The 56,910-nt window shown below is 61.9% G+C and carries 54 protein-coding genes and 1 pseudogene; 16 read left to right on the top strand and 39 right to left on the bottom strand.

Going from position 1 to position 56,910, the window contains the following annotated elements:
* Positions 1-117 precede the first annotated feature (117 nt).
* Entirely contained in the window at positions 118-1,050 is a 933-nt protein-coding gene (locus P775_RS24520; RefSeq protein WP_099913444.1) for a VOC family protein, read from the top strand.
* Positions 1,043-1,645 (top strand): alpha/beta hydrolase, encoded by a 603-nt coding sequence (locus P775_RS24515; protein ID WP_099913443.1) that lies wholly within the window; start codon positions 1,043-1,045, stop codon positions 1,643-1,645. Before P775_RS24520 ends, P775_RS24515 begins: the two co-directional genes overlap by 8 nt.
* Positions 1,646-1,780: 135 nt before the next feature.
* On the opposite strand, the gene P775_RS24510 is transcribed toward P775_RS24515, so the two are convergent.
* The 3 genes from P775_RS24510 to P775_RS24500 form a co-directional block, all read right to left on the bottom strand.
* A complete protein-coding gene (locus P775_RS24510; protein WP_099913442.1) occupies positions 1,781-1,957 on the bottom strand; it encodes a YdcH family protein in 177 nt (58 codons plus the stop codon).
* 115 nt (positions 1,958-2,072) lie between these two features.
* A complete protein-coding gene (locus tag P775_RS24505) occupies positions 2,073-2,846 on the bottom strand; it encodes a tRNA1(Val) (adenine(37)-N6)-methyltransferase (protein ID WP_099913441.1) in 774 nt (257 codons plus the stop codon).
* A 3-nt stretch (positions 2,847-2,849) separates the two neighbouring features.
* Complete coding sequence (locus P775_RS24500; protein ID WP_099913440.1) at positions 2,850-3,068, bottom strand: putative signal transducing protein; 219 nt, start codon at positions 3,066-3,068, stop codon at positions 2,850-2,852.
* A 54-nt stretch (positions 3,069-3,122) separates the two neighbouring features.
* Between P775_RS24500 and P775_RS24495 the strand changes: the two genes are divergently transcribed.
* Positions 3,123-4,124, top strand: a complete 1,002-nt coding sequence (locus P775_RS24495) for a polyprenyl synthetase family protein (protein ID WP_099913439.1) — start codon at positions 3,123-3,125, stop codon at positions 4,122-4,124.
* Between the two features lie 29 nt (positions 4,125-4,153).
* Here the strand turns inward: P775_RS24495 and P775_RS24490 are convergent, their stop codons facing one another.
* From P775_RS24490 to P775_RS24480, 3 genes are all read right to left on the bottom strand, one after another.
* A complete protein-coding gene (locus tag P775_RS24490; RefSeq protein WP_099913438.1) occupies positions 4,154-4,981 on the bottom strand; it encodes a 4-(cytidine 5'-diphospho)-2-C-methyl-D-erythritol kinase in 828 nt (275 codons plus the stop codon).
* Positions 4,971-6,677 carry a tetratricopeptide repeat protein gene (locus tag P775_RS24485; RefSeq protein WP_099913437.1) on the bottom strand — a complete coding sequence of 569 codons (1,707 nt, stop codon included), beginning with the start codon at positions 6,675-6,677 and terminating at the stop codon, positions 4,971-4,973. The genes P775_RS24490 and P775_RS24485 overlap by 11 nt, the downstream gene beginning before the upstream one ends.
* A gap of 206 nt (positions 6,678-6,883) precedes the next feature.
* A complete protein-coding gene (locus P775_RS24480; RefSeq protein ID WP_099913436.1) occupies positions 6,884-8,533 on the bottom strand; it encodes an electron transfer flavoprotein-ubiquinone oxidoreductase in 1,650 nt (549 codons plus the stop codon).
* Positions 8,534-8,884: 351 nt separating this feature from the next.
* Between P775_RS24480 and greA the strand changes: the two genes are divergently transcribed.
* Positions 8,885-9,355, top strand: a complete 471-nt coding sequence (gene greA / locus P775_RS24475; RefSeq protein WP_099913435.1) for a transcription elongation factor GreA — start codon at positions 8,885-8,887, stop codon at positions 9,353-9,355.
* Between the two features lie 13 nt (positions 9,356-9,368).
* Positions 9,369-10,373 (top strand): hypothetical protein, encoded by a 1,005-nt coding sequence (locus P775_RS24470; protein WP_099913434.1) that lies wholly within the window; start codon positions 9,369-9,371, stop codon positions 10,371-10,373.
* Positions 10,374-10,622: 249 nt separating this feature from the next.
* Here P775_RS24470 and P775_RS24465 read toward each other — a convergent pair whose 3' ends face one another.
* From P775_RS24465 to P775_RS24450, 4 genes are all read right to left on the bottom strand, one after another.
* Complete coding sequence (locus P775_RS24465) at positions 10,623-12,722, bottom strand: molybdopterin-binding protein (RefSeq protein ID WP_099913433.1); 2,100 nt, start codon at positions 12,720-12,722, stop codon at positions 10,623-10,625.
* Complete coding sequence (mobB, locus tag P775_RS24460) at positions 12,719-13,225, bottom strand: molybdopterin-guanine dinucleotide biosynthesis protein B (protein WP_099913432.1); 507 nt, start codon at positions 13,223-13,225, stop codon at positions 12,719-12,721. Before mobB ends, P775_RS24465 begins: the two co-directional genes overlap by 4 nt.
* On the bottom strand, positions 13,222-13,833 hold the full coding sequence (gene mobA, locus P775_RS24455) for a molybdenum cofactor guanylyltransferase MobA (protein ID WP_099913497.1): 612 nt from the start codon (positions 13,831-13,833) through the stop codon (positions 13,222-13,224). Before mobA ends, mobB begins: the two co-directional genes overlap by 4 nt.
* A 79-nt stretch (positions 13,834-13,912) precedes the next feature.
* Positions 13,913-14,803: a formate dehydrogenase accessory sulfurtransferase FdhD gene (locus tag P775_RS24450; RefSeq protein ID WP_099913431.1), complete on the bottom strand. Its 891-nt coding sequence runs from the start codon at positions 14,801-14,803 to the stop codon at positions 13,913-13,915.
* A 50-nt stretch (positions 14,804-14,853) separates the two neighbouring features.
* Between P775_RS24450 and P775_RS24445 the strand changes: the two genes are divergently transcribed.
* Positions 14,854-15,567, top strand: coding sequence for an AzlC family ABC transporter permease (locus P775_RS24445; RefSeq protein WP_099913496.1), 714 nt, complete (start codon positions 14,854-14,856; stop codon positions 15,565-15,567).
* Positions 15,564-15,890, top strand: coding sequence for an AzlD domain-containing protein (locus P775_RS24440; protein ID WP_099913430.1), 327 nt, complete (start codon positions 15,564-15,566; stop codon positions 15,888-15,890). Before P775_RS24445 ends, P775_RS24440 begins: the two co-directional genes overlap by 4 nt.
* On the opposite strand, the gene P775_RS24435 is transcribed toward P775_RS24440, so the two are convergent.
* The 5 genes from P775_RS24435 to P775_RS24415 all read right to left on the bottom strand — a co-directional run bounded on the left by P775_RS24435 (position 15,883) and on the right by P775_RS24415 (position 20,332).
* Positions 15,883-16,521 (bottom strand): hypothetical protein, encoded by a 639-nt coding sequence (locus P775_RS24435; protein ID WP_099913429.1) that lies wholly within the window; start codon positions 16,519-16,521, stop codon positions 15,883-15,885. The genes P775_RS24440 and P775_RS24435 overlap by 8 nt on opposite strands.
* Positions 16,522-16,556: 35 nt before the next feature.
* The gene (locus P775_RS24430) at positions 16,557-16,691 is read right to left on the bottom strand and encodes an aa3-type cytochrome c oxidase subunit IV (RefSeq protein WP_099913428.1); all 135 of its coding nucleotides are present in this window, start codon (positions 16,689-16,691) and stop codon (positions 16,557-16,559) included.
* A gap of 178 nt (positions 16,692-16,869) precedes the next feature.
* Positions 16,870-17,910, bottom strand: a complete 1,041-nt coding sequence (locus P775_RS24425; RefSeq protein WP_099913427.1) for an MBL fold metallo-hydrolase — start codon at positions 17,908-17,910, stop codon at positions 16,870-16,872.
* The gene (locus P775_RS24420; protein WP_099913426.1) at positions 17,910-19,625 is read right to left on the bottom strand and encodes an acyl-CoA dehydrogenase; all 1,716 of its coding nucleotides are present in this window, start codon (positions 19,623-19,625) and stop codon (positions 17,910-17,912) included. Before P775_RS24420 ends, P775_RS24425 begins: the two co-directional genes overlap by 1 nt.
* A gap of 134 nt (positions 19,626-19,759) precedes the next feature.
* On the bottom strand, positions 19,760-20,332 hold the full coding sequence (locus P775_RS24415) for a YqgE/AlgH family protein (protein ID WP_099913425.1): 573 nt from the start codon (positions 20,330-20,332) through the stop codon (positions 19,760-19,762).
* Between the two features lie 141 nt (positions 20,333-20,473).
* Between P775_RS24415 and P775_RS24410 the strand changes: the two genes are divergently transcribed.
* Positions 20,474-21,277, top strand: a complete 804-nt coding sequence (locus P775_RS24410; protein ID WP_099913495.1) for a protein-disulfide reductase DsbD domain-containing protein — start codon at positions 20,474-20,476, stop codon at positions 21,275-21,277.
* Positions 21,278-21,302: 25 nt separating this feature from the next.
* Here the strand turns inward: P775_RS24410 and P775_RS24405 are convergent, their stop codons facing one another.
* The 7 genes from P775_RS24405 to P775_RS24375 all read right to left on the bottom strand — a co-directional run bounded on the left by P775_RS24405 (position 21,303) and on the right by P775_RS24375 (position 30,883).
* On the bottom strand, positions 21,303-24,674 hold the full coding sequence (locus P775_RS24405) for an efflux RND transporter permease subunit (RefSeq protein WP_099913424.1): 3,372 nt from the start codon (positions 24,672-24,674) through the stop codon (positions 21,303-21,305).
* 3 nt (positions 24,675-24,677) lie between these two features.
* Positions 24,678-26,147 (bottom strand): efflux RND transporter periplasmic adaptor subunit, encoded by a 1,470-nt coding sequence (locus P775_RS24400; protein WP_099913423.1) that lies wholly within the window; start codon positions 26,145-26,147, stop codon positions 24,678-24,680.
* 90 nt (positions 26,148-26,237) lie between these two features.
* Positions 26,238-26,780, bottom strand: a complete 543-nt coding sequence (moaB, locus tag P775_RS24395) for a molybdenum cofactor biosynthesis protein B (protein WP_099913422.1) — start codon at positions 26,778-26,780, stop codon at positions 26,238-26,240.
* A 3-nt stretch (positions 26,781-26,783) separates the two neighbouring features.
* Positions 26,784-27,563, bottom strand: a complete 780-nt coding sequence (locus tag P775_RS24390; RefSeq protein ID WP_099913421.1) for a uracil-DNA glycosylase — start codon at positions 27,561-27,563, stop codon at positions 26,784-26,786.
* A 141-nt stretch (positions 27,564-27,704) separates the two neighbouring features.
* A complete protein-coding gene (locus tag P775_RS24385; RefSeq protein WP_099913420.1) occupies positions 27,705-28,970 on the bottom strand; it encodes an ABC transporter permease in 1,266 nt (421 codons plus the stop codon).
* Positions 28,967-29,773 (bottom strand): taurine ABC transporter ATP-binding protein, encoded by an 807-nt coding sequence (locus tag P775_RS24380; protein ID WP_099913494.1) that lies wholly within the window; start codon positions 29,771-29,773, stop codon positions 28,967-28,969. Before P775_RS24380 ends, P775_RS24385 begins: the two co-directional genes overlap by 4 nt.
* Positions 29,774-29,881: 108 nt before the next feature.
* Positions 29,882-30,883, bottom strand: a complete 1,002-nt coding sequence (locus P775_RS24375) for a taurine ABC transporter substrate-binding protein (protein WP_425439934.1) — start codon at positions 30,881-30,883, stop codon at positions 29,882-29,884.
* Positions 30,884-31,286: 403 nt separating this feature from the next.
* Between P775_RS24375 and P775_RS24370 the strand changes: the two genes are divergently transcribed.
* On the top strand, positions 31,287-32,675 hold the full coding sequence (locus P775_RS24370; protein WP_099913419.1) for an aminotransferase family protein: 1,389 nt from the start codon (positions 31,287-31,289) through the stop codon (positions 32,673-32,675).
* Positions 32,676-32,747: 72 nt separating this feature from the next.
* On the top strand, positions 32,748-33,422 hold the full coding sequence (locus tag P775_RS24365; RefSeq protein WP_099913418.1) for a GNAT family N-acetyltransferase: 675 nt from the start codon (positions 32,748-32,750) through the stop codon (positions 33,420-33,422).
* A gap of 145 nt (positions 33,423-33,567) precedes the next feature.
* Here P775_RS24365 and P775_RS24360 read toward each other — a convergent pair whose 3' ends face one another.
* From P775_RS24360 to P775_RS24350, 3 genes are all read right to left on the bottom strand, one after another.
* Positions 33,568-33,855 (bottom strand): HU family DNA-binding protein, encoded by a 288-nt coding sequence (locus P775_RS24360; protein WP_099913417.1) that lies wholly within the window; start codon positions 33,853-33,855, stop codon positions 33,568-33,570.
* A 131-nt stretch (positions 33,856-33,986) separates the two neighbouring features.
* A complete protein-coding gene (locus tag P775_RS24355) occupies positions 33,987-35,471 on the bottom strand; it encodes an AMP nucleosidase (RefSeq protein ID WP_099913416.1) in 1,485 nt (494 codons plus the stop codon).
* A 101-nt stretch (positions 35,472-35,572) separates the two neighbouring features.
* Positions 35,573-36,058, bottom strand: coding sequence for a lytic transglycosylase domain-containing protein (locus P775_RS24350; RefSeq protein ID WP_099913415.1), 486 nt, complete (start codon positions 36,056-36,058; stop codon positions 35,573-35,575).
* 260 nt (positions 36,059-36,318) lie between these two features.
* Between P775_RS24350 and P775_RS24345 the strand changes: the two genes are divergently transcribed.
* Entirely contained in the window at positions 36,319-37,200 is an 882-nt protein-coding gene (locus tag P775_RS24345; protein WP_099913414.1) for an SDR family oxidoreductase, read from the top strand.
* 57 nt (positions 37,201-37,257) lie between these two features.
* On the opposite strand, the gene dxs is transcribed toward P775_RS24345, so the two are convergent.
* The 6 genes from dxs to P775_RS24315 are packed head-to-tail and all read right to left on the bottom strand — an operon-like array spanning position 37,258 to position 42,494.
* Positions 37,258-39,183, bottom strand: a complete 1,926-nt coding sequence (dxs, locus tag P775_RS24340; protein ID WP_099913413.1) for a 1-deoxy-D-xylulose-5-phosphate synthase — start codon at positions 39,181-39,183, stop codon at positions 37,258-37,260.
* 31 nt (positions 39,184-39,214) lie between these two features.
* The gene (locus P775_RS24335) at positions 39,215-40,081 is read right to left on the bottom strand and encodes a polyprenyl synthetase family protein (RefSeq protein ID WP_425439933.1); all 867 of its coding nucleotides are present in this window, start codon (positions 40,079-40,081) and stop codon (positions 39,215-39,217) included.
* A gap of 3 nt (positions 40,082-40,084) precedes the next feature.
* Complete coding sequence (locus P775_RS24330; RefSeq protein WP_099913412.1) at positions 40,085-40,327, bottom strand: exodeoxyribonuclease VII small subunit; 243 nt, start codon at positions 40,325-40,327, stop codon at positions 40,085-40,087.
* On the bottom strand, positions 40,324-41,247 hold the full coding sequence (locus P775_RS24325; RefSeq protein ID WP_099913411.1) for a histone deacetylase family protein: 924 nt from the start codon (positions 41,245-41,247) through the stop codon (positions 40,324-40,326). Before P775_RS24325 ends, P775_RS24330 begins: the two co-directional genes overlap by 4 nt.
* 36 nt (positions 41,248-41,283) lie before the next feature.
* Positions 41,284-41,985, bottom strand: coding sequence for a response regulator (locus P775_RS24320; RefSeq protein ID WP_099913410.1), 702 nt, complete (start codon positions 41,983-41,985; stop codon positions 41,284-41,286).
* Positions 41,982-42,494 (bottom strand): MarR family winged helix-turn-helix transcriptional regulator, encoded by a 513-nt coding sequence (locus P775_RS24315; protein ID WP_099913491.1) that lies wholly within the window; start codon positions 42,492-42,494, stop codon positions 41,982-41,984. Before P775_RS24315 ends, P775_RS24320 begins: the two co-directional genes overlap by 4 nt.
* 180 nt (positions 42,495-42,674) lie before the next feature.
* Here P775_RS24315 and P775_RS24310 point away from each other — a divergent pair, with 180 nt between their 5' ends.
* Positions 42,675-43,544 carry a branched-chain amino acid aminotransferase gene (locus P775_RS24310; RefSeq protein ID WP_099913409.1) on the top strand — a complete coding sequence of 290 codons (870 nt, stop codon included), beginning with the start codon at positions 42,675-42,677 and terminating at the stop codon, positions 43,542-43,544.
* Positions 43,545-43,591: 47 nt separating this feature from the next.
* On the opposite strand, the gene P775_RS24305 is transcribed toward P775_RS24310, so the two are convergent.
* From P775_RS24305 to P775_RS24280, 6 genes are all read right to left on the bottom strand, one after another.
* The gene (locus tag P775_RS24305; RefSeq protein ID WP_099913408.1) at positions 43,592-44,839 is read right to left on the bottom strand and encodes a PAS domain-containing protein; all 1,248 of its coding nucleotides are present in this window, start codon (positions 44,837-44,839) and stop codon (positions 43,592-43,594) included.
* Between the two features lie 130 nt (positions 44,840-44,969).
* Complete coding sequence (locus tag P775_RS24300) at positions 44,970-46,160, bottom strand: ABC transporter permease (protein WP_099913407.1); 1,191 nt, start codon at positions 46,158-46,160, stop codon at positions 44,970-44,972.
* Between the two features lie 5 nt (positions 46,161-46,165).
* Positions 46,166-47,848: an ABC transporter permease gene (locus P775_RS24295; protein WP_099913406.1), complete on the bottom strand. Its 1,683-nt coding sequence runs from the start codon at positions 47,846-47,848 to the stop codon at positions 46,166-46,168.
* 1 nt (position 47,849) lies between these two features.
* Entirely contained in the window at positions 47,850-48,137 is a 288-nt protein-coding gene (locus P775_RS24290; protein ID WP_099913405.1) for a DUF1330 domain-containing protein, read from the bottom strand.
* Between the two features lie 98 nt (positions 48,138-48,235).
* Positions 48,236-49,330 carry an extracellular solute-binding protein gene (locus P775_RS24285; protein ID WP_099913404.1) on the bottom strand — a complete coding sequence of 365 codons (1,095 nt, stop codon included), beginning with the start codon at positions 49,328-49,330 and terminating at the stop codon, positions 48,236-48,238.
* A gap of 123 nt (positions 49,331-49,453) precedes the next feature.
* A complete protein-coding gene (locus P775_RS24280) occupies positions 49,454-50,545 on the bottom strand; it encodes an ABC transporter ATP-binding protein (protein WP_099913403.1) in 1,092 nt (363 codons plus the stop codon).
* Between the two features lie 461 nt (positions 50,546-51,006).
* On the opposite strand from P775_RS24280, the gene doeA reads away from it, so the two are divergent.
* The 3 genes from doeA to P775_RS24265 all read left to right on the top strand — a co-directional run bounded on the left by doeA (position 51,007) and on the right by P775_RS24265 (position 54,075).
* Positions 51,007-52,203 (top strand): ectoine hydrolase DoeA, encoded by a 1,197-nt coding sequence (doeA, locus tag P775_RS24275; RefSeq protein WP_099913402.1) that lies wholly within the window; start codon positions 51,007-51,009, stop codon positions 52,201-52,203.
* Positions 52,204-52,273: 70 nt separating this feature from the next.
* Positions 52,274-53,434 (top strand): acetylornithine deacetylase, encoded by a 1,161-nt coding sequence (gene argE, locus P775_RS24270; protein ID WP_099913401.1) that lies wholly within the window; start codon positions 52,274-52,276, stop codon positions 53,432-53,434.
* The gene (locus P775_RS24265; protein ID WP_099913400.1) at positions 53,431-54,075 is read left to right on the top strand and encodes a GntR family transcriptional regulator; all 645 of its coding nucleotides are present in this window, start codon (positions 53,431-53,433) and stop codon (positions 54,073-54,075) included. The genes argE and P775_RS24265 overlap by 4 nt, the downstream gene beginning before the upstream one ends.
* Positions 54,076-54,301: 226 nt before the next feature.
* On the opposite strand, the gene P775_RS24260 is transcribed toward P775_RS24265, so the two are convergent.
* Positions 54,302-55,087, bottom strand: coding sequence for an MBL fold metallo-hydrolase (locus P775_RS24260; protein ID WP_099913399.1), 786 nt, complete (start codon positions 55,085-55,087; stop codon positions 54,302-54,304).
* A gap of 148 nt (positions 55,088-55,235) precedes the next feature.
* Between P775_RS24260 and pdxR the strand changes: the two genes are divergently transcribed.
* A complete protein-coding gene (pdxR, locus tag P775_RS24255) occupies positions 55,236-56,690 on the top strand; it encodes a MocR-like pyridoxine biosynthesis transcription factor PdxR (protein ID WP_099913398.1) in 1,455 nt (484 codons plus the stop codon).
* Between the two features lie 4 nt (positions 56,691-56,694).
* Here pdxR and P775_RS24250 read toward each other — a convergent pair.
* Positions 56,695-56,910 (bottom strand): annotated as a pseudogene (locus P775_RS24250) (FAD-dependent oxidoreductase); the annotation flags it as partial.

The following is a 56,910-nucleotide window of genomic DNA, read 5'->3' as shown; positions in this document are numbered from 1 at the left end:
TTCAAAGGTCGGGGCTTGCTTATGTGCGGTGACGAACAAGCTCCCCGCGAAATACTGCAATTGGTGCGTTAGGCAGAGCACTCTATATCCCGTTGCAACAGGATAGGAGACAAACAGATGCTTAAACAGATCCAGGGCCTGCACCACGTGACCTCGATGGCCAGTGGCGCCCAAAGCAACAATGACTTCTTTACCAAGGTTCTCGGCCTGCGCCGGGTCAAGAAAACAGTCAACTTTGACGCACCAGATGTCTATCACCTGTATTACGGTGACGAGACTGGCACGCCCGGCACCGTGATGACTTACTTTCCCTTCCCCCGCGCGGCCCGTGGCCGTCCGGGTGCGGGCGAGGTCGGGATCACCGCCTTCAGCGTGCCCAAAGGCGCCCTGCATTGGTGGCAGGACCGTCTGGCCACCTTCGACGTGAAAGGTGTCAAAACCGAAACCCGCTTTGGCGAAGCGCGCCTGCTCTTCGACGGCCCTGACGGCGACGGCTTTGTTCTGGTCGAGGTTGACGGTGACGCCCGTGCCCCATGGACAGGCAATGGCGTGCCCGAGGATGTGGCCATTCGCGGTTTTCATTCCACTGACATGCGCCTGCGTGATGTGGGCGCCAGCACAGAACTGCTGCGCTTCATGGGGTATGAGACGCTGGAGACCGCCGATAACATCACCCGCCTTCACATCCCCGGCGGGAACGAGGCGAATGTGATCGACCTTACGCAGGTTTCGGCCGCGCCCGCCGCGCAGGGGGCCGGATCGGTCCACCACGTCGCCTTTGCTGTGGAAAACCGCGCCAAGCAGCTTGAGGTGCGCAAGGCGCTGATGGACACTGGCTATCAGGTGACGCCGGTGATCGACCGCGACTATTTCTGGGCGATCTATTTCCGCACCCCCGGCGGAGTGCTGTTCGAGGTGGCGACGAACGAACCCGGTTTTGACCGGGACGAAGACACCGCCCATCTGGGCGAGGCGTTGAAACTGCCGTCGCAGCATGAACACCTGCGCGACCAGCTGGTCAGCCAGTATCTGGAGCCGATCCATGACTGACTATGTCTTTGCCGAAACAAAGGGGGCGCCCGGTGCGCCCCTGATCTTTACCTTCCACGGCACAGGCGGCTCTGAAACGCAGTTCCACGCGCTGGCCAGCCAGATCCTGCCCGATGCACACGTCGTCTCGCCCCGTGGAGACGTGTCCGAGGGCGGTATGGCGCGTTATTTTCGCCGCACGGGGGAAGGTGTCTATGACATGGCCGACCTCGCCCGGCGCACCAAAGCCATGGCCAGCTTTCTGCAAGCGGCCAAGGACCGGGTAGGGGCAACGCGCGTGATCGGGCTGGGCTATTCCAACGGCGCGAATATCGCCGCCTCGGTGGCCTTTGACGACCCCGAGATCTTTACCGACCTCGCCCTGATGCATCCGCTGATTCCATGGGATCCGACCCCGCAGCCGGGATTGAAGGGCACCCGCATCCTGATCACCGCGGGCGAGCGGGACCCGATCTGCCCTGCACCGCTGACAAAATCGCTGTCGCGGTATCTTGCCGATCAGGGTGCAGAGATCAGCGAGCATTGGCATTCAGGCGGACACGAGATCGTACAAGCGGAAATAAACGCCCTTGCCGATTTTATCACGGCCCGCTGAAAGACCGGTGATACCTGTACCCTGCCACAGGGGATGAAAACGCAAAAACGCCCGATCCATCGATCGGGCGTATCGTAACGGGTAAAAAATTTCACAGTCAGGGCCCGGCGCATCCAACGCCGGACCAGGCTTTGATCAGTGCATCGTCTGGGGGGACAGACGGGTGATCTCTTCCTTCAGGCGCAACTTTTTCTTTTTCAGATCGGCAATTTTCAGGTCGTCCATCCCCGGGGATTTGTGCGCCGCCTCCACGGCTTCCGAAAGGGACTGGTGCTTCTTCTTCAGTTCCTGCAGGTGCGAACTCAAGCTCATGTGGACCTCCTGTGGTTGGTTGGACTCTCAGTGCAACACAGTTTTAAGAGTCTGTCACGCATTCGTCGCACTCGCGGGTTAACGAGGCATTAATCCGCCTGCCGTTACGTCACCCTCATCTTGGAAAGGGCAGATCAGCGCCGTCACGCAACACGGTACGGATCAGGGGCACATAGCTTTCGACATCCCCCAGATGCTGATCCCCTTCGTGCAGAATCAGCGGCGCATGCAGGCGAAACACGCCGCGACCAGCCTTGCGGCCCCGCACCAGAATAAGCCGGGGATCACGCCCGGCGCGCGGGGCCAGCGGCCAAAGCTGCACAGATCCGAGATGTGCAATCATTCCTGCGGCAAGGTCGGGCAGGCGTTCAGCGCTCTGGATCATCGTGACCGTGCCGCCTGGGGCGGTGCGCCGCGCGGCAATCGCGACCCAGTCTGCCAGCGGACTGCCCTCAGCAAGGCCCGTCTCGCGCCCCGGATCGCTTGCCGATGTGCGCCGCGCCGGATCGAAAAAGGGCGGGTTTGCAATGACATGGGTGAACTGCATCTGCGACAGCGGCGCTGGGAGGGCGTTCAGATCCGCCGTCACAATCTGTGCCTCCAGCCCATTCAGGGCGGCGTTGCGATCAGCCAAGGCCGCATAGCCCGGTTGCAACTCTGCCCCCCACAGTTGCAGCCCTGCCACGCGACTGCCCAGACACAGCAGAGCCGCTCCCGCGCCACAGCCCAGGTCCAGCACCGATTCCCCGGCGCGGGCAGGCACAGAGGCGGCCAGCAAAACGGGGTCAATCCCCGAACGATAGCCCTGCCGCGGCTGGAACAGCCTTAGCCGACCACCCAGAAAGGCGTCGCAGCTGAGCCTGTCATCGGAAAATGTCTGCGCCTGCACCGCTCAGCCTCTTTCAAAGGAAACCCCGTTCATCCGCAGGATTCGCACGGCATCGCTCAGGTCATCGGTTCGCACCATCAGCCGGCGCGGCAATATGCCAATGGACCCTTCAAGGACGCTCATGTTTACGTCCAATTCAAAGCTGTCTATACCCTCGTCCTCAAGAAGAGCGCGGGCGCGCGGGATAAGCGTGATGTCATTGGTGCGCAAGAGTTCTTCCATAAGTCCGATGTAAGGGCGGGTCGGCACGATGTCGAGCCTGTCCGGGAGAGATTGATGAGCCTGGACGAAGCTGTCGCAAAGCCGCACGAGCGGCTAGCCAAGGCACTTGCGGGGGATCTCGACGCGGTCAACGCGCTGATCCGCACCCGCATGGCCTCTGAACACGCGCCCCGCATCCCCGAGGTGACGGCGCATCTGGTCGAAGCGGGAGGCAAACGCCTGCGCCCGATGCTCACACTCGCCGCCGCAAGGATGTGTGGTTACGCTGGCCCCTATCATGTGCATCTGGCCGCGACGGTCGAATTCATCCACACGGCAACGCTACTGCATGATGATGTCGTCGACGAATCGGGGCAGCGGCGCGGGCGTCCCACGGCGAACCTGCTCTGGGACAACAAATCCAGCGTTCTGGTGGGCGACTATCTGTTTGCGCGTTCCTTCCAGTTGATGACCGAGACTGGCAATATGCGGGTTCTGAACATCCTTGCGGATGCCTCGGCCACGATCGCCGAAGGCGAGGTGCTGCAACTGACCGCAGCGCAGGATCTGCGCACGACCGAAGATATCTATCTACAGGTCGTACGCGGCAAGACGGCGGCGCTATTTTCAGCGGCGACCAAGGTGGGTGGCGTCATCGCAGGTGTCGACGAAGACCAGATCGATGCTCTGCATGCCTATGGCGACGCCTTGGGAATCGCCTTTCAGATCGTGGACGATCTGCTGGATTATCAAGGCGATACCAAGGCAACTGGCAAGAATGTCGGCGACGATTTTCGCGAACGCAAGCTGACGCTGCCGGTGATCAAGGCGGTCGCGCTGGCGGATGAAGCGCAGCGTGCCTTCTGGAAGCGTGTCATTGAAAAGGGCGATCAGCGCGACGGTGATCTGGAACACGCCATCGACCTTCTGAACCACCACGACGCGCTCGAAGACACCCGGCAAGAGGCGCTTGGCTGGGCCGACAGGGCGCGCGCAGCGATGATGAAGCTGCCGGAGTCAGAACTGCGCGACATGCTCATCGACCTGTCGGATTATGTGGTCGCACGCATCAACTGATGCACAACGAAGCCCTTTGGAGCTTGCCTTTACAGGAGCGTGCCGGACGCCGCCCACCAGCTGGGCCGTCTGGCTTGCAAGGTCGTCAGCGCCGCCGCCGCACCGGTTCCAGGGGGGAAAAGCCCAAAGCAAGTCGCCCCTGAACCGGACATGCCGGAATAAAGCGCCTGAGTTGCGCACAGCGCCTCCAGCACCTCTGCTATCACCGGCTGGACGGCTACAGCCGCCGCTGTCAGGTCGTTGCGCTGCCCTTGCAGCCAGTCGGCAAGTGTCTCTGCCGAATCCCATATGGGCAGATCTGCAGGCATCGCCGGATTGTCGCGGCTTTGCAGCGCGCGGAACACCTCTGGCGTGGACACAGCCACACCGGGATTGACCAGCAGGATGTCACATTCTGGCAGCCTTTCCACAGCGCTCAGAACCTCTCCGACGCCTTGCAAACGCTGCGCCCGGGTCTGCATGCAGACGGGCACATCCGCCCCAAGGGCCAGCACATCCTCCGGCACCGGCAGATTCCAAATCGCGCACAACGCCCGCAAGCTCGCCGCCGCATCGGATGACCCCCCACCGATCCCCGACGACGCTGGAAGCCGCTTGGTCAACGTGATCTGCGCCCCCCGTGCAGGGTTCAGCAGCCGAGCCGCCCGCAGTACGAGGTTGCTGTCATCCACCGGCACACCTGCGGACATCGGCCCATCCACCATCAAGCTCAGCTTTTCAGCGGCTTGGACACGCACGGTGTCGCCTATATCGGCAAAAACCACGAGAGAATCGAGCAGATGATAGCCATCCGCCCGCCGCCCGGTCACATGCAGGGTCAAGTTTATCTTGGCCGGGGCGAAAGATTCAGTTGCCATCACTTTCCGTCGCAACATTCAGCGACGGTGCGCCCTCTTCGGACAGCACCTGATCCAGACCCACCTCAAGCTTGCGCCGGATCCGCTCGGGATCTGCCTCTTGCGTCATCTGATCGAAGGCCACAAACGACAGCGCGCGGCGCCACTGGAACCGCGCCTCAAGCTTACGGCCCACCGCCCAATAGACATCTCCCAGATGGTCATTCACCACCGGGTCCACTGCCATCAGCTCGGCCGCGTGTTCCATATGCCCGACCGCTTCATCGTAGCGGCCCATCCGGAACAGCGCCCAGCCCAGAGAATCGACGATGTAACCCTGGTCCGGCTGCGCTGCGACAGCACGTTCAATCATGGCCAGCGCTTCATCCAGTTTTTCTTGCTTTTCCACCAGCGAATAGCCCAGATAGTTCAGCACCTGCGGCTGTTCGGGGTTTAGTTCCAGCGCCTTGCGGAAATCCGCCTCGGACGCGTCCCAGTTGCTGAGCCGTTCGTTAGCAATGCCGCGCGCATAATACAGGAACCACTGCGCCTGATCCGGCATGTCATAGGTGCCGATGGCGGCGGTATAGGCCTGTACCGCCTCGTCATAGCGTTCAAGCTGGCGCATCACGTCACCCAGCGTCGATTGGACCACTGCAAGGTTGCCATGGGTCTCAGCCAGCTGCGTCAATACCTCGACGGCGGCATCCACCTTGCCGTCCTGACGCAGGGCTCCTGCGCGCCCCAGTTCGGCGGCGTAATAGGTCGGCACGTCACGGGGCACCTTCTTGAAGGCCTGCACCGCAAGATCATACTGCCCCATCTTGTCCAGCAGTTCGGCGGTCAGCAAAAGCGCATCCACATGATCCGGACGCAGATATTCCGCCACCCGCACGTACATCAGCGTGAAATCATCGTTCTGTTCATTGGAAAGCGCCCCGGCCAGCGTATAGAACACCTCGGCTAGGCCATCGCGCGCGCTTCGTACATGGCTAAAGGGCAATATCCCGCCAGTCTCTAGCGCGGCGCGCAACTCGCCCAATCCGGGATCAATATCAGGGCCGAAGGCGTCGTCGATCAGCGTTATAGCCTCTGCGTCACGGTTCAGCTGGCTCAGGATCTCGGCCCGGGCCATCACAGCGCGACGAGTCATCTGCATGGCCCCCATGGCATTGCTGTCAAAGATCGCCTCTGCCCCTTCGAAATCCCCGACAGAGGCCAGCGCCAGCGCCTTGTGATACGCCGCAAAGGCGCCGAGACCGTCGGATTTGGCAACTACATCGAACTGCACCAGCGCGGCGCTCATGTCACCCTGCCCCAGTTCGGCCCAGGCCTTGGCCAGCCCGTCGACCAGCGGGCCGACGCCCTTGTTGTCAGAAATCTGCTTGAGGATGTCGGAATAGTTCTCGGCAGCGCCATATCCAGCCATCTGCGCCATATAGGCGATCTGGCTGGCCATGCCCTGCTCTGTCATGCGGTTGGCAAAGCTGACGGCCCGTTCGAAATCGCCCACGGACATGCTGGCCAGAACAGCGCGTTCCAGCAGATCCCCGTTGGACGGATCAAACAGGATCGACTTGCCGTAATATTCTGCCGCCGCCTTGTAATCACCCAAATAGGTCGCCTGTCGCGCTGCCAGATAGTCACCGGCAAGACTGTTCGCCGATCCCGCCAGCGGAAGGCCCAGTGCAACGGCGAGAACCGCGCCCTTCAGCATGTGATGTGCCCAATTGCTCAACTGCCCGTCTCCGCCATTATATCTGTTCGCCAAAGCGTAACGGTTGCAGCCCAAGCACGCAATGCAGCCGACGGCAGGGTGTGTTCACAGTTTAGAGCAATATCCAGCTCCCCAATGCCGACCTGCACAGTGCCTGCCCGAAAGCAGCGCTGTGCAGGTCGGACAGGCATGTCGCCCGGGGCCGATCACATGTTTGGATAGTTCGGCCCGTCCCCGCCCTGCGGAACCGTCCATTCGATGTTCTGGGCAGGGTCCTTGATGTCACAGGTTTTGCAATGCACGCAGTTCTGGAAGTTGATGACAAAGCGCGGCTTCTTGCCCTCTTCGCGCACCACCTCGTAAACCCCTGCCGGGCAATAGCGCTGCGCCGGTTCGTCATAGCCGGGCAGGTTTTGCCCGATCGGGATCCACGAATCCTTGAGGTGCAGGTGAGCAGGTTGGCTTTCCTCATGATTGGTAAAGGAAAAGGCCACGTTGGTCAGACGATCAAACGACAGCTTGCCGTCCGGCTTGGGATAGTCGATGGGCTCGAAGAGGCTGGCCCGCCCAGTCGCGGCAGCATCTGTTTTGCCATGTCCCAATGTGCCCAGCAGCGAAAACCCATAGGTGTTGGTCCACATGTCGATACCGCCCAACATTAGCGACGCCGTGAGGCCAAGCTTGGACCACAGCGGCTTGACGTTGCGCACCTTGAACAGGTCCTGCCCGATGGCGCCCTCGCGCACTTCGCTTTCATACGCGGTCAGCTCATCACCGGAACGCCCTGCCTTGATCGCATCGAATGCGGCCTCGGCGGCGGCCTTGCCGGACAGCATGGCGTTGTGGTTGCCCTTGATGCGCGGCACGTTGACCATGCCCACAGAACAGCCCAGCAGCGCCACGCCGGGCGCGACCATCTTTGGCATGGACTGATAGCCACCTTCGGAAATCGCCCGCGCGCCATAGGCCACGCGCTTGCCGCCCTTCAGCAGTTCGGCCACCATCGGGTGGTGCTTGAAGCGCTGGAATTCCATGTACGGATACAGGTACGGATTTTCATAGTTCAGATGGACCACGAAACCGACATAAACCTGATTGTTGTCGATGTGATAGATGAACGACCCGCCCCCGGCATTGCTGCCCAGCGGCCAGCCCATGGTGTGGGTGACGGACCCTTCCTTGTGCTTGGCGGGGTCGATCTCCCAGATTTCCTTCATGCCAAGCCCGTATTTCTGCGGCTCCTTGCCCTGGCTCAGGTTGTAGCGGCCAATCACCTCTTTGCTCAGTGACCCGCGCACGCCCTCGCTCAGAAAAACATATTTGCCGTGTAGCTCCATCCCCGGCTCATAGCCCGCGCCCGGCGTGCCGTCGGGGTTCTTGCCGAACTCACCGGCGACAACACCCTTGACCTCGCCATGTTCGCCATAGACCAGCTCGGAACAGCTCATGCCCGGGAAAATCTCGACGCCCAGCTCTTCGGCCTGTTCGGCCATCCAGCGGCAGACATTGCCCATTGAGACGATGTAATTGCCGTGGTTGTTCATCAGCGGCGGCATGCCGGCATTCGGGATCTTGATCTTGCCCTCGGCGCCCAGCATGAAAAAGTTGTCGTCCTTGACAGGCACGTTCAGCGGCGCGCCCTTTTCTTTCCAGTCCGGGATCAACGCATTCAGTCCGCAGGGGTCCAGCACCGCGCCCGACAGGATATGCGCCCCGACTTCGGACCCTTTTTCCAGAACGACCACGTTCAGATCCGCATCAAGCTGCTTCAGCCGGATCGCCGCCGACAGGCCCGCAGGCCCAGCTCCGACGATGACCACATCATATTCCATTGCTTCGCGTTCGATTTCAGTCATGTGCGGTGCCTCCCTATGGTGATCCAGGCCTTCGTGAACCCTGAAAAATCTTTAGAAACCGGCTAAACCAGTGCTCAGACCAATTCAATCGCGACACAGCGGAAAAACCGCTGACGCGACCAATAAACACGCCCCGTCAACAAGACTCGGCGCAAATCATAAGCACCGCTCCAGACCCTTTGCCCCACCCGGGTGCCCACTCCAATACCCTGCCCGCAGATCGGCAGCAGTCCGCAGGTCGCGCAATTGCAGCTTGCATTCTCGGCGCACGGATGCACAGTGAGAGGCTATTGTGAACTTACACCCACCGCCGCCCCTCACGGGGCGTGCGGTTCGTTTTTTGGTAGGCCTATGGAAAAGATACCGATGACCCGCGCGGGTCATACCGCGCTTGAAACCGAATTGAAGACGCTCAAATCCGTTGAGCGTCCTGCCATCATCCGCGCCATCGCCGAGGCGCGTGAACATGGCGACCTGTCGGAAAACGCCGAATATCATTCGGCCCGCGAAAAGCAGTCCTTCATCGAAGGCCGCATCAAGGAACTTGAAGGCATCATCGGTCTGGCCGAGGTCATCGATCCCAAGACACTGTCCGGTTCGATCAAGTTCGGTGCCACGGTGACCCTGGTGGACGAAGACACGGACGAGGAAAAGACTTGGCAAATTGTCGGAGAGCAGGAGGCCAATATCGAAAAGGGCTTGCTGAACATCCGCTCGCCCATCGCCCGTGCCCTGATCGGCAAGGAAGAAGGCGACAGCGTCGAAGTCCGCACACCGGGTGGCGAGAAGTCCTACGAAGTGCTCAAGATCTCTTACAGCTGACGGATTGGGGCCGATGGCCGATAGCAACGATGTCCGCAAGGCACCCTTGGGTCTTTATGACCTGCCCGAACGCGGCGGCGTCACGGGAATAGAACTGACGGCGCTCGCGTGCAGCCTGATCTGGCTGGGGATCTCGGGCGGGTACTTTCTGTTGGCCGACGCCGAGGGCACGGACGGAATCCGGGTTCTTCTGACGATGATGACGCTTGTCCTGCCGGTCGCGATGATCTGGGTTGCGGCCACCGCCGCCCGCGCCAGCCGCGTGATGCGCGAGGAAAGCTTGCGACTGCAGGCAGCCATCGATGCGATCCGCCAGGCCAATGTGTCACAGGCGCAATCGGGCAAAGCCGATACTGCGGGCCAGAGCCTTTCCCGAAAGCTCGACGATATCGCAGCGGCGCAGAAAAAGATGGAAGCCGCGCTGGGGATGTCAGGAGTGGCCCGTGGGCAAACGCCCAACGCGGCGCCCGCACCGCGCAAGTCAGTGCCTGCGGGCAGCGATCAGCCCACCCTTGCACTTGGCACCCCGGCAGAGGCACTGAACCCGCCGCTGTCAAACGGCGATCTCATCCGGGCGCTGAACTTTCCCGACTCTGCCGAAGATAAGGCCGGTTTTACTGCACTGCGCAGCGCGCTCAAGGATCGTCCCTCTGCGCAGCTGGTGCAAGCCTCGCAGGACGTTTTAACCCTGCTCAGCCAAGATGGCATCTACATGGACGATCTGCACCCTGCAGCGGCAGGTCCCGACGCCTGGCGCCGCTTCGCCTCTGGCGAACGCGGACAGGCCATCTCTGCCCTTGGGGGCATCCGTGACCGCGCGAGCCTCGCACTCGCCTCAGGACGGATGAAGCAGGACCCGATCTTCCGCGACGCCGCGCACCATTTCATCCGGCTCTTTGACAAAAGCCTTGTAAGATTCGAATCCGGCGCCACCGACGCCGATATCTCTGACTATGCCGACACCCGCACCGCGCGCGCTTTTATGTTGCTGGGCCGTGTGGCAGGTACGTTCGACTAAGGCCCAGAACTCGGTCAGTGCTTCAGAAACGGCATCGCGCCTGCAGCGTTTTGACTTATAGCGCCCCTCCTTTAAGCTGAAACACACTCATCGCTTTTCGCGTTGAAGGCGCAGCCGACAGGCAGCGAACAAGCGATTCAAGTTTAAGGCGGGACTCTTTAAAGCTGCCCCCTTCGCTGCCTCAAATCAAATCTTTGACGGCGAAAGCTGTTCCCTTGTGTCTTAGGTTACTGTCAAAACGCTGTAGGCTCACAGTCCGAAAGATCCGAACGGAATATACCGCACCCTGTCCCCCGGCGAGATGTCCTGCGCGTCATCGCCGATCTCGACCAGCCCTTCAGCCCAGCTGAGGCCCGAAACCCGGCCCGATCCTTCGGACTGGAACACCTCCACCCTGCCGTCACGCACTCGGGCGCGCAAGTATTCCCGCCGCCCTGCCTTCTTACGCTTGCTGAATCCTGCGGGCAGATCAAACCCCTGCGGCGCGGACCACCCCGCGCCCGACAGGATGCCCATCGCAGGCCGCGCAAAGACCAGCGCACAGACCAGCGCCGCCACCGGATTGCCCGGCAATCCGAACACCGGCGTGTCATTCCAGACCCCCAGCGCCAGTGGTCGCCCCGGCTTCAGCGCAATCCGCCATTCCTGCAGCGCTCCGGTCTCTCTCAGCAAGGCCGAGACATGATCCTCATCCCCCGCCGAGGCCCCGCCGGAAGTCAGAATCACATCCGCCTCTCGTGCGGCTTGATCCAACGTATCACGCAAGGCGGTGCGGCTGTCCGCCACCCGCCCCATATCCACAGGCACATATCCCCAACGCTCGGCCATCCGTAGCAGCATCGGCCGGTTCGCATCAAATATCTGCCCCGGCCCCGCGACATCCCCCGCCTCGACCAACTCATCCCCGGTCGAGATCACGGCCACCCTCAGCCGAAGAAACACCGGCAGCGCGCCATGTCCCACCGCCGCGGCGAGCGCGAGATCCGCTGGCGTCAGCACGCGTCCCGAGGCAAGCGCCAGTGCCCCCATCGCCACATCTTCTCCGGCGCGCCGGGTGTTCGCGCCCTGCTTCAGCGGCCCGTGAAAGGCGATCTCGCCATCGCCCACCGCCACATCCTCGTCCAGAACCACGGTGTCTACGCCGTGCGGTAGATCAGCCCCGGTCAGCACACGTACCGCGCTGCCCTTGGGCACCACGCCTTCAAACGGCTTGCCCGCAGCAGAGCGGCCCGAAACAGCCCTAAAACTCTGAGGACCCACTTCAATGTCTGTTGCATCGAACCCCCAGCCATCCACCGCCGTGTTCGGATGCGGCGGGTTCGCGCGCAGCGCCAGCAGGTCCGAGGCCAGAATGCGCCCCCCGGCCTGCAGCAGCGAGACCTCTTCCTGCCCGACCACCGGCCGCAACCGGGCCTGCAGCAGTTTCAGCGCTTCTTCCACCGGGGTCCAGTCAACACCGGCAGGCAGCGCGAAGCAATCGTTGCGAAGCGGTGGCGGCTGCAATTCGCCCCCCACTTCGGGCAAGGCGGCAAGATGCGCTTCATGCCCCAGACCGAGGATCCAGCCCTCTTCCGGCGCAGACACAGACAGCATTTGATTGAGCACCTCAGGCGCGAGGCCCGATATCTTTTGCGCCAGTTCCGCCACCTGATGCGCGTCCTTGATCACACCTTCGCGCGCTGCGGATACTGTAAGCGACGGCCAGACCTCGACCAGCGCGATATCGCGCTCCGGCTCCTCAAACGGCCAGACAGCCAGATGCTCGGCAAAGGCCCGCCGCAGCCGCGCCAGAACCGGCAGCCCCATGAAAACCTGACTGCCCACTGCGCCCGCCCCCGCCATCTGCCAGCAGGCAAAGGCGCCCTTGGCGTGCTGCTCTGCCTCACGCCTTTCGGGAAACGGATTGTGATATGCGGCTTTGGTGCGGGGCAGCGCGTCGATATCACGCGCAAGGCCATTGCCCCAGAACGGACCCTTGCCACCAAAGCCCCGGTTGATCTCTGCCGCCAGATCAAAGCGATTGTTGGCCTTTGGAGCGTCTTCAATACGCGCCTCGAACCAATCCCACAGTTCGAGAGGATCCGCACAGCCCGTAACCGCCGCCGCAAACCCGGCCGGGTAGCCAAAGGGGAAATCGAAACCCGCCAGAATCCGACGCCCGGCGGCAAGTTCGGCCTCGAGCAGCTCGTGCAGCCAGACCTCGGCCAGCTGCCGGTTGCGCAGATAAACCGGTGCATCTGACACACCCTTCCGTGCCACACAGGCCCAGATGGCATCTTTACTCGGCGCGCGCCCCCTCTCGTTGCCGCCGGACCAGTCGACGACCACCACGGTGTCGAACAGGTTCACGGCTGCCGCTCCTTCAGGCTGACCTCCTCCAGAATGAAATCCGCAATCGCGCCGGTGTCGTCCAGATCGAACACAGGACGATCACTGTTCAGCGGCGTGTCACTGGCAAGGGCGCGGATCGTCTGATCGCCAGGGGCGATCAGCGGCTGACCGGTTTCGGCCCGATGCGCCTCGACTTTGGGATGGCTGTCACGCTTATAACCCTCTATCAGCACAAGATCGACGGGCGCGAGACGGCGCAGCAGATCCTCCAGCGGCGGTTCGTCTTCGCCCCGCAGCTCGGTCATCAGCGCCAGCCGGTTGCGCGAGGCCAGTAGAACCTCTTGCGCACCGGCAACCCGGTGGCGGTGACTGTCCTTGCCCGGATGATCCACATCAAAGCTGTGATGCGCGTGCTTCACGGTCGAGACGGAAAACCCGCGTGCCGTGATTTCGGCCACCAGCCGTTCCATCAGCCCTGTCTTGCCGGCATTTTTCCAGCCGGTCACACCATAAAGCCTCATGCCAGCAGGGCCTCGGCCCGCGCAAGGTCCTCGGGCGTGTTGACGTTAAAGAAAGGATCGAAGCCATCAACAGCAAACAGTGCCTCGCGGCCTTGATGCCGGTCGGTCCACTGCACAACCTTGCGCACACCATCCGCCAAAGCCGCACGCAGATCGTCGCGCAGCGCGACAGGCCAAAGACCGAAGGTCGGATGGCGCACTTGGCCGCGCTCAGGATCGGGCGTTGCAGCCAGCACAAGCGGCACATCCATCCCTTCGGAGGATAGCAGCAGTCGCGGCACCAGATCGCAGGGGAAAAAGGGTGTATCGGCGGCCATGGTCACGATGGTGCCCCCCCCCCGTTCAGCAGCCCAGTCAAGCCCCGCCAATACCCCCGCCAGCGGCCCGGGATAGCCTGCGACAGAATCGGGAAGCACCGGCAGGTCGAAATCACCAAACCGTGCAGGATCGCCATTGGCATTCAAGGCCAGCGCCGCGACCTGTGGCTCTGCCCGGGCGATCACATGCGCCAACAGCGACTGGCCACCCAGCATCAGCAGCCCCTTGTCTCCGCCCCCCATGCGCCGCGCCTGACCGCCAGCCAGAATCACCCCCAACGGCTGTTTCATTGCAAAAACCTCACAGTGATCATCCAAGAAAATTCAGAATTTTCTTGGCAAATGTCTTGAAAAGACATTTGGCGGCCCCTCATAAATCCGCTCCCTTGCGCCCGCTTTTGCGGGCTTCCTCCGGCACCGTGTCCGGATCGATATCCCGAACAAGCCGATCCTCACCACTCAGACAGACGAAGCGCCTGCCCCGCATCCGCCCGATGCAGGTAAGCCCCACCTGCCGCGCAATCTCCACCCCCCAAGCGGTAAAACCGGAACGCGACGCCAGCACCGGAATCCCCATCAATGCGGTCTTGATCACCATCTCGGAGGTCAGCCGCCCAGTCGTGTACAGGATCTTGTCCTCGGCCGCGACCCCATGCTGGAACATCCAGCCCGCAATCTTGTCGACCGCATTATGACGGCCCACGTCCTCCATATACACCAGCGGCTGATCGCCCTGACACAACACCGTTCCATGGATCGCCCCGGCTTCAAGGTAGAGCGACGGCGTCACATTGATCTTCGCCGCCAGCGCATAAAGCCAGGAGGTGCGCAACTCAACCACTGGCAGATCTATCTGATCCAGCCCTTCCATCATATCGCCAAAGACCGTGCCCACCGCACAACCGCTGGTACGGGTCTTTTTCTTGACCTTCTCTTCATAGGTGGTCCGCGACGCCGTGCGCACCACAACGACCTCAAGGTCTTCGTCATAGTCGATCCCCGTGACAGCATCACCGTCCTTGAGCATCCCCTGATTGCGCAGAAAGCCGAGGGCGAGGTATTCGGGGTAATCGCCGATCGTCATCGCCGTCACGATTTCCTGTGAATTGAGGAAGATCGTAAGTGGGCGCTCTTCAACCACGGACAGGGTGATTTCGGCCCCTGTCTGGTCTGTTCCTGTCACCGCCCGGGTCAGGCGCGGCGCCGCAGGGTCAGGCGCAATCAGATAATCGACAAGGTCTTTGGGCTGGGGCAATTGCATCTTTCCCGGTGGTTGGGTAGGGCATGTTTCATCTGGATCGGGGGACAGTCATGGCGGGTGGACGGGCAATGTCAAGCTACGCACGGGGTTTGCGGGACGGGTTGCCGTTTCTGCTGATGGTCCTCCCCTTCGGCATGCTGTTCGGCGTCGTCGCAACCGAGGCCGGGCTGAGCCTGATCGAAACCGTCTCCTTCAGCGTTGTCGTCATTGCCGGTGCAGCACAATTCACCGCACTGAGCCTGATGAACGAACATGCCCCAACGGCTGTGGTTCTGGCCTCGGCACTGGCGGTCAATCTGCGCATGGCGATGTATTCCGCCTCGCTCACCCCGCATCTCGGCTCGACCCCATTGTGGCAGAGGGCTCTGATATCTTATTTCCTGGTGGATCAGACCTATGCGGGCTCGATGCTTGAATTCGAAAAGCGTCCCAGCCTCAGCCTGTCCGAAAAGACAGCTTATTTCTTCGGCCTTGCCACACCGGTCTGCCCGCCGTGGTATCTTGCAACGCTATTGGGGGCCTGGCTGGGCGCGGCCATTCCCACCGAACTGGGACTCGACTTTGCCGTGCCCATCGCATTTCTGGCCATGATCGCGCCCATGCTGCGCACCCCGGCCCATAAGGTGGCTGCCGTGACCGCTGCGTGCTTTGCCCTTGGTTTCGCATGGTTACCCTATAATTTCGGGCTGATCGTCGGTGGCATCAGCGGCATGATGGCGGGTGCCCAAGCGGAACAGTATTTTGAGTCGAGGCGCAGGACATGATCGACAGCACCACCCTCTGGACCGTGATCATCGGTCTGGGTTTTGGCAGCTTTGCCCTGCGCTTCATCTTTCTGGGATTTGTCGGCAACCGGGAATTGCCCGCCTGGCTTCTGCGTCATCTGCGCTACACCGCTGTCGCCGTGCTGCCCGCCCTGATTGCGCCGCTGATCCTGTGGCCCGGGGCGAATGATGGCAATCCGGAACCGACACGGCTGCTTGCCGCGGCAGTCACCCTTGGTGTCGGCTATGTCAGCAAGAATGTGATTGCGGCAATGCTGTCGGGCGCGTTGGTCATGGTGGCCGGGGGCTACCTGCTCACCTGACGGCCGCCCGCGCCTCTTCTTGAGCGGCGTTGAACTGTTCGATCGCCACTCGTTTGTCATCATCGTCATCTTCGTAAATCTCGCGAGTCGTGACCCCGGGCAGCTTGGCGAACTGATCCTTCAGGTTGTTCGGGAAGTAAGTGGTGTGAATGTTCTCGAACCCCGGTAGATCGCGCAGGATGGACGATGTGCTGTGCGTGCAGAACATCTGCGGCACCGGTCCGCGCTCCTGTGCGAGTTGCAGCGCCCGTTCCGCGACGCCGGCGGGCACATCTACCTGCTGAATAACCACATGATAGGTGGTGCGAGCATGGGCACTTTCGTAAAACTTCTCGATCCGCGGCGTGATGCCGTAAAGCACATCTCGCGACTCAGGCACGGCGGAATGGCGCACAGAACCCGCCGGGTCAAAAATCACCCGCTGCGATCCGTTGATCATCAGGCTTGAATGCGCGCCTGCTCCAGACGCGTTGTTGACCATTGTGAACAAGGTCAGCGAGGGCGGCCCGTCATGGTGATAGGCCGCGCGCGCAATAACGTCTGGGGCAGAATCAGTTTTGCTGGAATCCATGGCGCAACCGGCCAAGAAAAATGCCGCCGCAATGGACAGCACACAGGCACGCAGCCTCATTGCGGAACTCCCGGAATATTTTGTGCCCACAGGGCTCAGGCGTTGAAAATCGCCATCAACACAACCAGACACAGGATCACAACGACCCCTTTGGTAACCATGCTGATGAACCCGTCAAAGGTCCGCTCCTGGGCAGTGATATCCATGCTGCCTTGCTTGTGTTCCGCCATGTCCCGGCCTCCGATGTGTTACACATTCCGCGCTGATTAGCGCATTTGACACGCTCTGTCACGATGCTTGTCCTGCGCATTCTGACGCGGGGAAAAGCTGCGGGGTAAAAATCACGTCCGCTCCGGATTGGCGATGGCCTGAAGCACCCGATTCTGACAGCAGCGCTCCTGCGTCATCTCAGATCGCCTGAAACACCCAGGCCCCATCGTCACGCAGGGTTCGTTCGGCACGCCCTTCATGCCACAGGTGAAGACAATGCGACATCGCCTCGACCAGAGCGAGACCATATTCCGCCTCGCCGATCCGGCGCTTGAACAACGGTGCGAAACAGTCGCCCGCCGACATCGGCATGACCAGATGCTTTTCCAGCCGCCCCAGCGCGCCGTGATGATTGTCAATCAGTTGACGCATCCGTGCGGGCAGCCCGGTAAAGGGCAGCTTGTGCCCCCCCAGAACCAGCTGATCCGGCGTCGCCAGCAGCGACAAACGCTCGCAGGCCTCCAGCCAATCGGCGACCGGATCGGCCTCTGGCTCGGTTGCGTAGACGCCGATGTTGGAACTGATCGACGGCAGGATCTGATCACCCGCCAGCACCAGATTGTCATCGCGCGACCACAGGGTCGCATGTTCCGGCGCATGGCCGTTGCCGATGTGCACATCCCAGTCGCGCCCACCGAGGCGGATCACGTCGTCCTGTCGGATCCGGGTGAAGCCCAGCGGCATCGGATAGACCACATCGGCAAAGTTGAACGGCCGCTCGTCCGTCCGTTTTGCCAGAATCTCTGCATCCATCCCGCTGCGTTGCCAGAACGTAAGCGTTTCTTGCGTGGGCAGGTCCTGCGCATCCAGCGTCAGCATGCGCGAAAACAGCCAGGCGGTGCGCGTGGTGATCAGCTCAGCGCCCTGCTCCTTTTGGAACCAGCCCGCCATGCCCACATGATCCGGGTGGTGATGGGTGACCAGCACGCGGCCCACTTGACGGCCCTGCAGCGGCCCGGCCAGAAGCGTCTGCCAGATGGCAACCGACCGTTTCGAATGGAACCCGGTGTCGATGATCGTCCAGCTGTCTCCATCGTCCAGCGCATAGACGTTCACATGGTCCAGCTTCATCGGCAGCGGAAGGCGCATCCACAGCACGCCGGGCGCGACCTCAATCGCTTCGCCCTCTGCCGGGGCGTCGGGCCAAGGATAGTGTATATACTCTGCAGCGCCGTCCATCACGCCGCCAGATCCTCGAGGCTGAGCGCATAGAGGTCTTCGGCCCCGACACGCGCATGGGCTAGCAGGCCGACGTGTTCGGGCAGCAACCGCAGGATGTAAAAGCGGGCCAGCCGGGCGCGGGCACCCTCCGGGTCCGCCACCGCTGCGCGCAGATGGTAATACCCCCCCAGTACCCGGGCAAAGGCGCGCAGGAACGGGACAGCCCCGGCAAAGCGCGTGTTCATGTCACTCTGTCCCACCAGCCATTCAACTGCCTCGCGCAGCGTCTCGGCGGCGTTCCACACCGGCATCGCCAGATCCGGCAGCGTGGCCTTGGCCGATTCCGCCATGGCTTCGATCTCATCCAGCAGGCCAAAGGCGGCCTCGCCCCCATCCATCATCTTGCGTGCCACAAGATCCATCGACTGGATGCCGTTGGTCCCCTCATAGATCGCCGTCACGCGCACATCGCGGCTGAACTGCGCGGCGCCGGTTTCCTCGATGAATCCCATGCCGCCATGCACCTGCACCCCCATATCCGCGACCGAGATACCGGTATCGGTGCCAAAAGCCTTGGTGATCGGGGTCAGCAGCGCGGCGCGGGCGGACCAGTCCGCCTCTCCGGTGGCCCTGGCCATGTCGATGGCCACACCGCAGGACAGGGCAATGGCACGGGCGGCAAAGATCTCGGCCTTCATCGTCGCCAGCATCCGGCGCACATCCGCATGATCCACAATCGCCCCGGTGCCGCCCTCGACGGGTGTGCGGCCCTGCTTGCGATCCGATGCATAGGCCAGCGCGTGCTGATAGGCGCCTTCGGCCACGCCGATGCCCTGCCCGCCGACGCCAAGGCGCGCGTTGTTCATCATGGTGAACATGCACTTCATGCCGCCATGTTCGGGGCCGACCAGCCAGCCTTTGGCACCGCTGTATTCCATCACCGCGGTGGGTGATCCATGCAGGCCCATCTTGTGCTCAAGGCTTACCACACGCAGCTCATTCGCCTGTCCCGGCGCGCCAGTGTCGTCAGGCAAGTACTTGGGCACGAGGAACAGGGAAATCCCCTTTGTCCCCTCGACCGCGTCCGGAAGACGCGCCAGCACCAGATGGCAAACGTTCTCGGTAAAATCGTTATCCCCCCAAGAGATATAGATTTTCTGACCGGTGATCGCGTAAGATCCGTCGCCGTTCGGTTCGGCCTTGCTGCGCAGGGCACCGACGTCGGACCCGGCCTGCGGTTCGGTCAGGTTCATTGTGCCCGCCCATGCGCCGGTGATCAGTTTGGGCAGGTACAGCGATTTCAATGCGTCGCTGGCGTGATGTTCTAGCGCCTCGATCTGGCCCTGTGTCATCAGCGGGTTCAGCTGCAACGACAGACAGGCCGCCGACATCATCTCATTCACCGCCGTGGTGACCGCCATCGGCAACCCCATACCACCGTGATCGGGATCGGCGGCGATCGAAACCCAGCCCCCTTCCGCAATCGCCCTGTATCCATCGGCAAACCCAGGCGACGTGCGCACCACCCCATTTTCCAGCTTTGCGGGATGCAGATCACCTCTGCGCTGCAGGGGGGCAAGCACATCTTCGCACATCCGCCCCGCCTCGGTCAGGATCGCCTCGACCATGTCCGGCGTGGCTTCCGCGAACTTCTCCGTTGCGGCAACTTTTTTAAGATCCACCACGTGATCGAACAGAAAGCGGTAGTCAGAAAGGGGGGCACGATAAGGCATGAGATTCTCCAATCCGTCCGGTCCGGCAATGGCGCGACAGATTTGCCGCAGGGTCCGTAACTATTGTTCAGAATTATAGCCACACTGCAACGCTTCAACCGAAACGCGGCGTCACACCGCAGTATCAAAACGTGTCAGGCCCGGCCGCCCTCTGACGACAGATTCAAAGGCGACACCCCGAGTGAATTCAGCGCCGCCTCCCATTTGTCGTCATCCTCGACGCGGAACACCAGCTCGGGCGAGGCGTCGCAGATCAGCCAGCCGTTTGCGGCCAGCTCACCCTCCAGCTGCCCGGGTCCCCAACCGGCATACCCCAGCAGCATCAGCCGCGTTTCGGGCCCGGCACCGATTGCGATGCTTTCCAGCACATCCAGTGTGGCCGTCATGTGAAACCGGTCATCCACCTCTAGCGTCGCAACAACCGATTCGTAATCCGGCGAATGCAGCACAAAACCGCGCCCCATCTCGACCGGGCCACCATAATGCACCTGCAGCCCATCAATATCCGCGACGGGATCGATCGACAGCTGTTCAAGCAGCATGCGCAAGGTCACTTCGCTTGTCGGCTTGTTCACCATCAGGCCCATCGCGCCTTCATCGGAATGGGCGCACAGAAAGATGACCGCCTGATCAAAACGCGGATCCGCCATGCCGGGCATGGCAATCAGCAATTTTCCGGTCAGTCCGGTGGGGTCGAGCTTGGACATGGTTCTGCCTTGCAGCCAAAGGGTTGAGGTCAGCATGTACCCGCTGGCGCGGGGGTGCAAGGGCGCGTGCGGCGGCGCGTTCACCGCTCTATCGCCGGATCGTTACTTTTCATTTCAGTGCAATCTTGCCATTTCAGTGTCATGAGACATACCCTCCTTGCCCTGCTCTGCACCCTTGCCTTGCCTGTTCCGGCATTTTCTCAGGATGTGTCGAACATCATCAGCGCTGAGTTGCGCCCCGGCTGGCGACAGGCCGATGGCAGCCATTTGGCCGCGTTGCACCTGACCCTTGCCCCGGGATGGAAAACGTACTGGCGCAGCCCGGGCGATGCGGGCATTCCGCCGGAATTCAGCTGGCAAGGGTCGGACAATGTTGCCGCAGTCGGGGTAAACTGGCCCACGCCAAAGATATTCCATCAAAGCGGCATGCGTTCGGTCGGCTATGCGCATGAGGTGATCCTGCCCCTGCGGGTGGTTGGCGCCACACCGGGCGCGGACATGCGGCTGCACGGTGTTGTCGAACTGGGGGTGTGCAGCGACATCTGTGTGCCCCAAACGGTCGAGGTGAACGCGCTCCTGCCCGCCAACGCCCAGCTGCGCGATCCGATGATTGCGGGCGCACTGGCCGATATGCCGTTTTCACGCGCCGAAGCTGAGGTGAAATCGGTGCGCTGCACTGTAGAGCCCAGTGGAAACGGCATCACACTGCGGACAGAGATTGACATGCCCATTGGCAAGGGCGGCGAAGAAACAGTGATCGAAACCTCCAACCCGCTGCTCTGGATCTCCGAGCCAAAGACCCATCGCGCCGCCAACGGCGATCTCATCATCGAAACCCGTCTGGCACAGGTCGAAGGCAATGCTTTCGCGCTGGACCGCTCCGGGGTGCGGATCACCGTGCTCAGCGACGGACATGCGGTGGATATCAAGGGTTGCGACGGCTGAAGCGACCATTACGCAAGCTTATCAGTCAGCTTTTCACGCCCTGCCGCCGCAGAACATATCCCAGACCCGCCAGACCATAGATTGCCAGCGACACCGCCGCCGCGCCCAGCACAAACAGCACAAATGCTCCCTGCAACGCGCCCATCGCCTCGACCAGATCAAAGCGCAGAACAACCGGCAAATCGCCGGTCAGCGCCGTCCAGCCCAGCGTGACCACCATCCAGATCGCCAGCAGCGCCGACGCCGCCAGCATCACCCCCCGTACCGCCCCCAGACGAAATCGCAGCCCGCGCCGGAAAGCATTTATCTGGCGGGCCATATCCTGCTGCACCGCGATCAGCGCGGGCACCACCAGCAGCACCAGAACCATGCCAAAGCCTAATCCGTAGACCAGCGTGATCACCGTGGGTTTCAGGAACTGCGCATCTGCCGACCCCTCGTAAAGCAGCGGTGCCAGCCCCAGAACCGTGGTCAAAGTGGTCAGCATCACCGGCCGCAGCCGGTCCGCCGTGCCGTCGATGATCGCAGGCACCACACCGCGGGTCGCACCGTATTCGTCAATCGTCGTCACAAGCACGATGGAATCGTTGATGATGATCCCTGTCATCCCCAGCAGACCGACCACTGTGAACATGCTCAGCGGCACATCCCACAATGCATGGCCATAGATCGTGCCGACCAGGCCAAAGGGAATGATCGCCATCACCACCAGCGGCCGCGTCCAGCTGGCAAAGACCCAGGCAAGCACCAGATAGATCCCCAGCAGCACAAGGATCAGACCGGTAAGCGCATCGCTCAGGAACGCATCCTCCTGCTCGGACAGGCCCGACAGACGGTAGTCAACCTGCCGTTCGGCGGCGATCTGCGGCAGGATCTCCTGCTCCAGCGCCTGCATGATCTCGGTCGCGCGGGCCGGGTCATCTTCGGAAATATCGCCGGTAACGGAAATCAGCCGGACACCGTTTTCCCGCCGCACGGTGGAAAAGCCGGTGGCGCGGCTGACCGTGACGATATCAGCCAGCAGCACATAGGCCCCGTCCGGCGTGCGCAGCATCATCCGTTCCAGAAAATCCGCCGTCAGCTCGCCCTCGGGCAGTTCGACCCGGATCGCCGCAGACCGCGGCCCATCGGGATAGGTGCCCGCCTCGATCCCGTTCAGACGCGCGCGCAATGTCGCACCCAGCGAATCGATGTCGAACCCCAGCGCCGCCCCCTGTGGCGTCAGATCCAGGATAAGCTCTTCCTTGTCGTAGGCCAGATTGTCCTCGACCGCCGATACTTCGGGGAAGCGCGCAAGCGCAGTTTTCAGCGCCTCCGATGCAGATTTCAACACCTCCGCCGAGGCGCCGTAGAACTGAACGTCCAGTGCATCCCCACCGGGACCAGAGCGCATGCCGCGAAAGCTGACCGTTTCCGCCATGGGAAGCGGCACAACCGCCTCCTGCAGGGCCGTGACAAAGGCCGCGCTGGAATAGGGGCGCTGATCCGCCTCGATCAGCTCGATCGAGATGGACCCCAGCTGATCGGCATCCTTGCTCTCCGTCCCGGCCAGACCGCGCCCGGCATTGCCGCCGATTTCGGCAATCACATAGGCGATGGGATTAAGTCCGTATTGTTCCTCATACTCGCGCCCCAAAGCCTCCGTCGCGCGCTGCATTTCCTGCATCATCGCAACACTGTCGGCCCGCGTCGCTCCAGGCGCCATGGCGAAATTCCCAGTGACCGACGCCTGTTCCGGCGAATTGAAGAACCGCCACTGCACATCCCCCCGGATCAGCAGCGCCATCTGCGACGCCAGCAGCACGACCACTCCGGCCAGCACCGCATAACGGAACGTTACCACGCCGGCCATCAGCGGGCGGAACAATGTGTCGCGCATCCACCGGAACCCCCGGTTCACAAGCCGCGAGGGCAGATCATACCAGTGTTCCTTGGCGGAATGCGCGATGGCATGGGACATGTGGTTGGGCAGGATCAGGAAACATTCGACCAGAGAGGCAAGCAGCACGGTGATGACTGTATAGGGAATATCCTTGATCAGATCCCCGAACTGCCCGCCGACCACCACAAGGCCCCAAAAGGCGATCACCGTGGTCAGCGTGGCGCAGAACACCGGCAGCGCCATGCGCCGCGCCGCCGTCTCTGCCGCCTCGACTGGCGCCATGCCGCGCCGCGACAGATGATCGGCATGTTCGCCCACCACGATGGCATCATCCACCACGATCCCCAGCGTGATGATCAGCGCGAAAAGCGATATCATGTTGAAGGTGATGCCAAAGGTATACATCAGCGCAATCGCCGCCAGCATCGCCGTCGGAATCCCCGCCGCCACCCAGAAGGCCGTGCGCGCATTCAGGAACAGAAACAGCAACAGCACCACAAGAACCAGCCCGCTGATCCCGTTTTCCAGCAGGATGTTCAGCCGCGCGCTGATCGCCTCGGCCTGGGTGCGGATCAGATCGATGGTCACGCCCTGCGGCAGGTATTCCTGCATCTCGGCGGCGATCTGTTCGACCTGATGCTGAATGCCGATGGCATCCCCCCGCGCGGTCCGGTCCACCCGAATCGAGATCGCAGGATTATCGCCAACGAAATAGGTGCGCGCGCGGTCAATCCCTTCGACCCGCAACTGTGCCACATCCCCCACCGTCAGGGTCGATCCATCCGCGTTCGAACGCAGCACGATGCCGCCGATCTGCTCGGCCGAGCGTTTCTCGATCCCAGTGCGCACGCGTGCATTGGCCCCGCTCACATCTCCTGCGGGATCGGCATTGACCTCGGCGCCGATGGCGGCGGCGATATCGCTCAGCGTCACATCATAGGCGATCAGGTTCGCGCTTGGCACCTCAACCATGACCTGCGGCGCGGCAAGTCCCCGGATGGTGGTGCGGGTCACGCCCTCGGCGAACAGCCGCACGACCAGCTCATCGGCAAAGCGCGCCAGCTGATCGGGTGCCAACGGCCCTGTGATCACCAGATCCGTCACCCGGTCAGACCAGGACCCGCGCGTAACCTCGGGCACATCCGCTTCCTCCGGTAGGCTGGTCACGGCATCGACGGCAGATTGCACATCGGCGGCTGCGCGGGCCATGTCCCAGTTCGGCTCGAATTCCAGTGCAATGCTGGCACTGCCCTGACGCGACCGCGATTCGGAATTGTCCACACCGGCAACTGCCAGCAGAGCAGGTTCCAGAACCTGCACAATGGCCGAATCCACATCCGTGGCCCCCGCTCCGTCCCAAGTCACGCTGACATCAATGCTGTCGATCACCACATCCGGAAAGAACTGCGCGCGCATCTTGGGCAGCGCCGTTACCCCGGCGGCCAGCATCAGAACCAGAAGCAGGTTGGCCAGCGTGCGGTGCCGGGTGAAATAGCTCAGGATACCCCCAACCACCCGCTAGCCCCCGATCCGCGCTTCAAGCCGCTCCACAACCTGCGCGGGCACCTGCGGCGCGCCCAGTTGAGCCAGGATGCGTTGCTTGGCCTCATCGGGCATCCTCCCATTGCCCTCGACCAGCGCGATCAGACGGGCGCGGCGCTCATCACTCAGCTCCAGCATCGCGGGTGTGGCATTGGCCTCTGGCACCGGCGCGGCCCCGGCGGGGGACAGGGCCCGCACCTTGATCCCCGCGCCCAGAAGCGGCGTGCGTTCGACCACCACATCGCGGCCTTCCAGCGCGGCGGCGCGCACCAGCACATCATCACCCTGACGGCGAAGCAACTGCACCTCCAGCACCTCCAGCCGATCCTCGGCGCCCAGCACCAGCACATCGCCCTGCGCGCTCAGGGCCGAAGACGGCAGCCGCACCACATTGTTCAGCGGCGCCTCGTCAATCGTGACAGTGACAAAATCCCCGGGTTTCAACCCGCGCGCCGCGTCCAGCCGCGCAAACAGCTGGCGCCCGGTTTGCCCCTCGCCCACCTCAGCCCCTTCACGGGTCAGAACGCCCGTGGCGACAAGGTCGGTGCCATAAACATCCAGCGTGACCGTGACAGGCGACTGCCGCAGCCGCCCGTCATCATCCAGAAGCCGGGTATATTGCTGGGTCGAAACGCGAAAAACCACCTCAAGCGCCTCTGCATCGATCAGCTGCGCCAGCTGTTCGTTGGCCGACACCAGCCGCCCTTCGATCACGCTGACCGCGCTCAGCGTCCCGTTGAAACCAGCGCGAATTTCTGTGTCTTTCAGCTGGCGCTCCGCTTCGCTCCGGGCGATTTCAGCCCGCGACAACGTGGTCACCGCCTGATCCACCCGCGCCTCCGCCTCGGCCAGGGCCTTGCGCCGGGTCAGCACTGCCCCCCGCGCGGTCGAGGCGGACAACTCCGCCGTATCCGCCGCCGTATCGGTACCCGCCCCCATTCTTTTCAACTCGACCTGTCGCTGGAACTGCCGCTCGTAGAGCTCGGCCTGCTCCGCCGCCGAGGCCAGATCATCCTGGGCAAGGTCAAGGCCCCGCGCAGCCTCTCGCGTCTCGGCCTCGCCGTCCAGAACGTCACTTTGTGCGCGGTCCAGCTCGGCCTGCGCCTCTGCCGGATCAACGCGCGCCAGAAGCTGGCCCTCGGTGACCCGTCCACCCTCTTCAAATTCCGGGGCAAAGTCGATCAGCCGACCGGTGGCAGCGGCACGCAACTCCAGCGAGCGACTGCTCTGGATCCGGCCAAAGGCTGTCAGGCCCGGCGCAATCGCACCCGCCTCGGCGCGGACCGTATTGACCGCAAAGACCCTCTCGCGATTCTGCGGAACGTGCGGTTTGTCCGCCATGCGGACCTGTATCGCCTCCCCCACCAGCGCGGCGGCGTAAACCAGCAAACCCAGCGTCAGCGACGCCAGAAACAATCCGGTCAGGCTCTGTCTCAGAAACCGCATGGCGCCCCTTTTTCTGTCCGTCCGATCACGTAGCGGCAGAGCGACACCTGCCAAGCCACAACCCCGTGACATCTGATACGGGGCGCTGCGCTATTTCCGTCGCTGATGTTCATCCAGACGCGGCAATATTTCGACAAAGTTGCAGGGGCGATGGCGATAATCGAGCTGTTTGACAAGAATTTCGTCCCAGGCATCCTTGCAGGCCCCCGGGCTACCCGGCAGCGCAAAGAGATAGGTGCCATTGGCGACGCCTCCGGTGGCGCGGCTTTGCACCGCGCTGGTGCCGATCTTGTTCATCGAGACGATGGTGAAAACCGTGCCGAAGGCGTCGATTTCCTTTTCATAGACATCCCTGTGCGCCTCGACCGTCACATCGCGCCCCGTCAGGCCCGTACCACCGGTGCTGATCACCACATCGATTGCAGGATCAGCGCACCAGTCGCGCAGCTGGCTGGCAATCTCATCGCGCTCATCGCGCAGGATCTTGCGATCGGCCAGCACATGACCGGCGCCGGTCAACCGCGCCACCAAGGCATCGCCCGAACGGTCCTGCGTCGCATCCCGCGTGTCGCTGACCGTCAGCACGGCGATGCGCACCGGCACAAAGTCGCGGGTCTCGTCGATACGACTCATGTCCTATCCCTTCAGTTTGGCCTGCAGGTTCAGCAGATCGGCCCAGGCCTCGCGCTTGGCGATAGGCTGGCGCAGCAGATAGGCGGGGTGGACCATCGGCAGGGTCGGCAGACCAAACGCCTCGGTCCACTGGCCGCGCAGCCGGGTGATGCCGCGTTTGCCAAGGCAGGCCTGACAGGAAATATTGCCCATCAGCACCAGCACGTCCGGCTTCACCAGCGCCACATGCCGCGCCAGAAACGGCAACATCATGTCGATTTCTGCTTGGCTCGGGTCACGGTTCTGCGGCGGGCGCCAGGGCACGACATTGGTGATATAAACTGCCCTGTCATCCTCGCGGTCGCGGGCCAGACCAATTGCGTCCAGCATGCGGTCCAGAAGTTGCCCCGCCTTGCCCACAAAAGGTCTGCCCTTCAGATCTTCCTCACGTCCCGGCGCTTCTCCGATCAGCATGATCCGGGCGACGGGGTGGCCATCGGAAAAGACCAGATTGCGCGCGCCCTTCTGCAGATCGCAGTGCCCGTAATGCTCCATCGCCTGGCGCAGTGCATCCAGATCCGCCGCACCCGCAGCCGCCATTGTCGCCGCGGCGACCGGATCGGCCCCAGCCATCGGCTGCGGCCCAGCCAGCGCCACTGTCGCTGCGGTGGCGGCGGCCGCAACCATCTCTGCTGCCGCCTCATAGCGGTTGATGGGCGAGTCCGAGATCGTCTCGGTCACCCCAAGGTCCACCTGCCATTCCAGCAGGGCGCGCGCCGTGTGCCAATCAAGTTCCGATTCCATATGCGTACCCTACAGCGCCGCGCGTCGGGCCGGAAGGGTTGCCCTGACAGACGCACCAGCCGCAAAACTTTTAAGAAAAGTTTTAGAAAGAATTTTATTAAAATTCTTGCAGGCATCCTGCAAAGGCGATGGATTAGGCGATCACCCCTTGCCCTTCCAGGGCACCATCACCCGCTCGGCCCAGCGCATCAACATGTCGATGCCGAACCCGATGACACCGATCATGATGATCCCCATGATCACGATGTCTGTCAGCTGGAACTTGGACGCCACCATGATCATCATGCCAGCCCCCTTTTCAGCGGCAACAAGCTCTGCCGCGACCACCGTGCCCCAGCACACCCCCATCGCCACACGTGCCCCGGTGAAGATCTCGGGCAGCGAATTCGGCACGATCACATAGCGCATGATCTGCGCCTTGCTCGCGCCCAGAGAATAGGCCGCATGCACCTTGGAAATCTTGACCCCGGACACGCCCGACCGCGCCGCAATCGCCATGATCCAGAGAGCGGCCAGAAACAGCAGGATGATTTTGCCCGTCTCGCCAATACCCGCCCAGATGATCACCAGCGGGATCAGCGCAAGCGGCGGCACCGGCCGCATGAATTCGACAATCGGATCGAACCAGCCGCGAAACCAGTCCGACAGACCCATGGCATAGCCCAGCGGAATCCCGATCAGCGCGCCAAAAAGGAACCCGACCACCACCCGAAACAGCGAATATCCCAGATGCTCCAGCAAGGTGCTGTCGCGATAACCATCGCGCGCAATATCCATGAACCGCGCAGCGACCGCTTCGGGGGAAGGCAGCCAGATCGGCTCCATCTGCCAGCCCTTGGCGGGCTCAAAGTTCAGCGTGCCCTTCGGGCTCATCCCCACCCGGCCATAATTCGTCTCGACCGATCCGCCGGGGGCCAGAGGTTCCCCGTTCACCGCCACAACGCTTTCGGTGATACCTTCCGGCACCTCGTCGTTGCGCTCCACCCGGATCAGGCCAGACCGCCAGGCGCCGATCTCGTCCACATCGTTCTTGGCAAAACCTGTCCCGGGGTCCACCTCGGGCATCACCGGCTCTTCCCCCGCCCGCGTCACCACCACAGTCACCGTGGCATCGTCACGCTGTCCGTCACTCAGTTCGGCCGTATAATCGAACGTGGCTGTGCCGATGAACGGCCCCGGCGCGTGCAAAAAGGACGGCACAAGCGACGATCCGGTGAACGCCGCCCAGAGCAGAAAGATCGTCAGGATCGAGATGACAGAGGCGAAGCGGTTTGGCACCACCGCGCTTTCATCACCAAAGGTCACGGTCTTGAGCGAGGCATAATCATTGGTTGCCCGCGTCACGATGGCCTTGACCAGAAAATAGGAGGTCACGAATATCAGGACATAAAGAATGAAAACGATCATGACGCGCCCTCTGTACGGCCCATGATTTCCTCTTCCATGTCCCAGATCATACTCAGGATTTCCTCGCGCCGCTGGGCAAAATCCGGGTGCTTCTTGACCTGCCGCAGATCGGTTGCCACCCCCATATCTGCAAAGGGCAGCCGGTATTCGCGGTGGATGCGCCCCGGACGCGGCGCCATGACCAGCAGGCGTTCGCCCAGCAGCAGCGCCTCTTCTACGGAATGGGTGATCAGGATGATGGTCTTGCCGGTCTCTTTCCAGAGCTTCAGAACCAGCGACTGCATCTTTTCGCGTGTCAGCGCATCCAGTGCCCCCAGCGGCTCGTCCATCAGGATCACATCCGGGTCGTTCGCCAGACAGCGTGCCAGCGCGACGCGCTGCTGCATCCCGCCGGACAGCTCGTACACCGACTTTTCCTTGAAATCGCGCAGGCCGACAACGTCCAGAAGGTGGTCCACATGACTGCCATAGTCGCGTTCCCGCTTGCCCGCCATGCGCGGACCAAAGCTGACGTTTTCGCGCACGTTCATCCATTCAAACAGCGCGCCCTGCTGGAACACCATGCCGCGCTCCGCATCCGGCCCTGTCACACGATGACCATTCAGTACGATCTTCCCGTCCGTCGGGGCCAGAAACCCCGCCACGATGTTAAGCAAAGTGGTTTTGCCGCACCCTGACGGCCCCAGCACCGACAGAAGCTCGCCCTGAGCGAGGTCGAGGGAAACGTCCTTGAGCGCCTGAACAGAGCTGCCGTTAGGCAAATCAAAGCGCATCGAGAGGTGCTTGATCGAGAGTCCGGTCATATTCATCCGCTGTTCATGGTGGTGATGCGCGCCCCTGAAACCCTCGCGTGCCCCCCTCCCCCCAGATTGATCGGACCCGGAGAGAGCACGCTTGCAAGGGCGTGTGGCTTAAAGGCCTTCACCAGCGCTCAACGGTCCGGTATTCACCCGATCCGCATAGCTCGGCAAAGCCGAGTCGATGGAGCCCGCGTCGACAAAGACCTCTGCCACACCCCCCATGAACTCTTGCGCGCCGCCTCCCAGCCATTTTGGCGACAGCTGATCCGCGACCGAGGGAAAGACAAACGTTGCCATCGTCTCTGCCGTCGCCTCTTCGGACATGCCGGCATCTTTGGCGATCACCGGCAGCATTTCGGCATGGTTCGCCTCATCCGCCCACATGGCGTTGGCATCCGCCGTCACCTTAAGGAACTTGGCCACCGTATCACTGTTCTCGGCCACCCAGGAGGCGGGGCCCGAGGTGACGTCAAACACCAGAATGCCCAGATCCTCTTTCTCGGCACCAGTCAGCAGCACATTGCCGAATTCCTTGGCCCGACGCAGCGAACCGCCCCACCCGCAGAACATATCGACGGCGCCCTGAGCGAAGGCCGCAGCGCCGTCTGGCGGGGCCATATCAACGATATCCAGGCTCGCGAGATCAACGCCGAAATGATCCATCTGGCGCAGGAAACCATAATGTGCAGCGGTGCCCAGCGGCACCGCGACTTTCTTGCCCGCCAGCTCATCCGCGCTGTCCTTGTCGATCTCCAGCGCTTCGGCCACGACGCAGTTGTCGTTGTCGGAATAGCTGACCGCCACATCAAGGACCTGCAGATCCTGCCCGGCAGAGGTGGCCACAACAAACGGCGGCACGCCCTGGCTGACCGACATCTGCACGTCGCCCGACGCCATCGCTGCGGACATCGCCGTACCGGTGTCAAAGGACACCCAGTTCACGGTCATCCCCAGCGCCTCGTCATAGGTGCCCATTTGCTTGGCGTATTCGAAGGGCATCGGCCATTCGAGGAAATAGCCCACCGTGAGCGAGCCATGCGCCGCCGCATGGAGCTGCCCCGCACTGACCAGAGCAAGGGCGGCAGCCGTACCCATCATCATTCGCTTCATCATCACCAAACTCCCCTTGGCCCCCGATGACCGGCGGCGCGTTGCGGCATCTCGGGCGATGGCTCGCCTCTTTGTGCCTCTCTGGCGCCCGTCGCGGCGCTCTGCTGAAAATTCGAACGGAAAAAGCGGCAGCGATCAACGCTTTTTCAGAACCGGACCCAGAGCTTCACCGCCCCGCAAGAGACGAGCGAACACAGCAAAACAACTGAAATTCAGGGGTTTTCCGAAGCCTCACCAACAATCTTCAGCGGAAAAAAGAACGCTCGCCCCGCCTCTGGACCTATCGGCGAATATGATCTGGCCCTAACCATTGCCTAGGAAAGGGGCTGATGTGCCAAAGTCACGGTCCGCATATGGCCCGGGGCCATTGACCCTATGGCCCGCCCTCATTCCACAGGAGTTTCTCATGGACGGCACATTTTCCGACAACGATCTCAGCCGTGTTGTTGCAGCAGACAAGGCCCATGTCTGGCACCACCTGAGCCAGCACAAACCCTACGAGACGACAGATCCCCGCATCATCGTCGAAGGCAAGGGCATGAAGGTCTGGGACCAGCACGGCAAGGAACACCTTGATGCGGTGTCCGGCGGTGTCTGGACCGTCAACGTCGGCTATGGCCGCGAAAGCATCGCCAATGCCGTGCGCGACCAGCTGATCAAGCTGAACTATTTCGCAGGCTCCGCCGGGTCGATCCCGGGCGCTCTGTTCTCGGAAAAGCTGATCTCGAAAATGCCCGGTCTGACCCGCGTCTATTACACCAACTCGGGGTCAGAGGCGAACGAGAAGGCCTTCAAGATGGTCCGCCAGATCGCGCACAAGCGCTATGGCGGCAAGAAGCACAAGATCCTGTATCGCGAGCGGGACTATCACGGCACCACCATCGGTTGCCTCTCGGCCGGTGGTCAGGACGAGCGTAACGCCCAGTACGGCCCCTTTGCCGATGGCTTCGTGCGTGTGCCCCATTGCCTGGAATACCGCGCAGCCGATCAGGGCGCACCGGTTGAAAACTACGGCGAATGGGCCGCGGATCAGATCGAAGCGGTCATCCTGCGCGAAGGCCCCGACACCGTGGGTGCGCTCTGCCTTGAGCCGGTCACAGCCGGCGGCGGCGTCATCACCCCGCCCGCAGGCTACTGGCAGCGCGTGGGCGAGATCTGCAAAAAGTATGACATCCTGCTGCATATCGACGAAGTCGTCTGCGGCGTGGGCCGCACCGGCACATGGTTCGGCTATCAGCATTACGGGGTCGAGCCGGATTTCGTGACCATGGCCAAGGGCGTCGCGAGCGGCTACGCCGCCATCGCCTGCTGCGTGACCTCCGAGCGTGTCTTTGACATGTTCAAATCAGATGCGACCGATCCGCTGGACTATTTCCGCGACATCTCGACCTTTGGCGGCTGCACGGCCGGCCCGGCGGCGGCGCTGGAAAACCTGCGTATCATCGAGGATGAAGGCCTGCTGGAGAACACCACTAAGATGGGCGACTACATGCTCGACCAGCTGCGCGCGATGATGGACCGGCACGAGATCATCGGCGATGTGCGCGGCAAGGGCCTGTTCCTGGGCGCCGAACTGGTCAGCGACCGCGACAGCCGCACACCGGCTGCGGAAAAGATGGTCGGCGCGGTGGTGGCCGATTGCATGGCGCAGGGTGTGATCATCGGCGCGACCAACCGGTCGGTGCCGGGGTATAACAACACCCTGTGCTTCAGCCCCGCACTGATCGCTACCAAGGATGACATCGACAACATTCTGGCGGCCGTCGATGGCGCCCTGACCCGCGTCTTTGGCTGATTGACACGGCCCCCACCCCGCAGATGCGGGGTGGGGCTGCCTCGCACTTCATACCCTTTGAAAGCTCGTCAAATGTCCGCTCAGCAACCTGTCGGCGCGCCTGTCGCTCTGGCCCTGCCCCGACCGCGCCCGCCATGCGCCGAAATGCTAGGCCGGTTTGGCAAACTGGTGCCCACGACACCCGATCATGCGGCCGACCTGCATGCCGCCTTTGTCGCAGATACCGGAGCCCGCGACTGGACCTACCTGCCCTATGGTCCCTTCGAGTCCGAAACGGCCTTTGGTGACTGGTTGTCCGCGACCTGCCTCGGCGACGATCCGCTGTTTCACACGATCTGTGCGCCGGACGGCAAGGCTTTGGGGCTCGCCAGTTATCTGCGCATAGACCCGGCGAATGGCGTTATCGAGGTCGGACATATCCACTTTGCCCCCACGCTCCAGCGCACGGCGCTCGCAACCGAGGCCATGGCGCTGATGATGGCGCGTGCCTTCGATGAGCTGGGATACCGGCGCTATGAATGGAAATGCGACGCGCTGAACGCCCCCTCGCGCCGCGCCGCCGAACGGCTGGGCCTTACCTATGAGGGAACATTCCGTCAGGCCACGGTGGTCAAGGGACGCAACCGTGACACCGCGTGGTTTTCCATTCTCGACCACGAATGGCCCGCTCTGAAGGCGCGCATGACTGCCTGGCTGGACCCCTCGAATTTCGATTCTGCCGGGCACCAGATCACATCCCTGCGCTGACCCAAAAAATTCACGAAATTTTTGCCAAGACTCTTCAAAAAAGTCTTGTGCGCCAGCCCACCTGCGTTGCCCGCCAAGTCTTTGAAAAGACATAAAAAAAAGGGCCGTCAGACGACGACCCCTTCGAACTGCTTCAAGGCAGCAATCAGCCGTTCACGCTGTCCTTCAGAGCCTTCGCAATGGTCACCTTGACCACCTTGTCGGCCTCTTTCTTGAACTGCTCGCCCGTCGCCGGGTTGCGCACCATCCGCTCGGGACGCTCGCGGCAATAGATCTTGCCCACACCGGGAAGCGTGACAGCGCCGCCATCGGCCACTTCCTTGGTGATCAGATTGCAGACGGCGTCAAGCGCAGCGCCAGCCGCTTTCTTGTCGCTACCCATTTCTTCAGCCAGAGCGGCCACAAGCTGCGTCTTGGTCATCGGTTTCGCCATTTCATGGTCTCCTTATGCGCCCGTTCTATAGGGCCTCGTTCGGTCAACTAAACCGCATGTAGCGAGCAAACACAACGATTAGTGTATATTTGCAAGGGAAAAACACTTATCTAGCGTCGGTTTCCCTTGGGTCACAGAAACGCCGTCTCGTCAAAGCTGCGCAGCTTGCGGCTGTGGATGCGCTCCAGCGGCATGTCACGCAGCTGTTCCATGGCGCGGATACCGATCATCAGATGCCGCGCCACCTGGGTGCGGTAGAAATCCGACGCCATTCCGGGCAACTTCAGCTCTCCGTGCAACGGCTTGTCGCTGACACACAGCAGCGTGCCATAGGGCACCCGGAACCGGAAACCATTCGCGGCGATGGTTGCACTCTCCATGTCCAGCGCCACGGCTCGGGACTGGCTCAGCCGCTGCACCGGACCGCGCTTGTCGCGCAGCTCCCAGTTGCGGTTGTCGACGCTCGCGACCGTGCCCGTGCGCATGATCCGCTTGAGGTCATAACCCTCTAGTTGCGTTTCCTGCGCCACCGCGCGTTCGAGGGCGATCTGGATTTCCGCCAGCGCCGGAATCGGCACCCAGACCGGCAGATCATCGTCCAGCACGCGATCCTCGCGCAGATAGGCGTGGGCCAGCACGAAATCACCCAGAGACTGCGAATTGCGCAGGCCAGCGCAATGGCCAACCATCAGCCAGGCATGCGGGCGCAGCACGGCGATATGGTCCGTCGCGGTCTTGGCATTGCTCGGCCCGACCCCGATATTGACCAGCGTGATCCCGCCGCCCCCGGCGCGCTTGAGGTGATAGGTCGGCATCTGCGGCATCTTGCCGGACGACAGGATCTCGTCCTCTGGGCCGGTGATCTCGGCATTGTCAGTGGACACAAAGCTGATGTAGCCGCTGTCGGGATCGGCCAGCATGGCACGGGCATAGGCCTCGAATTCACTCACGTAGAACTGGTAGTTGGTGAACAGCACGTGGTTCTGGAAATGCTCGGGATCTGTCGCGGTGTAATGCGCAAGCCGTGCCAGCGAATAATCCACCCTCTGCGCGGTGAAAGGCGCCAACGCCTCTGTGCCATCGGCGGCAGGTTTGGCCAGACCGTTGACGATATCATCATTGGTGGTGTTAAGATCCGGCACGTCAAAGACATCACGCAGAGTAAAATCGGCCGCGCCTTCTTGCGGGACCGTCACACCAGCACGGTTCGCCACGGCAAAATGCACCGGCATCGGCGTATCCGACAGCCCCACCTGCACCGGCACACCGTGGTTCGCCAGCAGCAGGCCGATTTGCTGCAGCAGATATTTCCGGAACAGGTCGGGCCGGGTCACACTTGTGGCATGGGTGCCCGGCGCTGCAACATGACCAAAGCTCAGGCGACTGTCGACCTTGGCAAAGGTGGTCGTGGTAAGGCGCACTTCGGGATAAAACGCACGGTAGCGCACACCCGGATGGCCTTCGACCATCGCCGTATTGAACCGGTCGCACAGGAAACTGACGCCCGCTTCATAAAGCGCGCAAAGGCGGTCCACGGCTGCGGCGGCATCCTCGAACAGCTCGGGCGCCGGGACATCCGGCGATATGATCTCAAGACTGATTGACTGATCCTGCATTCGCCCCTCGCGTGCTCTGTTGCGGCAAACTGACACCAACGCACAGCAGGATCAACCCGCGCGCCCCTGCAGGAGAGGGTCCGGGCACAAAACGCGTGATCTCAGCTTCTGCGCAGCCCTGTCTCGACCAGCATGCCACGCCGCTTTGCCTCGTAGTAATAGCCTTGCGAATACCACTTCACCGCCGCGTCATAGCTGCCATTCGACAACAGCCAGGCACCGCGCAGATATTTGACCGCGTATTTCAGATTGGTCTCTGGTTGCAGCAGCTCGCCGGCAGAGCCGCGATGCCCCATCCCCCGGGCCGTGGCAGGCAGGATCTGCATCAAACCGTAATAGGGTCCGTTGCGCGCATCCGGGCGATATGTGCTTTCGCGGGTCACAACACGATGCACCAAGGGACGCGGCACTTGATAAAGATCGGCATATTTGTTGATCAGCTTGCGCAGTTCGCGGGTTTCGTTTGGATAAAGCGGTGGTTCAAGCGGCGCAGACCGGGTCGAAACTGTGGGCACATTCCCGCTGGAACAGGCGGCCAGCGACATCAGGATGGTGCCAAGGACGGCACGACGGGAATAGGAATGCATTGCAGCTCCAGCGATGTTCAACAATTTTGTCTACACAGCTTCGGGTTTCCTGCCACCCACGGTGTTTTTCATGGGCGATTCCTCGCCCAAGGCGGTGCGCATTTTCGCTCAAATCTGCCGAAATGAGGGCCAAACCCCACGCTTAACCCGCTCGAAAAGGTTTTTTGCGCAGGTCAAAAGGGTGATTCGCGCCCAGATTGCCCTGTCAGAAGCGGTTTCAAGGCTTGCAATGACCCCGCCTTCGCCGCATTTTCCGGCTCATGACAAACACATTGCTCTCTCTGGGTCACGGCTATTCCGCCCGCGCCCTCGCGCGTCTTCTTCTGCCTCAGGGCTGGCGCATCCTCGGGACAACACGCAGCCCGCAAAAAGCCGCAGCGCTAGCCGAAACCGGGGTCGAACCCGTGTTGTGGGAGGAAGCGGCGCTGAAAGCGGCGCTGTCACAGGCAAACCATCTGCTGATCTCCGCAGGACCGGACGAAGACGGCGACCCAAGTCTGAACCTCATCGGCGATGCCCTCGCCGCCCATGCGCCCGACCTGTACTGGGCCGGCTATCTGTCCACCACCGGCGTCTATGGCGATCATCACGGCGCTTGGGTGGACGAAACCACGCCCCTGACCCCAGGCACGGACCGCGGCGCACAGCGGGTCGAGGCTGAAGCCGCCTGGGGCGCTATCCCCGGCCTGCCGCTGCATGTCTTCCGTCTGGCCGGGATCTACGGCCCCGGTCGCGGCCCCTTTGAAAAGGTGCGCTCAGGGCAGGCGCGCCAGATCATAAAACGCGGTCAGGTCTTCAGCCGCATCCATGTGGACGATATCGCGCAGGTGCTGGCCGCGTCGCTCGAACGGCCCAATCCCGGTGCCGTTTACAACGTCTGCGACAACGACCCCGCCCCGCCACAGGATGTGATCGCCCACGCGGCCGAACTGCTGCACCTGCCCGAACCGCCCAAGGTGGATTTCAAGAAGGCCGAGATGTCCGAAATGGCCCGCAGCTTTTATGCCGAAAGCAAGCGGGTGTCCAATGAACGCATCAAGACCGAGTTGGGAATAGAACTGCTCTATCCCGACTACCGTGCAGGCCTGCAAGCGCTTCTCGAAGAAGAGATGCGCAGCAAAGATACGCAATCCGCGCCATGATCACGGCACCTGCCCGACGCTGACGCCAGGGCGGGCTGATCCTTGGCGTGGCGCGACCTACGCCCGCTTTTCCAGTTTGGCCACACCCAGTACCTCAAGCACTTTCGCCTCGATATCCGCAGCGCTCAGTCGGGCCACCGCGTACATATCCGCAGGGCTCGCCTGATCGATAAAGATATCAGGCAGCACCATTGACCGGTATTTCAGCCCGGTATCGAACACGCCCTCTTCCGCCAGCAACTGCGCCACATGGCTGCCAAAGCCGCCAATCGCGCCCTCTTCGATGGTGATCAGCGCCTCGTGATCCCGCGCCAGTTGCACGATCAGATCCCGGTCCAGCGGCTTGGCAAACCGGGCATCGGCGATGGTGGGGGTGATACCGCGCGCGGCCAGCGCCTCGGCGGCGCGGCGCACTTCGCCCAGACGCGTGCCGAACGACAGGATCGCAACCCGCGATCCCTCTTGAATCATCCGGCCCTTGCCGATCTCCAACACCTCGCCCTTTTCAGGCATCTCGACGCCTTCGCCCTCACCACGCGGATAGCGGAACGCGATGGGGCCGGAATCATGCGCGGCCGCCGTGGCAACCATGTGCTTCAGCTCGGCCTCATCCGCCGCCGCCATGACAACAAATCCCGGCAGATTCGACAGAAACGCAATGTCATAGCTGCCCGCATGGGTCGCCCCATCCGCCCCGACAAGGCCCGCCCGGTCGATGGCAAAGCGCACCGGCAGGCGTTGAATGGCGACGTCATGCACCACCTGATCATAGCCGCGCTGCAAAAAGGTCGAATACATGGTGCAGAAAGGCCGCATCCCCCCCGCCGCCAGACCGGCAGCAAAGGTCACGCCATGCTGTTCGGCAATACCGACATCGAAACACCGGCTCGGGTAGCGTTCGGCGAACAGGTTCAACCCCGTCCCATCCGGCATTGCCGCCGTCACTGCACAAATACGCGGATCATCCGCCGCCAGCGCCGCCAGCGACTTGCCAAAGACCGAAGTATAGGACGGCGCGTTCGACGCCGCCTTTTTCTGCTCGCCCGTCAGCACGTTGAACTTGGCCGTGGCGTGGCCCTTGTCCATCGCCTCTTCCGCCGGGGCATAGCCTTTGCCCTTTTTGGTCAGCACATGGATCAGGATCGGCCCCGTGGCCCGCGCCTTGACCGTGCGCAGCACCGGCAGCAACTGGTCCAGATCATGGCCATCAATCGGTCCGATATAGGAAAACCCCAGCTCTTCGAACAGCGTGCCGCCAATCGCCATGCCCTTGAGCATCTCCTTGGCGCGCTTCGCCCCTTCGCGGAACGGACCGGGCAGGAAACTCACCGCGCCCTTGGCAGCGGCCTTGAGATCATGGAACGGGGCCTCGGCATACAGCCGCGACAGATAGGATGACATCGCCCCCACCGGCGGAGCGATGGACATCTCATTGTCGTTCAGGATGACGATCAACCGCTTTTTCAGATGGCCCGCATTGTTCATCGCCTCAAAGGCCATGCCGGCCGACATCGCGCCGTCCCCGATCACCGCAATCGCATCGCCATGTCCGGTGTCACAGGCGCCACCCAGATCCCGCGCCACGGCAAAGCCAAGCGCGGCACTGATCGAGGTCGAGGAATGTGCCGCGCCAAACGGGTCATACGGCGATTCAGACCGCTTGGTGAACCCGCTCAGCCCATCCTTCATCCGCAGGGTACGGATGCGGTCGCGACGCCCGGTCAGGATCTTGTGGGGATAGGATTGGTGGCTGACATCCCAGATGATCTTGTCACGCGGCGCGTCAAAGATCGCGTGCAGCGCCACGGTCAGCTCGACCACCCCCAGACCCGCGCCCAGATGCCCACCGGTTTCCGACACGGCGGAAATGGTTTCGGCCCGCAGCTCATCGGCCAGACGTCGCAGATCACCGTCCGACAGATGCGTCATGTCGGCAGGGGACTGGACGCGGTCCAGCAGCGGTGTGTTCGGTCGCGACGACATGGCGTCTCCTTCTTGGCGGCGCTCCGCCGTCTCAGTTCTGGCGTGAGATAACGAAGCGCGCCGCCTGCTTCAAGTTTTCTGCCCCGTCGCCGTAAACAGATAGCGCGTCACAGGCCCTGTCCACCAGCTCGGCCGCACGCCTCTGCGCACCGTCCAGCCCCAGCAGCGACACGAACGTCGCCTTGCCCGCCGCCGCATCCTTGCCCACGGCTTTGCCCACCATCGCCGCGTCACCGGTCACGTCCAGCACATCGTCGGCGATCTGAAAGGCCAACCCCAACGCTTCGGCATAGCTCCGCAAAGGCTGCGTATCACCCTGCCCCAGACGCGCCCCGGCCTCAGCCGCCCAGACGATCAGCGCGCCCGTCTTGCCCTGCTGCAGGGCGGTGATCTCGGGCAGGGTCAGGGGCGTATCAGCAGATTCCGCCGCGATATCAAGCGCCTGACCCAGAACCATCCCCTGCGCCCCACTGGCCCGCGCAAGGCTGAGCGCGAGATCGGCGCGCACCTCCGCCGGGCCAACATCAGGCCGTGTGACCAGCTCGAACCCCAGCGCCTGCAAGGCATCGCCCACCAGCAGCGCCGTGCCCTCGTCCCATTTCACATGCACCGTGGGCAGACCCCGGCGCAGGGCGTCATTATCCATGCAGGGCATGTCATCATGCACAAGACTGTAGGCGTGGATCGATTCAATGGCGAGCGCGGGCATCAGCGCACGCACCGGATCAACCCCGTGCAACCGCGCCGTTTCCAGCACCAGAAACCCGCGTAACCGCTTGCCGCCATGGGTCGCATAGCGCATCCCCTGCACCACCGGCAGGTCCGGGTAGCCCGCGAACAGCGCATCGAATCCGGCCTGAATCGTCGCCCCGTCGGCAATCAGATCGTCGCGGAACAAAGGTCAGAGCCCTTCGACCGGCGTCACACCCTTGGGGTTGCCATCGCCGTCCAGCGTGATGGCGGCAACTTTTTCCTCGGCCTCTTTCAGCTTGGCCTCGCAGCGTTTCTTCAACGCGGCCCCGCGCTCATACAGCTTGATCGATTCCTCAAGCGCGACATCGCCGCGTTCCAGCTGGCCAACCACCTGCTCCAGCTCGGCCATGGCCTGCTCAAAGCTCATCTTGTCTACCGGGGTTTCGCTCATTTCGCTGCCTCCAACAATTCCTCGACATGGGCCCTTGCGCCCGCGCTCAGCGCCTCAAGATCATAGCCGCCTTCGAGTGTCGAGACCACGCGCCCCCCGCACAGCTCTGCCGCAAGCTTGCAAAGCTCTGCCGTCAGCCAGCGGAAATCGCCGGTGCTCCAGTTCAGCTGAGCCAGCGGATCATCCTCGTGCGCGTCGAAGCCGGCGGACAGGATGATCAGTTCCGGCTTGAAACCGCGCAACCGGTCAAACACCCGGGTTTCATAGACCAGACGCATATCGGCCCCGGTGCTTTCCGGCGGCAGCGGCAGGTTCAGCACGTTGTGATGCCCGCCCTGCTCCTCGGGCCTGCCGGAGCCGGGCCAAAGCGGCATCTGATGGCTGGTGATGGTCAGTGCGCGCGGCTCATCCCACAGCAGATCCTGCGTGCCATTGCCGTGGTGCACGTCAAAATCCACGACAGCCACACGGGCAAGCCCATGATGATCCAACGCATATTTCGCCGCCAGCGCCGCATTGCCGAACAGGCAGAACCCCATCGCCTTGGCGGTTTCCGCATGATGCCCCGGCGGGCGAATGGCGCAAAACGCATTGCGCACCTCGCCGCCCAGCACCATATCCACCGCGCGCAGCACCGCACCGGCCCCACGTCGTGCGGCGTTCATCGACCCGGGCGACAGCCAGGTGTCCCCGTCGATCTGATGCAAACGCCGGTCCGGCACATTCTCTTCCAGCCGGTCGATGTAGTGCTGCGGATGCACCCGCCGCAGATCCTCGTCACTGGCGAGCGGTGCCGTGACCCGCTTCAGCGGCAAGGTTTCCAGCGCGTGCAGGACATGTTCCAGCCGCGCCGCCCGCTCCGGGTGGCCGTCCGGGGTGACATGGGTCAGGCATTCGGCATGGGTGATCAGTGCAGTCATGGTATCCAGTCTCAGAAATTCGCGCGGGGGCGCAGTTCAGTCCGGCGCCAGCATATAGCCCGATCCCCGCACCGTCTGCAGATAGCGCGGTTGTTTCGGATCACTCTCGATCTTGCGCCGCAGGCGGGTGATCTGCACATCTACCGCGCGTTCCTGGCTTTGCCCATGATCACGGCCCAGATCCTCGACCAGCTTGCTGCGGCTCACCGCCTCTCCGGGTTGCATGGCAAAGATCTTCATCAACTGGCTCTCTGTTGCGGTCAGCCGCACCAGATCCTCGCCACGCCACATCTCGCCCCGCTCGATGTCATAGCGGATCGGCCCCAGCGTCAGCAGCTTCGGCGCCGCCTCTTTCTGTGACACATCGGGCATGCGCCGCAGGATCGCGTTGATCCGCAGCAGCAGCTCCTTGGGTTCGAACGGCTTGGCCAGATAATCATCGGCCCCCGCCTCAAGGCCCGCAATCCGGTCATCAGTTTCCGACTTTGCCGTCAGCAACAGGATCGGCGTGTCACTCTTGTCGCGGATGGAACGGGTCAGGCTCACGCCATCCTCGCCCGGCATCATCACATCCAGCACGATCATGTCGAAATCCAGCCCTAGCAGGATACGCCGCGCATGGCCCGCATCCCGGGCTGCCGTAACCATAAATCCCTGACGCACCAGAAATTTCTGCAACAGTCCACGGATGCGTTCATCGTCATCGACAATCAGAAGGTGCGCGTCGGGACCACTCATCCCCGTCCCTCCCGCAGCGCCCTGTACTGCCGTTGCATTTCGGTATCCATCATCGCCTCCAGAACCTTGCGAAACCCCGCAACCGCTTCGGGGCCAACCTGTCGAAAAGCCGCCCGCATCCGTGACCTTTGCGCATCCGACAGCCGCTGTTCCAGCGCCAGCCCCGCATCGGTCAGAAACAGGTGCCGCTCACGTTTGTCCATCCGTCCGACTCGGCTTTCCACCAGCCCGTCCGCGATCAGCGTCCGCAGCACCCGGTTCAAGGATTGCTTGGTCACGCCCAGAATGGCCAGCAGATTGTTCACCGTCGTGCCCTGCGCGCAGCTGATGAAATGGATCGCGCGATGATGGGCGCGGCCATAGGACAGCTCTTGCAGGATCAGATCAGGGTCTGCGGTGAAGCCACGATAGGCAAAGAACATCGCCTCGATCCCCTGACGCAGCTGCTCATCCGTCAGAAAAAGAAGCGATTCGCCCCCATGCGATTGTGCGCTGTGCAGCTCTGCCATGATCATCCCCGCTACGTCGTTCAATATTCGAGCAATGTCAGGCTCCGGTGCACTTTAAGTCAGCCTTGTTGACATTCCAAGTCTGAACTGGTAGCGAATCGCAGTTTTTGCGCAATTTTATGTTCGAAACGGACCTTTTCTGCGCAACAAACGGAAAATTGCGAGCAAGGAGCGAAAGCAATGACCGGGGCTTATGACGACCGAGACGGCAAGATCTGGATGGATGGAACTCTGGTGGACTGGCGTTCCGCGCAGGTGCATGTGCTGACCCACGCGCTGCACTATGCAAGTTCGGTGTTCGAAGGCGAGCGGTGCTACAACGGCAAGATTTTCAAATCACGGCAGCATTCCGAACGCCTTCATTATTCCGCCAGCTGCCTTGATTTCGAAATCCCCTATTCGGTGGATGAGATCGAAGCTGCCAAGACAGCGGTGCTCGAGGCCAACGGCTTCACCGACGCTTATGTCCGGGCCTTCGCTTGGCGCGGCGCGGGCGAAGACATGGGTGTCTCCTCGGCGCGCAACCCGGTGCGGGTGGCAATCGCGGCCTGGGCCTGGGGCAATTACTATGGCGATGCCAAGATGAAGGGCGCCAAGCTCGACATCTCGAAATGGAAACGTCCCTCGCCCGAAACGATCCCCGTTCATGCCAAGGCTGCAGGTCTCTACATGATCTGCACCACCTCAAAGCACGCAGCCGAGGCAAAGGGATGTTCAGATGCGCTGTTCATGGATTATCGCGGCTATGTGGCCGAAGCGACTGGTGCGAACATCTTTTTCGTCAAGGATGGCGAGGTGCACACACCCCTGCCCGATTGCTTCCTCAACGGCCTGACCCGTCAAACGGTCATCGAAATGCTGAAAGAGCGCAACATTGTTGTCCACGAGCGTCACATCATGCCCGAAGAGATGGAAGGATTTCAGCAGTGCTGGCTGACCGGCACGGCAGCCGAGGTCACGCCCGTCGGACAGATTGGCGACTACACCTTCGAAGTTGGCGCCATGACGCGCGAAATCTCTGAAGCTTATGAAAAGCTGGTGCGCAGCTGATCCGCTGCCACCTTTGCGTAAAACCTCAAGGCGGGCTCTGGCCCGCCTTATTCCAGGGCGCGTAGCATGGTGGTATTGCTCTGAATGACCGTGTTCAGCTCGACAATCTTGGCAAGCCGTGATTCAATTTCGTCCTGACAGGCGTCAAGCTGACTCACGATACCGCCCAAGGCATCTCCCGTTTCCGACAGAGCCGCACTTTCGATCTTACACATCATGCGGGTCGAGCTTAGTCCCGTCACATAACGTTTCATGTCCAGCACGCTGCGCGACAGGCGCGCCGCCTCCACCTCAACAATATGCAACGCAGAAGAAGCCTCGCGTTTGTAAAATGCGGCCTGTTCCGCCAATATGGCGGTTTCGGACGCGACATCGATCTCCTCCGCTATGCCGTCAGATGTTCTCCCGAACTTCTGGATCATCTCGCGCTGCAATGCAGCCAGACTGGCAAGGAACTGACCATGCAGAATGGCATCGCGTATGCGGGCAAAGGTGCTTTCGGGTCCCTCGACAAAGTCCCGCACCCAGGTTGCCATTTCGTCCAGCATTGATCCGTAGTTCACCGAAATAGCCGAGATCGGACCCCCTGCATTTTCCAGCCGCGAGGCAAGGATGCGCATGTTCATCGGTACTGTGCGGATCGCCTTGAAGGCAACCGTCATTTCACCGGTTTCGGTTTGGATGGAATCGACCGCCTCGGTCATCATCTGGAAACGCTTGGCCACTTGTTCCTGGGCCAGACCCAGACGCCGCGTGCGTTCGTTCATTTCGTTCGCCAGCGCATGACCCTGAAAAACACTATAGGAATCATAGCCAATTTTCTTGAGTTTCCGCAAAAGTTCTTTTGCGGATTCCTCGGCTTTCATGCCCTTGGCTTCTGCTGCGCAGATTTCGGCATAGACAACCTTGATCTTATCAAGCATCGGACTGGTCGGTTTGATCCGAACAGAAAGAAACCCTTCCTTCGTCGGCGCAGCACCCGCAAAGACCCAGTAATACCGCCCGTCCTTGGACCGGTTCTTGACATATGCCCCCACGGCCTTTTCCTCCTTGAGCATCTCCCACATCAGGTGGAACATTGCCTTGGGCATATCAGGATGGCGGACGAGCTTGTGGGGCGAGCCGAGCAGTTCGGACCAATCAAAGCCGGAAATCCGCTGAAACAACCCATTCGCAGACAGGATCACGCCACGCTTGTCAGTCCGTGAAAAGAAGATGTCCTTAATGTCGAACGGCACCTCGCTCGGTATCGTCGTGCGGGCCTGGGTCACAAGGTTCGGATCCATCTGGGTCATACGGGGGGCTTTCCATGCGCTGGAGGGGACATCGTCCCGGCGACCTTCGCCAAATACCCTTGCCAAATCATGAACGCGGCCCCGGGTATCACCCGGAGCCGCATTTTTGGCTCGCAAAGGCTGGTTTGGGTCAGCCCGGGCTCATCCCGCGCAGGCGTTCGGACCTGCGGCGCAGGATCTCGACAACCGTCAGCAGGCAGATCGACACCCCCACCAGAATCGTCGCAACCGCCAGAATCGTCGGGCTGATCTGTTCTCGCAACCCGGTGAACATCTGCCAGGGCAGCGTCTGCTGGTTGGCGGATCCGACGAACAGGACCACAACAACCTCATCGAAAGAGGTGATAAAGGCAAACAGCCCCCCCGAAATCACACCGGGCAGGATCAGCGGCATCTGCACCCGAAAGAAGGTGGTGACCGGATTGGCCCCCATGTTCGCCGCCGCCCGGGTCAAAGAGCGGTCAAACCCCACAAGCGTCGCCGTCACGGTGATGATCACAAACGGGATGCCCAGCGCGGCATGCGCCAGAATGACGCCCAGATAGGTGCCCTGCAGCCCGATGCGCGAATAAAAGAAATACATGCCCGCCGCCGAGATGATCAACGGCACAATCATCGGAGAGATCAGGATCGCCATGATCGCCCGGCGGAACGGCACATGCGGCTGGCTCAGCCCGATGGCCGCAAGCGTGCCAAAGCTGACCGACAGGATCGTCGCCGCCGGGGCGATCATCAGCGAATTCTTCAGCGCCGACTGCCATTCGTTCGAATTGAAGAAGTTGCGATAGTGGCGCAGGCTGTAACCGGCCGGATCGAAATGCAGCATTTCGGGCGTGAAGGTAAAGAAGTTCTCGGCGTTGAAGCTGAGCGGCATGACCACAAGGATCGGCGTGATCAGAAAGACGAAGATCGCACCACAGAGCACCCGAAAACTGAAATGCCACAGAACCTGCCCCGAAGTGAGGTAAGGCGGCAGCTTGGCACGATAGCGCCCTTCGCCCACCCAGTAGACGAACCAGCTGAAGAACCAGCCGAACAGCCCGCCCACGACCAGCCCGGGCAAGCCGCCGAACAGATAGCCGGCAAGCAGGAACAGGGCGAGGATGCCGTATTTCGCCTTCCGCTCCTGGGTGTGATTCAGAACCTCGATCACAAGATAGGCGATGGCGGCCAGCAGAAGCCCACCGATCACGATCCCCAACAGGCCCGATCCCTGCGCCGTGCCCACGAACAGCCCGGCAAACGCACCGGCGGCCCCCACCACAGGCAGCGTAAAGCTCAGCGGTTTCTTCTTGATGTCGGTCAGAATGACGTCGGACATGTTGTTTACCCCAGCTTCACGTTGTCGATGCCGACAATCTTGTCATAGGCGTAGTACAGCCCCAGAACCAAGGCCAACAGGATCGTCCCCAGCGCGGCCGCAAGGCCCCAGTTCAGAGAGGACGATATGTGATAGGCGATCCGGTTCGAAATAAATGTCCCCGTGGTCCCGCCGACGATTTCAGGCGTGATGTAATAGCCGATGGACAGGATAAACACGAGGATGGACCCCGCGCCGATGCCCGGCACCGACTGCGGGAAATAGACCCGCCAGAAGGCGGTCCAGTTGGTGGCCCCCAGCGATTTCGCCGCCCGAAGATAGGTTGGCGGAATGGTCTGCATCACCGAATACAGCGGCAGGATCATGAAAGGCAGCAGGATATGCGTCATCGCCACGATGGTCCCGAACTGGTTGTTGATCATCACAAGCCGTGAATCATCCGCAATCAGACCCAGCCAGACCAGCACATCGTTGATCACCCCCTGCTGTTGCAGCATCACCTTCCAGGCCGAGGTGCGCACCAGAAGCGAGGTCCAGAACGGCAGCAGAACAAGGATCAGCAACAGGTTCGCGGTGCGTACCCGCACATTCGACAGCAGCCAGGCGATGGGATAGCCCAGAAGGATACAGCTGCCAGTGATCATCAGCGACATGAACATCGTGCGCTTGAACAGCAGGCCATAGATCCGCTGATCATCGTCCCGCATCGCGGGGCCGTCCGGCGTCTTCTGCATGTCCACGGCGTTCAGGAAATAGCCGTTGGTGAATTCGGGGCTGTACATCTGGATGGTCTCCCAGGTCGGGTGATCCAGCCAGTCCCCGTCGACGCCTTCCATACCGTCTTTGAAGGTGACGCTTTCGAACCCGCCCACGGCGGCATCTGCGGCCTTCAGCATCGCCGCCTGAGGACCATTATATCCCGAAACGTCCTTTGCCATCAGATCCTGATACAGCGCCGTGTGGACAAGAACCCAAGGCTCTTCCTGCAGCGGGCTGTCCCCGTCTTCGCTCTGCACGTAATCGGCAAAGGCGGAATAGGTCTCTGCGGTCAGCGGCAGCAGATCCGAAATCCCGTCGGCCAGTTCAAAGGTCGGCATGGTCTCGCCACTGTCCTCATCCCAAGCCTGCATCTCTGCGATCCATTCGGGGTCACCCAACAGTTCGGCCCAAGGCATTGCCTCATCCCAGTTTGGATCCAGATCCTTGAACTGGTCGAAATAGACATCGCCGATGTCATCCAGACTGCGGCCCGACTGGCGGAACAGCGATGACATGCCGGTCATCTCATAGTTCAGCCGCGACCCAAGCCGCGTGTGCAGCTTGCGCTCGGCAGCAATGAAAAGATCGTAATACAGGCCCTCATAGACAGCCTCATCAGGCAGATCGCCGGTGGTCGCATCCCAGTCGGCCAGCCGGTGGGTGGTGCGCGGCAGCGTTTCGGACACGATGCCGTTCTGCACCGAACGGAACAGCATATCGGCGATCGGCGCGATGAAGGTCAAAAGCACAAAGATCAGCAGCGGCGCGATCAGCATCAGTGCGCGCATCTTCTGCAGGCGCAGGGACCGGTTCAGGCTTTCCTTCAGCGGGCGCCCTTCGGCATCCACCATGGGGCCTGGCTTTTCGGCGGCCTTGGCGGCGCTGGCCTTCTTGTGCCCGGGGGCGGCTCCGGCTGTTGCATCGCTCATGTTACACCCCCTCAGCAAGAATGATTGTACTGGTTGCGGATTTGCGTCGGATCTCTGCGACCTCCTGATAGGCAGGGTCGTTGTAGGCGCGTTTCGCAGCCTCGAAATCCGGGAATTCTATGACGACGTGACGCTCCTGCGTCTCGCCCTCGGGGGTCTCTGACTCTCCGCCACGGACAAGGAACCGTCCGCCAAAGCTCTCGAATATCGGCGTGTCACGCCGGATATACTCCTGATAGGCCTCGGCATCGTTCACCGTGACATGGCCAATAATATAGCCCTTGGGCATTGCCCGGTCCCCCGTTTTTTATTCTGGTCCGGCGGCCCCGCATCAGGGCCGCCGGAAGTCTTTGCCGCAGGGCGGGGATCACCCCGCCAAAGCGGGAGTTACTGCGCCAGCCAGGACTGGAACTTCGCGTCGATATCGTCGCGATAATCAGCCCAGAAGCTGTAGTTGTAGAGGAAGGTGTTCTCGGCATTGGCCGGATCGGTCGGCATGTGCTGCTTCATGTCCTCGGGAACCAGCGGCGCGGAAGAGGCGCGTGCCGGACCGTAAGAGATGTAATTGGCCTGATCGGCCAGACGCTTGGTGTCGGTCGCGTATTTGACGAAATCCTTCACGCGCGCCAGACGGTCTTCGGGCAGACCGGTCGGGATGATCCAGCCGTCAAGGTCGAACACCTGTGCGTCCCACATCATGGCGACGGGCTGGTTCTGCTCTTCAATCACCGAATAGAGACGACCGTTATAGGTCGACCCCATGAACACTTCACCATCCGCCAGCAGCTGGGGCGTATCCGCACCGGCCGACCACCAGATCACGCTGTCCTTGATGGTGTCGAGCTTGGCCAGTGCCTGATCCTGGCCTGCAGCGGTTTCCAGAACGTCATAGACTTCGTCCTTGGCCACGCCGTCACACAGCAGCGCCCATTCCATGTTGTTGATCGGACGCTTTTCCAGCGCGCGCTTGCCCGGGTATTTATCCAGGTCGAACACATCGCAGATCTGGCTCGGAGGCTCGACACCTTCGGGAACCATGTCGGTGCGATAGCCGAACGTGGTCGAATACACGATCTGCGGGATATAGCAGTCGGACACGATCAGATCACCAAAGTCATCCGCAGCCGAGGACCCGTCGTCGCCGGGGGCGAGCAGCTCTTCGGGATCATATTCCATCGCCAGACCTTCGTCACACAGACGAATGGCATCCGCCGCAACGACGTCGACCAGATCCCAGGTGATGTTGCCGGCTTCGTTCATGGCGCGCAGCTTGGCCACAGCCTCGTTGCTGCTTTCGTCCCAGGTCACGGAAACCTCGGGGTGCATGGCAACATAGGGCTCGGAATAGGCCTTCTGCTGGCTGTTCTGATAGGCCCCGCCCCAGCTGACGATTGTCATGCTGTTGGCCATCTCTTGCGCGAATGCGCCACCCGCGACGACGGTCAGCGCCGTGGTCGCAAGAAGTGTCTTTGTGAAATTCATTGCAGTCTCCCTACACTGCCCGTTTGCAGTTAGGGGTCCGGGTGACGGGCAAACAGGGCCGGACCCTATTGTTCACCGTTCCGTCGTGCCCTTGGGGCCCAACAGCACGATAAGCGGTGAAATCTATGTCGCGTCTAGCGCGCGGCAATCCTCGGGCAGCCAGCCGATCTTGACCTTCTCGCCGGGGCGAAGCCGGACCTGATCGGCGCGGTTGCGGGTCTTGACGACAAAATCATCGCGCCCCGCCACCCGCAGCCGCGTGCGGAACACATCACCCATATAGACGAACTCAAGCACTTCGGCCTCAAGCGTATGGGCATCCGGGCCAAGTTCGGGGTTGAATTCGACACGTTCGGGTCGGATCGACACACGCGTCTTGTCGCCGGGTTTGCTCACGTTGACCGGCAGCGCGTCGATCACATCGCCGCTCTCCAGCCGCACGGTGCAGCGATTCCCTCGGACTTCCTGGACAGTACCGTCCAGCGCGTTGTTTTCGCCGATGAACTGGGCGACAAAACTGTTCTGCGGCTTTTCATACAACTCATCGGGCGGGGCAAGCTGCTGAATGCGGCCATCGTCGAACACCGCAACGCGGTCCGACATGGTCAGCGCCTCGGTCTGGTCATGGGTCACGTAGACCACAGTGATGCCCAGATCATGCGCCAGCCGCGTGATTTCAAACTGCAGTGTTTCACGCAGCTGCTTGTCCAGCGCGCCAAGCGGTTCATCCATCAGAACCAGTTCCGGTTCGAACACCAGCGCCCGCGCAAGGGCGATTCGCTGCTGCTGCCCACCGGACAATTGGGTGGGGCGGCGACCGGCAAAATTGCCCATCTGCACCATGTCCAGGGCGCGTTTGATCTTGGCCTCGCGGTCCGACTTGCCCATCTTGCGCACTTCCAGCGGGAAGGACAGGTTTTCGGCCACGGTCATATGGGGGAAAAGGGCATAGTTCTGGAACACCATGCCGATGCCGCGCTTGTGCGGCGAGATGTCATTGATCGAAACACCATCCAGCTTGATCGCGCCATGTGTGGCGGTCTCGAACCCAGCCAGCATCATCAGGCACGTCGTCTTGCCCGACCCGGACGGTCCAAGCATGGTCAGGAACTCGCCCTTGGGCATGCTCAGGTTGAGATCCTTGACGACAAGTGTCTCACCGTCATAGCTCTTTTGTACGCGTTCGAAAGCTACGAACGCATCTTGCTTTGCCATATCTGTCAAAGACTGGCTCCCTGTTTGTTCCGCGGATTGGTTCCGCTGTCATGAACAGAACTAAACCCCGTGACCGCCCGTCTTGCAACTGCCTAGCGGGATTTCTGACGAAATTCCGGGCACAACAGGTCATATGGTCAGATTTTCCGCACTTCGCAGCCAAAACACCCTGATCATGGGGGAAACAGGTGCTTTCAGCCCGTCACCAAACCGGGGGCCCCGTGGTTGACGGCGCTCAGCGCGGGGCACGGCGCAAACAGAATCACCCACCGCTTGTACCTCTCGATGGTGACAAGTTGTGCACAACTCGCAAGATATCTGTCCCGGATCGGCCAATCTTCGCCAAGAAAATAAGCGGGTAGCACAAGAGCGTCAGAGCCATGTCGTTTTTCTTGGGGTCAAGTTGTGCACCTTAAGGCACCAAGGAGTCATCTGCGTCACATTTTCTTCAAGGACAAACGATGCTCAACCACCGTTTTGAAAAAGACCTCCCCTTCTCGGATGGCGAATACAAACGCCGTCTGGCAAAGACCCGCGCCGCCATGGAGCGGGCCGGTGTCGACCTACTCTGGGTCACCGATCCGTCCAACATGGCCTGGCTCACCGGCTATGACGGCTGGTCTTTCTACGTGCATCAGGGCGTCTTGGTGCTGCCTGATGCCGATCCCGTCTGGTGGGGCCGCAATCAGGACAGCAACGGCGCGATCCGCACCGTCTGGATGGGCGATGACCGCTGCATCGGCTATGCCGACAACTATGTGCAATCGACCGAACGCCACCCGATGCAGGATCTCGCTCAGCGCCTGATCGGCATGGGGCTGGACAAGATGCGCATCGGTGTCGAGCTCGACAATTACTACTTCTCGGCCAAGGCCTACATGACCCTTGCCGCCGAACTGCCCAACGCCACGCTGATCGACGCCACCGCCCTCGTGAACTGGCAGCGTGGCATCAAGTCCGAAGAAGAGCTGGTGTTCATGCGCCGCGCCGCCAAGATCTCGGAAAAGATGGTGGATGGCCTTCTGGAACGCGTCGAACCCGGCGTGCCCAAGAACGAAGTCGTGGCCGAGGTTCAGCGCGATGCGATCATGGGGGCTGACGGCCACTGGGGCGATTACGCCGCCATCGTGCCGCTGCTGCCCTCCGGCTCGGACGCTGCGGCGCCTCACCTGACATGGGACGGCGAACCCTTCAAAAAGGGCGAAGCGACGTTCTTTGAAATCGCCGGCTGCTACCGCCGCTACCACGTCCCCTTCTGCCGCACGATCTTCCTCGGCCAGCCTTCGGACATCTTCATCCGCGCCGAGGCCGCGCTGGTCGAAGGCCTTGAGGCGGGACTAGAGGTCGCCCGCGCCGGCAACCGGGCCTGCGACATCGCCAATGCCCTTGCCGCTCCGCTCGAATCCGCCGGGATCGAACGCGGCGCCCGCTGCGGCTATCCCATCGGTCTGAGCTATCCGCCCGACTGGGGCGAGCGCACCATCTCTCTGCGCGCCGAAGATGAAACCGTGCTCGAACCCGGCATGACCTTCCACTTCATGCCCGGCCTCTGGATGGCGGACTGGGGACTTGAAATCACCGAATCCATCGTGATCAAAGAGGATGGCGCGGCCGAAACCTTCTGCAACCGCCCCCGCAAGATGTTCATCAAGGACTGACAGCCACACGCGTCCCCTGCAAAGGGGTCGCGACCCCGCCCAGCGCCGCTCAAACCAGACAAAGGTAAAAATGAACCTCCTGACCCAGACCGAAGCGATCCTTGCCGATCTCATCGCCTTTCCCACCGTCTCCATTGATCCCAATGTCGAGATGATGGCCCATATGGCAACCCTGCTCGAAGATGCCGGCGCCCGCGTCGATCTCTTCCACGACGCGACCGGCAAAAAGGCGAATCTCTTCGCCACCCTCGGCCCGGATATCGAAGGCGGCGTTGTCCTGTCGGGTCATTCCGATGTGGTGCCGGTGACGGATCAGGACTGGTCCACCGACCCTTTCGAACTGTCCGAACGCGGCGATTTCCTCATGGGGCGCGGCACCTGCGACATGAAGGGTTTCATCGCCGCCACCATCGCCATGGCAAAACCCTTCAGCGCCCACACCCTGCGCCGCCCGATCCATTTCTGCTTTACCCATGACGAGGAAACCGGCTGCGTCGGCGCCAAATCCCTTGTCCCCGAGCTTCAGAAACGCGGCTTCAAACCCTCCATCGCCATCATTGGCGAACCGACCGAGATGCGCATCATCGAAGGTCACAAGGGCTGCTGCGAATACACCACCCGTTTCACCGGCCTCGAAGGGCACGGATCGAACCCCGACCGCGGCGTGAACGCCGTCGCTTATGCGGTGAAATACGCCACCCGCCTCATGGAACTGGCTGAGGAACTGAAAGGCCGCGCGCCCCGCGACTCCCGCTTTGATCCGCCCTGGACGACGATGAACATCGGCAAACTGCAAGGCGGCCACGCCCATAACGTCATCCCCGGCAAGGCGGAACTGGAATGGGAAATGCGCCCGGTCCAGTATGGCGATTCCGAATTCATGAAGGAAATGCTCGAAGCCTATATCGAAACCGACCTGCTGCCCGCCATGCGCGCCGTCAGCCCCCGCGCTGATATCTCGACCCAGGTGATCGGCGAAGTGGTCGGGCTGGAACCGATGGAGGTCAACATGGCCCGCACCCTCATCGCCGCACTCACCGGCTGCGAAACGGCAGATGTGGTGCCCTTCAACACCGAAGCAGGCCTGTTCCAGCAGCTCGGCATGTCCGCCGTGGTCTGCGGCCCCGGCTCGATCGCGCAGGCGCACAAGCCCGACGAATACCTCAGCCGCGCCCAGCTGCAGGACTGCCTCACCATGCTCGAAGGTCTGGGCCAAAGCTGCGCCGCATGAGCGAGGCGACTTCGCGCCACCTGCGCCTTTATACGGAATTGCGCAGCCGCATCTGCCTGCTCGACTACCCCCCCGGCACCCGCCTGTCCGAGGAATCGCTGGCGCAGGACTTCGGCACCTCCCGCACCCCCCTGCGCCGCGCCCTTGCCCGGCTCGAGGATGAGGGGCTGGTGATCTCCCGCCACGGCGTCGGCACGCTGGTGACTGACGTGTCTATCGGCGAGTTGTCCCAGACCTACGCCCTGCGTCTGGAACTCGCGCAGCTCACCGGCACCCTCTCCCCCCTGCCCGTCACCGCGGACATCCTGACAGAGATCACAGAGTTCGTGGCCCGGGGCGAGGTCCTCGTGGCCCGACCGGACCCGCGCGCCTTCGCCGAACTCAACATGGCCTACCACAGCTTCGGCCTGTCACTCAGCGGCAATGACGCCCTGCGCGACACCGCCGAGCGGCTCTATTACCGCACCGCCCGCATCTGGCTCAAGGCGATCCCGCACATGGATCTGGCAGAAGAATGCGCCATTTTCCTCGACGAAATGCGCCAGACCCGCAGCGCGCTGATCGCAAACGACCTGCACGCCGCCGCCCTGATCCGCCGCGCCCATATCTCCATGAGCTTTCAGCGCCTGTCCAGCTTCTGACCCACCGGCGCCTGTGGCTATCTGCAGGATCGCCTCCGGCGGGCGTATTTGAAAAAGAGAAGAAGCACGGGACCAGCCTCCGCCTCACCTGTCCTCAAATATCCCGGGGGAGGCGTCTGAAAGACGACGGGGGCAGCGCCCCCTTTTTCACCACCCGATCCCGCGAAACGCAAATGTCCCGGGGCAACCCCCGGGACATGCAAAAAGGCTCCATGCGGAAACAGGCTCAGCCCATGCCGTCGGGATACCAGTTGGCGATCTTGACCTCGACAGCATCACCCACCATCGACGCAAACGCCTCGGGGTCCTGCGTGCCGCCGTCGCGCCCGCGAAAGTGGTAGGGATAGACATAGCTCGGCTTGAATTCCGCGACGGCGGACGCCGCCGCTTCGGCATCCATGGTAAAGGGCAGGTTCATGCACAGGAACGCCAAGTCGATATTCTCGAGCGCGCGCATCTCCGGCGTGTCCTCGGTATCGCCCGAGATATAGACCCGGAAGCCCTCGAAGCTCAGCACATAGCCATTGTCGCGGCCCATGGGGTGGAAATTCTCGCGCCCCTCGGTGATGTTATAGGCCGGGATCGCATCGATCGGCAGGCCGTTGATCTCGGTGCTTTCGCCATTGGCGATCTGGCTCGCCTTCGCCTTCAGATCCTCGGGCAGCATGCCGAACACCGCCGGGTTGGTCAAAAGGCTGGTGTTCGCTCCCATCAGCGCGGCCAGCGTCTCGGCATTGTAATGGTCGCCATGTTCATGGGTGATCAAGATCATGTCCGCTGGCGGCAGACCCTCGTACAGCGACGCGGCGCCAACCGGGTCGACATAAATCACCCCCACCGGCGTTTCCATCACGAAAGAGGCATGTTCGACAGGATGCACGGTGATCTCACCCGCACTGGTGGGGTAAACATCCCCCGCATGGGCCGCAGCGCGGGCGGCATAGGGCATAAAGGTCACGGCACCTGCGGCCATGGCGGCGGAGTGCAGGAAAACGCGGCGTGTCGGTGTCATGGATCTACTCCCGTCATTGCTGTTAAATCTCTAACTAGACTGCCGGGCCGAGGTTTCAAATCCTCTCACGCAAAGGTTTCCCTGCAGCGGCACAAACCCGCAACCAGTCCAGATTGCGCAGCCCATAAGACCAGTCTACCGTCGCCCCATGGCCATCCCCGTCGAAACCTTTTTCCTCAGCGCCCCCTCGCAGGGCACGCTTCAGGCCCGCATCCAGCAGATGGTGGCCGAGGGCATCCTGTCGGGCCGCTTCCGGCGCGGGGAAAAGCTGCCCTCGACCCGGGGCCTGGCCACCCACCTCGGCGTCAGCCGCATCACCGTGACGCTGGCCTATACCGAACTGCTCGCCAATGACTACCTCAGCTCCAGGGGCCGATCGGGCTATTATGTCTCGGACAATGCGCCCGAGCCGCCCCGCTTTGCCCAGCCCCCGCAGCGCAAAGACAGCGTCGACTGGTCGCGTGCCATCGCCACCCGGTTCACCGGCGGCGCCACGCCGGTCAAACCGCAGGACTGGGCGCGCTACCGCTATCCCTTTATCTATGGCCAGACCGACCCGGCGCTGTTTGATCATGCCAACTGGCGGCTCTGCGCCATGCAGGCGCTGGGGGCCAAGGATTTCAGCGCCCTGACCCGCGACTATTACGATCAGGATGACCCCGATCTGGTCGCCTTCATCGCGCGCCACACCCTGCCCCGCCGGGGCATCAGCGCCGCGCCCTCCGAAATCCTCATCACCCTCGGCGCGCAGAACGCGCTCTGGCTCACCACGCAGGTGTTGCTGAACCAGCGCCGCCTCGCTGCCGTCGAAAACCCCTGTTATCACGCGCTGCGCGACATCCTCGGCCAGTCACGCTGCCGCCTTGCCCCAATCGACGTGGATCAGGACGGGTTGCCGCCCGACGCGCTGCCCGATGACACCGACGTCATATTCACCACTCCCAGCCATCAATGCCCGACCTCGGGCACCATGCCGCTGGCCCGCCGCAACGCCCTGCTGGATCGCGCCCGCGCCCTCGATGCGCTGATTGTCGAGGATGATTACGAATTCGAGATGTCTTATCTCCAGCCCCCCATGCCGGCCCTCAAAAGCCTCGATCAGGACGGGCGCGTGATCTACGTCGGCAGCTTTTCCAAATCGCTCTTTCCCGGCCTGCGCCTTGGCTACCTCGTCGGCAGCGCTGATTTCATCGCCGAGGCGCGGGCCCTGCGCGCCTCGGTCCTGCGCCATCCGCCGGGGCATATCCAGCGCACGGCGGCGCATTTCCTGCGGCTCGGCCATTACGACGCGCTCATCCGCCGCTCGGCCCGCGCACTCACCGAACGCAGGCAGGTGATGGAAACCGCCATCGCCCAGCACGGGCTGACCATCGCCGGGCGCGGTGCCTATGGCGGGTCCAGCTTCTGGATGCAGGCGCCGCCCCATGTGGACACCACCGAACTCGCCGGGCGGCTGGATGCCCAGGAGGTGCTGATCGAACCCGGCGCGCCGTTCTTCAGCGGGACCGAAGTGCCGCGGAATTTCTACCGCCTCGCCTACAGCTCAATCCCGCTGAACCGCATCGCGGACGGCATCGCCCTGATCGCCGCCGCCCTGCGCTGATCTCCTAAAACGAAGATCCCACCCGGAACCCCTCGGGCACGCCATCCCGCCCGTCGAGCACCAGATCCGCCATGACCTCACCCACCTTGGGCGCCATGCCAAAGCCGATTTTGAACCCCCCGTTGGCGACGAAATGCCCGTCCCTGTCCGGCCAGCCCCCCAGCATCGGCGCCCGGCTGCGCGCCCGGGGCCGCACTCCGGCCCAGCGCTCCACCACCTC

The sequence above is a fragment of the Puniceibacterium antarcticum genome (genome assembly GCF_002760615.1).
Lineage (GTDB): Bacteria > Pseudomonadota > Alphaproteobacteria > Rhodobacterales > Rhodobacteraceae > Puniceibacterium > Puniceibacterium antarcticum.
This window is presented reverse-complemented; position numbering and strand designations above follow the sequence as displayed.

Bases quoted from the DNA above. Each gene is read 5' to 3' on its own strand.
- P775_RS24520 (WP_099913444.1), top strand. From the start codon at position 118: ATGCTTAAACAGATCCAGGGCCTGCACCACGTGACCTCGATGGCCAGT.
- P775_RS24515 (WP_099913443.1), top strand. From the start codon at position 1,043: ATGACTGACTATGTCTTTGCCGAAACAAAGGGGGCGCCCGGTGCGCCC.
- P775_RS24510 (WP_099913442.1), bottom strand. From the start codon at position 1,957: ATGAGCTTGAGTTCGCACCTGCAGGAACTGAAGAAGAAGCACCAGTCC.
- P775_RS24500 (WP_099913440.1), bottom strand. From the start codon at position 3,068: ATGGAAGAACTCTTGCGCACCAATGACATCACGCTTATCCCGCGCGCC.
- P775_RS24495 (WP_099913439.1), top strand. From the start codon at position 3,123: ATGAGCCTGGACGAAGCTGTCGCAAAGCCGCACGAGCGGCTAGCCAAG.
- P775_RS24490 (WP_099913438.1), bottom strand. From the start codon at position 4,981: ATGGCAACTGAATCTTTCGCCCCGGCCAAGATAAACTTGACCCTGCAT.
- P775_RS24485 (WP_099913437.1), bottom strand. From the start codon at position 6,677: ATGCTGAAGGGCGCGGTTCTCGCCGTTGCACTGGGCCTTCCGCTGGCG.
- P775_RS24480 (WP_099913436.1), bottom strand. From the start codon at position 8,533: ATGACTGAAATCGAACGCGAAGCAATGGAATATGATGTGGTCATCGTC.
- greA (WP_099913435.1), top strand. From the start codon at position 8,885: ATGGAAAAGATACCGATGACCCGCGCGGGTCATACCGCGCTTGAAACC.
- P775_RS24470 (WP_099913434.1), top strand. From the start codon at position 9,369: ATGGCCGATAGCAACGATGTCCGCAAGGCACCCTTGGGTCTTTATGAC.
- mobB (WP_099913432.1), bottom strand. From the start codon at position 13,225: ATGAGGCTTTATGGTGTGACCGGCTGGAAAAATGCCGGCAAGACAGGG.
- mobA (WP_099913497.1), bottom strand. From the start codon at position 13,833: ATGAAACAGCCGTTGGGGGTGATTCTGGCTGGCGGTCAGGCGCGGCGC.
- P775_RS24450 (WP_099913431.1), bottom strand. From the start codon at position 14,803: ATGCAATTGCCCCAGCCCAAAGACCTTGTCGATTATCTGATTGCGCCT.
- P775_RS24445 (WP_099913496.1), top strand. From the start codon at position 14,854: ATGGCGGGTGGACGGGCAATGTCAAGCTACGCACGGGGTTTGCGGGAC.
- P775_RS24440 (WP_099913430.1), top strand. From the start codon at position 15,564: ATGATCGACAGCACCACCCTCTGGACCGTGATCATCGGTCTGGGTTTT.
- P775_RS24435 (WP_099913429.1), bottom strand. From the start codon at position 16,521: ATGAGGCTGCGTGCCTGTGTGCTGTCCATTGCGGCGGCATTTTTCTTG.
- P775_RS24430 (WP_099913428.1), bottom strand. From the start codon at position 16,691: ATGGCGGAACACAAGCAAGGCAGCATGGATATCACTGCCCAGGAGCGG.
- P775_RS24425 (WP_099913427.1), bottom strand. From the start codon at position 17,910: ATGGACGGCGCTGCAGAGTATATACACTATCCTTGGCCCGACGCCCCG.
- P775_RS24420 (WP_099913426.1), bottom strand. From the start codon at position 19,625: ATGCCTTATCGTGCCCCCCTTTCTGACTACCGCTTTCTGTTCGATCAC.
- P775_RS24415 (WP_099913425.1), bottom strand. From the start codon at position 20,332: ATGTCCAAGCTCGACCCCACCGGACTGACCGGAAAATTGCTGATTGCC.
- P775_RS24410 (WP_099913495.1), top strand. From the start codon at position 20,474: ATGAGACATACCCTCCTTGCCCTGCTCTGCACCCTTGCCTTGCCTGTT.
- P775_RS24400 (WP_099913423.1), bottom strand. From the start codon at position 26,147: ATGCGGTTTCTGAGACAGAGCCTGACCGGATTGTTTCTGGCGTCGCTG.
- moaB (WP_099913422.1), bottom strand. From the start codon at position 26,780: ATGAGTCGTATCGACGAGACCCGCGACTTTGTGCCGGTGCGCATCGCC.
- P775_RS24390 (WP_099913421.1), bottom strand. From the start codon at position 27,563: ATGGAATCGGAACTTGATTGGCACACGGCGCGCGCCCTGCTGGAATGG.
- P775_RS24385 (WP_099913420.1), bottom strand. From the start codon at position 28,970: ATGATCGTTTTCATTCTTTATGTCCTGATATTCGTGACCTCCTATTTT.
- P775_RS24380 (WP_099913494.1), bottom strand. From the start codon at position 29,773: ATGACCGGACTCTCGATCAAGCACCTCTCGATGCGCTTTGATTTGCCT.
- P775_RS24375 (WP_425439934.1), bottom strand. From the start codon at position 30,883: ATGATGAAGCGAATGATGATGGGTACGGCTGCCGCCCTTGCTCTGGTC.
- P775_RS24370 (WP_099913419.1), top strand. From the start codon at position 31,287: ATGGACGGCACATTTTCCGACAACGATCTCAGCCGTGTTGTTGCAGCA.
- P775_RS24365 (WP_099913418.1), top strand. From the start codon at position 32,748: ATGTCCGCTCAGCAACCTGTCGGCGCGCCTGTCGCTCTGGCCCTGCCC.
- P775_RS24360 (WP_099913417.1), bottom strand. From the start codon at position 33,855: ATGGCGAAACCGATGACCAAGACGCAGCTTGTGGCCGCTCTGGCTGAA.
- P775_RS24355 (WP_099913416.1), bottom strand. From the start codon at position 35,471: ATGCAGGATCAGTCAATCAGTCTTGAGATCATATCGCCGGATGTCCCG.
- P775_RS24350 (WP_099913415.1), bottom strand. From the start codon at position 36,058: ATGCATTCCTATTCCCGTCGTGCCGTCCTTGGCACCATCCTGATGTCG.
- P775_RS24345 (WP_099913414.1), top strand. From the start codon at position 36,319: ATGACAAACACATTGCTCTCTCTGGGTCACGGCTATTCCGCCCGCGCC.
- dxs (WP_099913413.1), bottom strand. From the start codon at position 39,183: ATGTCGTCGCGACCGAACACACCGCTGCTGGACCGCGTCCAGTCCCCT.
- P775_RS24330 (WP_099913412.1), bottom strand. From the start codon at position 40,327: ATGAGCGAAACCCCGGTAGACAAGATGAGCTTTGAGCAGGCCATGGCC.
- P775_RS24325 (WP_099913411.1), bottom strand. From the start codon at position 41,247: ATGACTGCACTGATCACCCATGCCGAATGCCTGACCCATGTCACCCCG.
- P775_RS24320 (WP_099913410.1), bottom strand. From the start codon at position 41,985: ATGAGTGGTCCCGACGCGCACCTTCTGATTGTCGATGACGATGAACGC.
- P775_RS24315 (WP_099913491.1), bottom strand. From the start codon at position 42,494: ATGGCAGAGCTGCACAGCGCACAATCGCATGGGGGCGAATCGCTTCTT.
- P775_RS24310 (WP_099913409.1), top strand. From the start codon at position 42,675: ATGACCGGGGCTTATGACGACCGAGACGGCAAGATCTGGATGGATGGA.
- P775_RS24305 (WP_099913408.1), bottom strand. From the start codon at position 44,839: ATGACCCAGATGGATCCGAACCTTGTGACCCAGGCCCGCACGACGATA.
- P775_RS24300 (WP_099913407.1), bottom strand. From the start codon at position 46,160: ATGTCCGACGTCATTCTGACCGACATCAAGAAGAAACCGCTGAGCTTT.
- P775_RS24295 (WP_099913406.1), bottom strand. From the start codon at position 47,848: ATGAGCGATGCAACAGCCGGAGCCGCCCCCGGGCACAAGAAGGCCAGC.
- P775_RS24290 (WP_099913405.1), bottom strand. From the start codon at position 48,137: ATGCCCAAGGGCTATATTATTGGCCATGTCACGGTGAACGATGCCGAG.
- P775_RS24285 (WP_099913404.1), bottom strand. From the start codon at position 49,330: ATGAATTTCACAAAGACACTTCTTGCGACCACGGCGCTGACCGTCGTC.
- P775_RS24280 (WP_099913403.1), bottom strand. From the start codon at position 50,545: ATGGCAAAGCAAGATGCGTTCGTAGCTTTCGAACGCGTACAAAAGAGC.
- doeA (WP_099913402.1), top strand. From the start codon at position 51,007: ATGCTCAACCACCGTTTTGAAAAAGACCTCCCCTTCTCGGATGGCGAA.
- argE (WP_099913401.1), top strand. From the start codon at position 52,274: ATGAACCTCCTGACCCAGACCGAAGCGATCCTTGCCGATCTCATCGCC.
- P775_RS24265 (WP_099913400.1), top strand. From the start codon at position 53,431: ATGAGCGAGGCGACTTCGCGCCACCTGCGCCTTTATACGGAATTGCGC.
- P775_RS24260 (WP_099913399.1), bottom strand. From the start codon at position 55,087: ATGACACCGACACGCCGCGTTTTCCTGCACTCCGCCGCCATGGCCGCA.
- pdxR (WP_099913398.1), top strand. From the start codon at position 55,236: ATGGCCATCCCCGTCGAAACCTTTTTCCTCAGCGCCCCCTCGCAGGGC.